The following is a 57,653-nucleotide window of genomic DNA, read 5'->3' on the forward strand; positions in this document are numbered from 1 at the left end:
CTGTCCCCGCAACCAAATGGTCCGGTAGTTCAGTTGGTTAGAATGCCTGCCTGTCACGCAGGAGGTCGCGGGTTCGAGTCCCGTCCGGACCGCCATTAGATTACTTCATGATTAACGAAACAGTGTTTCGTTATTTTTTTATGTCTACATTTGATTTTGCTCATCTTTACAAAATCGGGTAAACTACATATATACATAATCCTTAGGATTGTCATCATCCTAGGGTTTTTTTATACACGTTAGACTAAAGGAGATTCATGATGAGTCAGTTTATTTTTAAAACGAACACCCCAGAGGAAACCTCTATATTTGCTGAAAAATTAGCTTCCTATTTAGCGCCTAATGATTTAATTACTTTAGAGGGTGATCTAGGTGCTGGAAAAACGACTTTTACAAAAGGGTTAGCTAGAGGGCTAGGTGTTTCTAGAACGGTGAATAGTCCAACATTCACTATTATTAAGGAATACAAAGGTACCACAATGCCTTTTTATCATATGGATGTATATAGATTAGAGGATTCTTTTGAAGATCTAGGCTTTGATGAGTATTTTGAAGGAAATGGAGTTACGGTAGTGGAATGGGCTCATATTATTGAAGAGCAGCTTCCTCCCCATCGATTAGCGATTGCCATTTTTCGTGAAGGGGATACGAATAGAAGAGTTGAGCTTCAGCCTCTCGGAGACCGGTATGTAAAGATATGTGAGGAGATTTTTTCATGAAAGTATTAGCAATCGATACGTCTAATTATCAATTGGGAGTTGCGTTGATTGAAGAGGGGAAAGTTGTCGGGGAGTTTATGACAAACCTTAAGAAGAATCACTCGTTAAGAGCAATGCCTGCCGTTGAGATGCTACTAGAACAGTGTGATGTGAAGCCGAAGGAGCTGACGAAAATTGTGGTCGCACAAGGTCCTGGATCCTATACAGGTGTAAGAATTGGTGTGACCATTGCGAAGACCTTGAGCTGGTCTTTAAACATTCCCATTGTCGGGGTATCTAGCTTAGCTGTATTAGCTTCTTCTGGTAGGTATTTTGATGGTCTGCTATGTCCATTATTTGATGCGAGAAGAGGTCAGGTCTATACAGGTCTTTACAAATTTGAAGAAGGTAAGCTCGTAACGTTGGTAAGTGATTCGAACCTTTTAATGACAGATTGGATAGGACACCTAAATGATTATCAAGAAAATATTCTATTCTTAGGTCATGATGTTGATATTCATCGTGAAGTTATTTCAAGTAAGCTTGGAAAGAAAGGTGTATTTGCTCACCTATCAAGCCATAATCCTCGTCCTGCTGAACTAGCCCTTCTTGGATTAGAACGAGAACACAATCCTGTTCACGGGTTTGTTCCAAATTATATTCGAATGGCTGAAGCTGAAGTTAAGTGGTTAGAGTCACAAAAAGATAAGGAATAGCTGAGGACTTATTATGGGAGATTATTCGATAAGGCTGATGGGATTAGAAGATTTAGATGATGTCATGGAAGTTGAACAAAAATCATTTTCGATTCCCTGGACAAGAGAGGCTTTTTATAATGAAATCGAGAATAATTCTTTTGCTTCCTACTTAGTAGTTGAACATGAGGAAAGGGTTATCGGTTATTGTGGTGTGTGGATCATTGTGGATCAAGCTCATATTACGAATGTAGCTATTTTGCCAGAAATGCGTGGGAATGGTTTAGGCCATTTGATGATGAAAAGTATGATCACACTTGCGATTGAAATGGGAGCAGCCACGATGACCTTAGAAGTGAGAGTTAGTAATGAACCAGCACAACGATTATATCGAAAGCTTGGATTTCAAAATGGTGGCATACGAAAAAACTATTATTCTGATAATCAAGAGGATGCATTAGTAATGTGGGTGAATTTAAAATGACAAATGATTTATATGTAATGGGTATTGAAACGAGCTGTGATGAAACAGCGGTTTCTATCATAAAAAACGGAACAGAAATCATTTCAAATGTTGTCGCTTCCCAAATTGAAAGCCACAAACGATTTGGTGGTGTAGTACCAGAGATTGCATCGAGACATCATGTTGAACAAGTAACCGTTATGATAGAAGAAGCATTGCATCAAGGGAATATGACGATTACATCTATTGATGCGATTGCAGTAACAGAAGGTCCTGGATTAGTCGGTGCTTTATTAATTGGAGTGAATGCTGCAAAAGCTCTTGCTTTTGCTCATAATATTCCTCTTGTTGGCGTTCACCATATTGCAGGACATATCTATGCAAACCGTTTAATAACCGAAATGAAGTTCCCTTTATTGTCTCTAGTCGTTTCTGGAGGGCATACTGAATTAGTTTTGATGAAAGAGCACGGGGTTTTTGAAGTTATTGGAGAAACGAGGGATGATGCAGCTGGTGAAGCCTATGACAAAGTGGCAAGACAGCTTCAGTTACCATATCCAGGTGGGCCTCATATCGATCGGCTTGCCCATGAAGGAGAACCAACGATTTCCTTACCAAGAGCATGGCTTGAGCCAGACTCGTTTGATTTTAGCTTCAGTGGGCTAAAATCGGCAGTGATTAATACGCTTCACAATGCGAGACAAAAAGGAGAAGAGATATCTCCAGAAAATTTGGCCGCAAGCTTTCAAGCAAGTGTCGTAGAGGTTTTAGTGACTAAAACAATAAAAGCAGCAAAGCTTTACAATGTTAAACAAGTACTGCTGGCAGGTGGGGTTGCTGCTAATAAAGGGTTACGGTGGGAACTTGAACAGGCATTTTTGGATTTTCCTGACATCGAACTCATCATTCCACCATTACATTTATGCACGGACAATGCCGCTATGATTGCTGCAGCAGGGACAATTCGCTTCCAGCAAGGAAAAAGAAGTGGATTAGAGATGAATGCGAATCCAGGTTTAGATTTAGAAACTTTTTAAGAGAGGGCACATGGCCAGTGAAGAGGTCATGTGCTTTTTCATTGTTAAGCATTAAGCAGAAATGTGGATGACTTTGGGATAAGTGATCAGAGGCAAAGCCACGTGATGAGGCGAACTTGGTTTTCATCCTATACACAAGGGTTCCGCATTTCTGGTGTCCAGCTCCTCGAGGCATAAGTCAAGTCAACAAGGAAGGGCGCCCTTCCTTGTTGACTCGCCTTATGCTTGTCGGTGGCCCACAGGAGGTGGCAAACTTAGCCTTTCATCCTTAATCCGAGGCGCTCCGCTTTTCTAGTGTCCAGCTCCAGCGCCTAGGTCCTCGAGACATAAGCCAAGTCACATAGAAAGGGAAAAAGCACCCTTTCTATGTGACTTGGCTTATGCTTGTCGGACCTGTTCGAGGCGCTTCCGCTTTTCTAGAACAAATGTTTTGTACACAGGTTGTGGATAAGGTGTGAGTAAGTTGAAAAATCTTGTTAAAAAGCATAGGGATAAAATCATGTTTATAAACAGTGGATATTGTGGATAACCAGGAAGATATCTGTGGATATTGTGGAAAAATCCTGTTAATAACGTTAAATCAACAAAAATAATGTGAATAACTTTGTAAGCATGGGAAGATTTTCATATAAAAATAGACCTGTCTGAAGTTACTAACAATTCAAACAGATCTATGTGTATAACACGAAATTAAGTTTGTAATAACTCTTCTAATTCTGCCCATTCTTCCATTAATTCTTCAAGTTTTTCTTTCGCCGTTTCTAATTTTGATGTTATTTCTTGCAGCTGCTCATGATCTTGAAAAACATCGGGGTCAACAAGCTTAGCTTCTAATTCTTCGATCTCGCCTTCAATTTCTTCCATCTGCCCTTCCAACTCTTCTACTCTTCTTTTTCGTTGCCGTTCTAGCTTTTTTGCTTCTTTATCGATCTTGAATGAGCTTTTATTTGATTGTTCCACAATGTTATCCACTTTATTATCTTCAAGCTCTGCAAGCTCAAGCATTTCTTGTTTTTTCTGTATATAGTAATCGTAGTCACCTAGGAACTCTGTTATTCCGTTTGTGGATAACTCTAACACCTTGGTGGTGATTCGATTAATAAAGTAACGATCATGAGAGACAAAGATGATGGTACCAGGATAATCAATGAGTGCATTTTCCAGAACTTCTTTGCTATCGAGATCAAGATGGTTCGTAGGCTCATCAAGAATCAAAAGATTGGCTTTTTGCATCATCAGCTTAGATAAGGCAAGACGAGCTTTTTCCCCACCGCTTAGGGCTGTAACCGGTTTTAGAACATCCTCCCCTGAAAATAGAAAATTTCCAAGGATTGTGCGGATTTCTTTTTCATTTTTCATCGGATATTCATCCCATAGCTCATTTAAAACGGTTTTATTGGAGGAAAGCTCTGCTTGTTCTTGATCATAGTAGCCAATAGAAACATTGGACCCGAAAGAAAAGTTTCCATGAAGAGGAGTTAATCTTCCTATCAATGTTTTAAGCAAAGTTGATTTTCCGACACCATTTGGACCAACAAGGGCAATACTATCCGTTTTTTGAACATTAAAAGAGAGCCCTTTTGAAATTAAGCCATCATCATATCCAATAGATAGATTGTCCACTTTGAGAACATCATTTCCACTTTGACGATCAATGGAGAAGGAGAAGTTTGCAGACTTTTCGTCACCTTGTGGTCTGTCCATCAGATCCATTTTCTCTAATTTCTTTCTTCTGCTTTGCGCCATTTTGGTTGTAGATGCCCGAGCAATGTTTCGTTGAATAAAGTCTTGGAGCTTTGCAACTTCCTGCTGTTGTCTTTCAAATTGCTTAAGATCTTTTTCATAGTTTTCTGCTTTGTATTGAAGGAATTTACTGTAATTTCCTATATATTTTTTTGAAGCGTTTCTTGAGATTTCGTAAACTTGATTGACGACTTTATCAAGGAAGTAGCGATCATGGGAAACAATGAGTACGGCTCCATCATATCCTTGTAAATATTGTTCCAGCCATGAAAGGGTGTCAATGTCTAGATGGTTTGTTGGCTCATCCAGAATTAAGATGTCTGGTTTACTAAGCAAAAGTTTTCCGAGAGCCAATCGTGTTTTTTGTCCACCGCTTAATGTAGATATCTTTGTACGATAATCAAAATCCTGAAAATTTAATCCGTGTAGGACAGAGCGAATATCGGCTTCATATTGGTAGCCGCCAGAATCCTTGAATAGGACCTGAAGTTCATCATATTCTTTTAAAATGCGCTGATAGACTTCAGCGTTTTCGTATACAGTCGGATCTGCCATCTTTTGTTCAAGCTCGCGAAGCTTTGTCTCTTGTTGAAGGAGCGTTTGAAACACTAGTAGCATTTCGTCCCAAATCGTTCGATCGGATTCTAATCCTGTATTTTGAGCCAGGTAGCCCATTAAAACTTCCTTTGGCTTCGTTATTTCCCCAGAATCATAAGACATCTGCCCGGAAATAATTTTTAAGAGTGTTGATTTCCCTGCACCATTTCTCCCGACAAGAGCAATCCTGTCACGGGTTTGAATTTCTAACTTTATATTGGAAAGAATCACTTCGGCACCGAAGGATTTTGTTATTTGATTGACTTGCAATAATATCATTTTGATTCACCTCAACCTTATATCGTTAGTTTATCTTATTGAAGAGGGAACAGGCAATAAGCTAGATCCATGGGAAAGGGGCTCATTTTTTAAATATAGGTCTATTTTACTTTTTTCTTAGATGATTCCAGCACTTTTCAGGGGGAGAAAGGTTCATAAAACCGCTTAACTACAGCCTTTATTTCAAAATGAAAGAAAGGTATCGGTAAATAGTAACAGATGAAAGAAATTTCCAAATGCATGTAAAAAAATTCTAAAATATGCTATATTACTTTTTGTGTTTAAAAGAGAGTCATAATTTCATAGGTTACATAGACAAGATTCGTAACAGTGAATTAAAAAAACAGCAAAAGGTCGTGAAAAAGTGAAAAAGTCAAAAATTCTATGGTCCTCTATTCTTTCTTCCATGCTGTTGTTAGCAGCATGTGGTAGTGATGAAGAAGCTTCATCAGATAAGAAAGACTCAAAGCCAAAAACTGAGAATACAAGTGCTAAAGAAGATAAAGTAGAAAAAAAGGAAGAAACATCATCTGATGTACTAAATCCAACGATTGCAGAAGAATCTCAAGGAAATGTGGAAGTGATCTACACGAATAAAGATCCTAAATATAGTCATGATATGGAAGGGTTTAAAGTAGCTGTTGAAGAGTACCAAATCGTAAAAGTAACCGATATGAGCCCCGACTTTGCGATTCCATTTGATGATCAAACCGATGGATATGTTGTGACGGCAAAAGTGACGCTAGATAATACAACAGGTAAAGCAATGTATTACAATCCTAATTTTCGGATTCAAGTTTCCAGTGAGTTAGATTATATTCCGAATGATACCCATAACACATTTGTAAAAGAAGAAGACAAAGTGAAGTCCAAGAAAGAAACAGAAGTATCGAAATATGCTAAAGGTGAGAAAATTACGGGGCTTGTGACTTTTACACTAACAAATGAGGAGTTTGACTCCCTTAGTACCGTTAAACCAAAGTTTATTATTGAAGGCGGTGTAGCGGATAATAAACAGTATAAAGATTCTTTCCAGGAGAATGCTATATTTGACTTTGCATACAGTGAAGAGCAAAAGCAACAAGCTGTCAGTGAGTCAAATTTTTATCCGGATAAGCTGACAACAGATAATCTAGCGGATAAGAAAATGATTTTTGAGAAATCGGGCATCAATGAAACCCAAAAACTTGGTGATGTGAATGTAACATTAGAAGGTGTTCAATATACAGAGGTTACTCCAACGGCGGAAAATGTAGAGCGTTTTAGTAATTTCGGGGATAACGGGATTGTTGCCTTAACGGTTAAATTAAAGCTGGATAATCAGTCAGATGCGCCAATTAGTATTTGGAATATCGGCTCTAAACTTCGCATAGACGAAGATCGTGGCTCTGTTATTTCTGCCGGCATGGCTGAACCTTCAAGTCCTAAGGAAATTAAAGCAGGGGAACAAGGGGAGAAATACCATGTGTTTTTGTTTAGAAAAGATGAATTCGAATTGTTCAAGAAGTTCGATCTAGTATTTGGTCCTTTTGTTGGTACCGATGGAAAAGGATTATTCAAAAATAAAACAATAACGTTCCAATTACCAAGATAGCAAGCGGAAGTAATCAACTGAGCCAGATGGTCAGGAATCATGATATGGTACCTGACACTTTGGCTCAGTTTCTAATTTTGCGGAAATTTTATAATAATTATTGCCTCTCTAGACTATTTCTCCATGAATTTGTGAAAAGTCTTTCAAACTTCAAAGACAGAGGTATGAAAATAGTGTATGATGTATGGGAGGAGAGATTATATGACTGAATTCACTCATTTTAACGAAGAAGGAAGAGCGAGAATGGTGGATGTTAGTAGTAAACCAGATACAGTTCGGACTGCTCTGGCTCATTCAAGTATAAAGGTTAATAAGGAAGTATATGAAGCGATCATCCATCAGCAATTGGAAAAAGGTGATGTCCTTTCTGTTGGGCAAGTTGCTGGGATTATGGCTGCGAAGAAAACATGGGAGATTATCCCGATGTGTCACCCGATTCCATTAAAGGGGATCGATGTTTCTTTCGAATGGAAAGAAGATTTTGTGTTAGAAATTACGGCAAAAGTAAAAACAAAGGGAAGTACCGGAGTAGAAATGGAAGCGTTAACAGCAGCTTCTGTTTGTGCACTCACCATTTACGATATGTGTAAGGCTGTTGATAAAAGCATGGTGATCGGTGAAACCTATTTAATAGAGAAAACTGGCGGGGTGAAAAGTCCCGATTATACAAGAGCTTAAATCATTTGTGGGGGAATGGTAGATGAATCAGGAAACAAGCAAAATTCCACAAGCAACGGCGAAACGTTTACCGTTATATTATCGTTTTATTCAAAACCTACATTCATCTGGGAAACAACGAGTTTCTTCAAAAGAACTTAGTGAGGCGGTAAAGGTAGACTCGGCGACGATTCGCCGCGATTTTTCATACTTTGGTGCATTAGGCAAAAAAGGATATGGGTATAATGTTAACTATCTGCTATCCTTTTTTAGAAAGACACTTGATCAGGATGCGTTAACGAAAGTGGTATTAATCGGTGTTGGAAATCTCGGAACGGCATTTTTACATTATAATTTTATTAAAAACAACAATACTAAAATTGAGATGGCGTTTGACGTTGCCAAAGAGAAGATTGGTACTGAAATTGGTGATGTCCCAGTCTGCGATATGGATGAATTGGAAGAGAAGCTAGAGGGGGCTAATATTGAAGTGGCGATTTTGACCGTGCCTGCTCATTCAGCACAAAATATTACCGACCGATTGGTAGCTTCTAATGTGAAAGGAATCCTAAATTTCACACCTGCACGTCTGAGTGTTCCAGATCACATTCGTATTCATCATATTGACCTTGCTGTCGAGCTTCAATCTTTAGTATACTTTTTAAAGCACTACTCTGAAGATGACACGGAAATGTCACAAGATGAGAATGGATAGAATAGAAAAATAGATTTTATTGCGTTAATATATAGTAGTGAGGAGGTGTAGCGTAATGGTAGGTCCAGGTAGTATCATACTTATTGCAATTGTTGCTTTACTTATTTTCGGTCCTAAGAAATTACCAGAGTTAGGGAAAGCAGCAGGAAGTACATTGCGCGAATTCAAAAATGCAACAAAAGGCTTAGCAGATGATGACGATGATTCTAAGAATAAAGATGCTAAGTAGTGGATGTTAGGATGAAAGCCATGAGTCAAAGAGAAGACATGACGCTTTATGAACATATAGGTGAATTACGAAAACGGCTCATGTTTGTAGTCGTTTTCTTCGTATTGGCGGTAATTGCGAGTTTCTTTTTAGCGGAACCATTAATTCGGTATTTACAGGGAGCAGACGAGGCTAAGGAATTGACCATGAATGCCTTTCGCATGACCGATCCTTTAAAGATTTATATGGAAATGATGATCTTTATCGCATTAATTATGACCTCACCAGTCATTTTATTTCAATTGTGGTCATTCGTGAGTCCAGGATTATACGAAAAAGAGAGAAAAGTGACACTGAGCTACATCCCTTTTTCTCTTATTCTATTTCTTGGGGGATTATCGTTTTCCTACTTTATTCTCTTTCCATATGTTGTCGATTTTATGATGACTTTATCAGACAGCTTAGAAATTGAGCAGGTCATTGGAATCAATGAATATTTTCATTTTCTTTTTCAACTCACTGTTCCATTTGGATTTTTATTTCAATTACCAGTTGTGATGCTGTTTTTAACACGATTAGGAATCGTTACACCGATGCAAATGGTGAAGATGCGTAAAATAGCCTACTTCTTATTACTGGTAATTGCAGCATTCATTACGCCGCCGGATATTGTTTCCCATCTAATGGTCACCGTACCGTTATTTATTTTATATGAAATTAGCCTTTGGATAAGCAAAATTGGCTATAAGAAAGCACTAGAGGCAGAGCAGAAATTAGAGCAAGAGCTATATGAGCAAGAAAATAGGGACTAAGCCATTAAGGCTCGTCCCTATCTTTATTTTTTCAAGTTTTTCTTTATCTTGAAATGTAAATTCACCATTCTTAAACCAGATCCGAAATCTAATGTCGCTAATAATACAAGTAAGTAGGAAAAGAATCCCCAGCCTTGGTTATTAACATTTTGGATGGCAAAGTAGGTGAATAATACCCCAAGTATCATGTATATAAGGCCACTGAACAAAGGTGATCTTCTCATTTAAAATAATCCTCCAATAAATCCTGGTAAGTTTTCCGCTTCTTTCATTAATTTTTCAATATCTTCTCTAAAGATGGATTGCATAAGAACAACCATCGTATTCATCGAAACATGGGCAATGATCGGCACGATAATTCTCTTTGAAACAACATAAAGGAAAGCAAAGGTAAATCCCATCGCGGAGTATAAAATAACATGCTCTGGTTCAAAGTGAGCAAACGCAAAGATCACTGAGCTAATCAAAGCGGATAAGAAGAAAGGAAAACGTTCGTATAGAGAACCGAAGATAATCTTCCTAAATACAATCTCTTCAAGGATAGGGCCAATGACAGAAGCAACCATCATTGAAATAGGTACAGTTTCAATGATATCAATAATCATTTCCGTGTTTTCAGAACCCATCTCAATCCCTAACGCATACTCAATTTGAATGGCTATGCCTTGAGCGAAAAACGCCATAAATACGCCACCAATAGCCAAAAGTAATGAAAGGCCAGGCGAAAGTGGCTGCGATCGTTCTAAACGTGTTTGGTCATCCTTTGATTTATTTAAGATAAACCAAATAACGAGTAAACTCACGGAAAAGCTAATGATTAACCAATACCCAGGAAGCACCTCTTCCAAATGCTTGGGTGCTTGATTCAAATATTCTACACCTATGTAATAGAGAAGGGGAACCCCCACTACTCCAGAAAGCTGCATCAGTATATATACGGCAAGACAATAGAGAAAGTGCTTTTTCACTACAACGAACTCCTTCTAAAATGGTCATATATTCTTTTCAATTCTACTAGTAAAAAAGGATAGGTTCAAATAAGAGGTATTTGAATAAAAAATGTTTTCACAAACTCTGTTGGTATTTGGAAAGGGATAGTTGATTTCCTCTCTAGGGTGCTCGCTTTCCGCGGGGCGAGCGGTGAGCCTCCTCGTCGCCTTGCTCCTGCTTAGGTCTTACCTATCCCGCTTTTCCCGCAGGAGTCTCCCCCCTTCCGTTCCAATCAACCTTTTGAAAAAATTTATGTTCTCAAAACACATGACAAAAACAACAATCTTTTAGAAAAACAGCCTAATAAAAAGATGTTATATTTGAGAAACAATATACATATAGTATTAGGGTGTGCTTATAGAAAAAAATCATGAAAATTTTTATTCAGGATACTTGCAAAATGGATATGAATTATTTATTATAATAATTGTGTTAGCACTCAGTGAGTTCGAGTGCTAATAAATAAACTTAATTTTTACATAACTATTGAGGAGGTTGTTTCACTTGTTAAAACCACTAGGTGATCGCGTTGTTATTGAACTAGTAGAATCTGAAGAAAAGACTGCAAGCGGTATTGTTCTTCCTGATTCAGCAAAAGAGAAACCGCAAGAAGGTAAGGTTGTTGCTGTAGGTACAGGTCGCGTTCTTGACAGCGGTGAGAAAGTAGCTCTAGAAGTTGCTGAGGGTGATCGAATCATCTTCTCTAAATATGCTGGTACTGAAGTGAAATACCAAGGCACAGAATATTTAATCCTTCGTGATAGCGATATTCTTGCTGTTATTGGTGAGTAATTAAAGATAATAGCTTAAAACATACACTTACGTTTACTAATACGAGGAGGTTGTTTCAAAATGGCTAAAGAAATTAAATTCAGCGAAGAAGCTCGTCGCGCGATGCTTCGCGGAGTAGATCAATTAGCAGATGCAGTTAAAGTAACACTTGGACCTAAAGGACGTAATGTCGTTCTTGAGAAAAAATTCGGTTCTCCACTAATCACAAATGATGGTGTAACCATCGCTAAAGAAATCGAACTTGAAGATGCATTCGAAAACATGGGTGCAAAGCTTGTTGCAGAAGTAGCTAGCAAAACAAACGAAATTGCTGGTGACGGTACGACAACAGCAACGGTTCTAGCTCAAGCGATGATCCGTGAAGGCCTTAAAAACGTAACAGCTGGAGCAAATCCAGTAGGAGTACGTAAAGGAATCGAAAAAGCGGTTCTAACTGCGATTGAAGAGCTTAAAGCAATCTCTAAGCCAATCGAAGGAAAAGAATCCATCGCACAAGTTGCTGCGATTTCTGCAGCTGACGAAGAAGTAGGTCAACTAATTGCAGAAGCGATGGAGCGTGTAGGTAACGACGGCGTTATCACAATCGAAGAATCTAAAGGCTTCACTACTGAGCTTGATGTAGTAGAAGGTATGCAATTTGACCGTGGATACGCGTCTCCATATATGGTAACAGATTCTGACAAAATGGAAGCAGTTCTTGAAGATCCATATATCTTAATCACAGATAAGAAGATTGGTAACATTCAAGAAATCCTTCCAGTACTTGAACAAGTTGTACAACAAAGCAAGCCATTATTAATCGTGGCTGAAGATGTTGAAGGCGAAGCACTTGCTACACTTGTAGTGAACAAACTACGCGGAACATTCAATGCAGTAGCAGTGAAAGCTCCTGGCTTCGGTGACCGTCGTAAAGCAATGCTTGAAGACCTTGCCATCCTTACAGGTGGAGAAGTGATTACAGAGGATCTTGGACTAGATCTTAAATCTGCCAACATCACTCAACTTGGTCGCGCTTCTAAAGTTGTGGTGACAAAAGAAAACACAACAGTTGTTGAAGGTGCTGGTGAGTCAGAGAAAATCGCTGCTCGCGTAAACCAAATCCGTGCACAATTAGAAGAAACAACTTCTGAATTCGATAAAGAAAAATTACAAGAGCGTTTAGCGAAACTGGCTGGTGGAGTAGCGGTTGTTAAAGTTGGTGCAGCTACAGAAACTGAGCTTAAAGAACGCAAACTTCGTATTGAAGATGCTCTAAACTCTACTCGTGCAGCTGTAGAAGAAGGAATCGTATCCGGTGGTGGAACTGCACTTGTAAACGTATATAACAAAGTAGCTGGCATCGATGCTGAAGGCGATGTAGCAACTGGAATCAATATCGTTCTTCGTGCACTTGAAGAGCCAATCCGTCAAATCGCACACAATGCTGGTCTTGAAGGGTCCATCATTGTTGAGCGCCTGAAGAAAGAAGAAGTAGGAGTAGGATTCAACGCAGCAACTGGAGATTGGGTAAACATGATCGACTCTGGTATCGTAGACCCAACAAAAGTTACACGTTCTGCCCTTCAAAACGCAGCATCAGTTGCAGCAATGTTCTTAACAACTGAAGCTGTTGTAGCAGATATTCCTGAAGAAAATGCAGGCGGCCCTGCAATGCCTGATATGGGCGGCATGGGTGGAATGGGCGGCATGATGTAATGACCGTTCAACCCCTTGAAATATAAGGGTTTTGAAGTGGTTTGCTAACAAAATGCTAACATAATGAAAAATAAAAGAGGCTTCTCATTAGTTAATTTAGCTTTTGAGAAGCCTCTTTTTCAGTTCTTTTGTTAAATATACGACTAATTAAACAAATAACGGATTCTTGTTTCATTTAATATTTATTCTTAAGAGGTGGTAAACACCTTACACATCAAAAGGTAATAGCCTATTTTAATGTTTTTTTTCACTATATCTAAAAATATTAAATAAAAATTAGACTGAATTCTTTGTTAAAAATACGAAAACATATTGACAATCAAATATCTATATCCTACTATGTGATAATAGTTATCATTTTCAATTAGGGGGGCGAGTGCTATGGCAAAACCAATATATATAAAACATTTTTTGCTTATATCTGTAATTGTCCTTATGTTATCTTTGGCATTACTTGGTTGTTCAAGTAATTCAGCAGGAAATATGGAGTCTACCAGTGAAAGTAGCAATATGTTTACTTTTGCATGGCCTAGGGATATAGGAGAGATGAATCCACATGTTTATAATCCATCTCAATTATTTGCTCAATCCATGCTATATGAACCTTTAGTTAGCTACCAAGATGGGGGGGAACTAAAACCACATTTAGCAGAATCATGGGAAATTTCCGATGATGGGAAAGAATACCTGTTCCACTTACGTAAAGATGTGAAGTTTTCTGATGGTACAAGTTTTAATGCAGAAATTGTGAAGAAGAACTTTGATGCAATATTAAAAAATGTAGATATGCATGGATGGTTAGGATTTATTCCGAAGATCGCTCAAACAGAGGCTATCGATGAGTATACATTTAAATTAACATTAACAGAACCCTATTATCCTACAATTCAAGAATTAGCTGTTGTACGCCCAGTTCGATTCTTAGGGGAAGCTGGTTTTCCTCAAGACGGTGACACTTCAAAAGGTGTAGAAAAGCCAATTGGGACTGGTCCATGGGTATTAGATGAATATAAAGTAGATGAATTTGCTGTATTTAAACGTAACGAAAATTATTGGGGAGAACACCCAAGTGTAGAGAAAATTAAAGTTAAAGTCATTCCTGATGCTGAAACACGCATACTCGCTTTCGAAAAAGGGGACTTAGACCTTGTTTATGGAGAAGGTGTTATCAGTATAGATTCTTTTAAGCAATTAGAGTCCACAGGTTCCTATGGAACTAGCATTTCTGAGCCAGTCGCCACTAGACAGCTAGTTATGAATACGAATAAAGAACAGCTTTCTGATGTACGTGTTCGCCAAGCATTACATTATGGATTTAATAAACAAGCAATGGTTGAAGGTGTGACATCTGGATTAGAAGAGAAGGCTGACTATATCTTACCAACAAACTTACCTTACACTTCAAATGTTGATACGACCAAGGTTGAATATAATGTTGAAAAAGCGAAACAATTATTAGATGAAGCAGGCTGGATGTTGCCAGAGGGTAAAAATGTACGTGAAAAAGACGGGAAACCACTTGAAATTGAGTTGATGTATAACTCTGCTGAAGTAATCCAAAAAACAATGGCTGAAACATTACAGTCTGAGTGGGCGGGTTTAGGTGTAAAACTAAATATTGTCGGAGTTGAACTTACCACTCAAGTGGAAAGATTCAAAGCGAATGAGTTTGATATGAATTTTTATAGTAACTTTGGTGCACCATATGATCCGCATACTTTCGTAAACATGATGAACACAGAAGGATTTGGATTTAGAGAAGCGATTTCATCCTATCCTAATAAAGAAGAGTTAATGATCCAAATAGCTGAAGTTCAAAAAACAACGGATGAAAACGAACGTCAACAGCTTTACACGGCAATCTTAGGCTCATTACAAGAGCAAAGTGCTATTGTACCTATTTCGTATATTAAGAAAATAGCAATTTATCAAAAGGATGTTTCTAATTTTACATTCCCTGGTAACCGAGATGAACATCCATTTACAGGGATTAGTGTAAACGAGTAAGCGACAGGAGAGGTTTTTATGGGTACTTATGTCTTGAAACGAATAATGACCATCGTTCCAATCTTTCTTATTGCTACTCTACTAACATTCGGAATGATTAACCTATCACCAGTGGATCCAGCTGAGGCATACTTTGCTGCAGCACATATCCAAGCGACAGATGAGATGTTGGAACAAAAAAGACATGAGTTTGGCTTAGATCAACCTCTTCTAATCCAATATGTGAACGCCCTTATTAAGATATGCCAACTTGATTTTGGCATATCTTATGTTACGAATAAACCTGTATGGGAAGAGATTTCTTCGCGATTGCCAGCAACTATTCAGTTAACTATAGGCAGTCTTTTGATTGCAATTTTAGTAAGTATCCCTTTGGGGTTTTTAGCAGGTATAAAGAAGAACAGTGCTATTGATCATTTTAGTCGATTCCTCTCTTTTATAGGGGCATCGATTCCATCATTTTGGCTTGGATATTTATTGATCTTTTTCTTTTCTGTAAAACTAGACCTTTTCCCAGTAGAAGGTACGGGAACTTGGAAGCATTTAATTTTGCCTTCAGTCACGTTGGCTTTCCCTTTAATAGCTTTATATACTCGCCTGTTACGCGCAAGTGCTCTTGATAATTTACAAGAGTCTTATGTGCTTTTTGCACGGACGAGGGGAATTCATGAAAAGATTATAATGGGGAAGCATGTACTAAGAATTGCTATTTCTCCTATGATTACTGGGCTTGGAATGAATTTAGGGAACTTATTGACTGGGGCTATTATTGTAGAGGCAGTCTTTTCGTGGCCAGGGTTTGGGCGGTATTTTATTGATGCTATTTTTAACCGTGATGCTCCTGTTATTCAAGGCTATGTACTATTAGCAGCGGGAGTATTTCTTGTCAGCAACTTAATTGTTGACCTTATTCAAATGTATATTGACCCACGTATTTCCAGAAAAGGAAGGCAGTATCAATGATAGCAATGTTTCGTGGTGTATTAAAAAGTCAAAAAGTGATTGTCATATGTTCTCTAATACTGTGTATATTATTTTTGATCACAATATTTGCTCCGTGGCTTGCACCTAATGACCCGATCGCTGTTAATTTAGCTCATAAATTACAGCCGCCTTCTTTGGATTATCCATTAGGGACAGATCATTTAGGTCGATGTACGTTTTCACGTATCTTATATGGGGCTCGAATATCGTTAGGCTTTGCCTTGCTAATTTTCTTTTCAGCTTTAAGTATTGGTTTAATCATTGGTATCATTGCTGGATATATAGGTGGTTGGGTTGATCAATTGCTAATGAGGATCGGTGATGGTCTTATGGCGATCCCAAGCCTTTTGTTTGTTCTTGGATTTGTTGGTATTTGGGGAGCGGGTCTTAAACAAGTCATTTTAGGGTTAATTCTCGTACAATGGGTTTATTACGCAAGGGTAATACGAGGAATGGTCCTAAGCCTGAAAGAACAGAACTATATTATAGCGGCTAAAATTAGCGGTTCTTCTACATCGACTATCATGAAGAAACATATTGTTCCAAATGTTCTACCATCACTAGCAGTAATGGGAACATTAGAAATGGGTTGGGCAATTATGAATTTATCATCTATGTCCTTTTTAGGCTTAGGTGTGCAACCCCCTACTCCAGAATGGGGGGCGATGATTCTTGAAGGGAAGTCCTATATCAGAACAAATCCTACATTAATGATTTATCCGGGTTTAATGATTATGCTAGTCGTTGTTACCTTTAATTTATTAGGTGAATCACTATCAGAACGGTTTGGGGTTAAACGCCGCTAAATGAAAAAGGACTGTTGAATATATGGAAGCAAATGAGCGAGACATTTTAAATGTAAAAGACTTACATGTGCAAGTAAGAAACAATAAAGGCTTTTCTACACTTGTTCAGGATGTTAATTTTGGAATTAAAAAAGGGAAGATTCTGGGTCTTGTTGGGGAAAGTGGTAGTGGTAAAACTGTTACAAGTATGTCTATTCTACAGCTACATGAGAAGAATATGGATATTAGAGGGAGCATTATACTACAAGATAGGGAATTGAATGGTCTAGAAAACAAAGAAATGCGGAAAGTTCGAGGAAAGGAAATTGCTTTTATTATGCAAAATCCGATGAATGCCTTTACTCCCGTTTTTACGATCGGCCACCAATTTTCTGAGACGATTAGATCGCATACTTCATTAAATAAAAAGCAAGCAAAGGAGCTTGCGACTGATGTGATGGAAAGTGTAAATTTGCCAGATCCCAATAAATTGTTAAAAAGCTATCCATTTCAGTTAAGTGGTGGAATGCTTCAACGAGTTATGATTGCGATGGCTGCATGCTTAAAACCGGCAGTTGTTATTGCAGATGAGCCAACTACAGCACTTGATCTTCATAGCCAATTATTAGTACTTCGTCTATTAGATAAGATTCGTTCTGAGTATGGAACATCTATTCTTCTTATTTCACATGATCTTGGAGTTATTTCAGAGTTAGCTGACGATGTAATCGTGATGCGGCATGGGAGAATAGTAGAAACTGCAAATGTATTAGAACTATTTGATAATCCACAACATGAGTACACGAAGAAGCTGTTAAGAACAAGGCCAACCTTATATTCTCAAAAACAACCCTATTCTTATATGTTGTAACGGGCAAAACGAATTTCCCAAGAGGTGGAACCATTGAGCTTATTAGAGGTAAAACAAGTAAACTTTAGCTATAATTCTAAAAATTTTTTTAAAGGCAAGGTCCAAACAAATAATATTCTTAATGAGATTTCCTTTGTTATTGAAGAAGGAAAATGTTTGGGGTTAATTGGTACAAGCGGAGCTGGGAAAAGTACTTTAGGGAAAGTAATTCTCGGAATTCAACGCCCACAGCAAGGTAAGGTTTTGTTTCAAGGATATGATATTTACAATTTAAATAAAGCTATCAAACAAAAAATACGCCGTGACCTTCAAGTTGTATTTCAGGACTCAAATTCCGCTGTTAATCCCCGAATGACAGCCGAACAAATTATAAGTGAGCCGTTAGAGAACTTTGAAAAGCTATCTATTGGAGAAAAAAGAAGAATGGTCATTGAGCTATTAGAAAGAGTAGGCTTAAGTGAAAGGGATCTAAAAAAATACCCTCACCAATTTAGTGGTGGACAATTGCAAAGGATAAATATTGCTAGAGCAATTGCTCTTCAACCCAAATTAATCGTCCTTGACGAATCAGTTAGTAGTTTAGATATGGTTACACAAAGCTTAATTTTACAATTATTAAGCGACTTAAAAGATGACTTCGGCTTATCTTATCTTTTTATCACACATGATATTAAAGCAGCTTTCTCGATATCTGATCAAATTGGTGTCCTGGAAAAAGGAGAATTGATTGAACTTTACGATTCAAAAGACCAATTTTTTTCATCCAAACACCCTATAGTTAAACGATTAAGAGAATCTATCCTTGCTGAACACCCGCGTTTTCGTACAATTTCAACGAAGGTAAACTGGGTTTGACACAAATAGATTATCTAAATAATCGCGAAGTTAGATAGGATAAAATGTAAATTTTTGGTTCTAACGATGACTCTAAAAAGTTAGTAAGACATTTGCGTAAGGACAGGGAAACCTGTCTTTTTCTACATAATGAAAGAGATTATACTTTGTAATTATTAGGTAATTGTTGGTTAGGATTTATGAGTGTTCTTAAAGCGGGTATGTATCATGATGGAATAAAAATTTCAGGTCTAGGTAAGCCCCAAATTACCAGGCAATAATGGTTAACTGTAAAAGATAAACAAGTAGCTTCAACCGTTTAAGATATACATCAAGCAGGAGGAATTTATGAAATTGGCAACAGATTCTATGGTCTTAAATAACACTGCGCCTTATAGTCATAGGGAGTATTTGGTGTTGGCCATCCCACTCATAATATCTGGAATTTCAACTCCTATTTTAGGGGCTGTTGATACAGCGGTAGTAGGAAGAATTCCTGACCCGGCTTCAATTGGGGGAGTCTCTGTTGGAGCCGTTATATTTAACACGATGTACTGGCTGCTTGGTTTCCTACGAGTGAGTACAAGTGGATTTACCGCTCAGGCAGGAGGGGCAAATAAACAAAGTGAAATAATCCTTTCTTTTCTAAGGCCAATGATATTGGCTATATTGTTTGGCTTCTTGTTTATCGTTTTACAGAATCCTATCCTTGCCATTGCCTTATCATTAATTGGAGGAAGTGAAGCTGTATCATCCTTTGCCTCAACTTATTTTTCTATTCGAATTTGGGGAGCACCATTTATTCTACTAAACTATGTCATTATTGGTTGGCTTATTGGAATGGGGAAGGTTCGCTTAGCTTTGACTATTCAAATATGGATGAATGTTTTAAACATTATATTAGATCTTGTTTTTGTTTTAGGATTAGGAATGGGAATTAAGGGCGTTGCTTATGCTACTCTTATAGCTGAGGTTAGTGCTGTTGTATTAGGGGCATGGCTTTTGTATTTGACGAATAAAGAGAGATTAGCTGGTATAAAGTTATCGATGTTGCTAGAAAAAGAACCCATTCTAAAAATGATGAAAATGAACAGGGATTTAGTCTTGAGGACTGTATGTTTGCTCACAATGACAGTAATATTTACTTCTATGGGGGCAGGCCTGGGTGAAGTGACGTTAGCAGCCAATGCCATCCTACTACAAATTCACTATATTATAGCTTATTTATTTGGTGGTTTTGCCAATGCCTCAAGTATCTTAGTTGGCAGAGCTATAGGTGGGGCAAATCTGTTCCTTTATAAGCGGGCATTTACTCTTTCAGCTCTTTGGGGATTAGCTTCAGCAATCTTTTTGAGTTTAAGCGTATTTATCTTTGGTAATAGTATTATAGCTTTCTTTACGACAATTCCAGAAGTAAAGGCTGTATCAGAAAATTATTTAGTGTGGATGCTTGTGTTTCCGATCTTAGGATTCTGGGGTTTGCAGTTAGAAGGAATTTTTTCTGGTGCTACTGAAGCAAAATCCATCCGTGATTCCATTACTTTAGCATTGATTGTCTTTTTAATAGCGCTTTGGTTTTTTGTCCCTTTATATCAAAATCACGGATTATGGATCTCGTTTGTAGTATTTAGTTTATCCCGTTCTTTCTTTTTATCGTTATTTGTGCCCAAATTGACTCGTGAAAAGTTTTCTAACAAAAACTAAACTTCAGAAGTCTATTACCTTAGTAAATAATAACACTAAAAATGCTAACATATTGCTAACGCAATCCAGTAAAAACGGTTAATTCCCGTTAAAGATGTTACAGACAAAATTTAACAAAACATTGATATACAGCACTCTACGCACACCAGGTTAAAGATATTACACACTCTCACCTTAGGGGCGGCATGATGTAAGGCTCTTAAGCCCTACATTTAAGAAATAGTTAAGGCTATTTTTTACCCGTCTTTCTCTCATTTTGAGAAGTAATCATGTAAAAAACTTATATCAATAGCAATAACCACTTCCTATTAAAATGTAGGGAGTGGTTTTTTGTTGTTAAAATTCGCTTATCAAGACTTTTGGGATGACAGACGCTTCAAGAACACAAATCCCTTCCTTCCCAATATATTTATCCTTTCTTATAAAATAATTAGGGATGTTCTTATTAATATAGTGGTTGTTTCACAGGACAAGGAGGAAATCCATGTATATCCTGAATCGTATACATATCATATTGCATTAAGGCGAATTGTGCTTGTTATAGGTATTTCATAACAAGAAGCTTTCCATCAGAGACCCCGCATAAAACCCCTGAAGTTCCTGTTCCATCTACGAACGAGATTCCAATAGGCTGAAAGTACGGAATTTTCTGTTGCCAAGGCATAGGCTGACGCTCCTTCCACTCTAATGTATAACCCATAGAGTGTTTAAGTGCCTGTATGAATTTAGTAGATATGAACATGTGTACCATTAGTGCATAGGTTATTGTATCAATTAAATTTATGCAGGGAGCCTATTATGAATAGATATTACTTTAATCCATATATGAGAATTTCTGGTGTAGTTGCTTCAGTAACTGGCGATGTAACTGGTGACTTGATCCCTGATATTGTATACGTGACCGGTTACAGTGAATCAGATGTTTCCATAATACAAAATATGATACTCGGAATCCGTGATGGAGCGATAGGAGTTTCTGTTAGTATTCCCTGAAGAAAAATATGGGATATAATCCTATGCTGTTTTTGGGGGATTTTACTGTACATTGCTTAGTAAGAATATTGAGTAAAAGCATCGTTAATATGTTATATTGCTGGGACTATTAACGTTTTTCAATAAATGTTTGCGATGAATGAGTAGTTACTTGTATAGTAAGTTGTTCTTTTGGTTTAATCACTCTAACATCATTCGTTTTGCTTCGAAATATAAAGCTTGAATAAATTTCTTTATATTAATTCGTGTAGAAGTAAATGCTGGTTTTGATTCATTTTTTAACTCTGTCAACTTTTTGCGAACCATAGTAAAATCAAAAAACTGGGAAGAATACTTTTCAAATTTTGCATTTGAAAAGTCCGTAAGTCCTAAAGAGGCTAAGTGGTTCAATGACTGGTAAACAGTTCTTCGAACACGTTGTTTAGAGGCTTTTGCTTCCCTTCTTAAATCCCCTTCATCAGCAGTAGCCCCAAGCTTTTTATTTGCTAAATATTCATAAATTTCATTAAGAGATGGTAACCCGTGTTCAAAAGTATTCTTTTTCTCATAATTAAATAAAAAAGCTAATATTTCTATTAAATCTTTGCTGCCGCATTCACCGGTAATACCCAATTCTGTCAAAAGTAATTCACCATAATTTTTAATATTATATTCTTTAAAAGATGGCTCCTTTTTATTCAACATAGTATCCATTTGAAGTACAGTATTTAATGACTTTTGAATGTCTTGAATTGATTTTTCTAGGCGTGTATGTTCCATTACTTTTCGGATAACAGCTAATACTTCTATTTTATTAATTGGCTTTATAATGTAGTTTTCTATTCCAAGTGTATATGCTTTACTAATTAGTTCTTTTGACTCTATTTGAGAAATCATTATGATTTTACCCTTAAAAGTCGGTTTAATAGATTGAATCGTTTCAAGACCATCACGAGTTGGCATTAATAAATCAATCAATAAAATATCAACCTTTTTTAAGTTTAAAGTTTCTCCATTTAAGAATGCACCATCATCGGATTCTCCAACTACTTGTCCGAGATCTTCATCCTCGATAAATTGAGCAAGCATGGAACGAACTGTTACATCATCATCTGTTATATAAAAGTTCATATAGTATTCTCCTTTTCAACCAAATTATCAACTGGCAAACAAATAATGAAAACTGTTCCTCTTTCGTTTGGGCCTTGTTTGAAGGTGATGTTCCCATTGAGCTTTTTGACCATATCCTCTACAAAAGTTAATCCTATACCTGTTGAGGGATTTCCCATTCCGTCAAATTTAGAAGTGAAACCAGGTTTAAAAATTAATTCCCTATTCTTATCTAGAATACCTGGACCGTCATCTTCGATCTGAAATTGAACCGAATGATGTTTTAAACTTACCTCTATATTGATGGCTCCTTTTACTTTAATAGCTTCTACAGCGTTTGCAACTAAATTATTAACAATCGATAGAATTGTGTAAATGTGGTAATGGGGGTGACTCCCATTAATGTTATAACTAAAAAGAATATCTTTTTCTAATAGGTGTGCATACTTTTCATTTGCACGTACAATTATTTTAATTAGATCATTAATATTGACATAATCTGTAAAACTTTCATTTGAGATAAGTTTTGATAAGCCTGCGAAAATTCTCTGATTATCTTTTTTAATCTCATGTATTTCACCAGCTATTTCTAGTAATTGTTGACGGACTTTTTCAATACATTTATTATCTACAACCTCCTTTTCAACTAATTCTCTATATAATTCATAAGTTTTCATTGTAATCTTTTCCGAACTTTGAAGTGTTTTTTTTAAATGAATAGTTTCCTCATATAAATTAGATACATGTAATAACATATGTTCATTTCGCTTTCGAACTTCTATCTCTTGAGACTGTGCTTCATATAGTTTCATCATACTAAAAACCCCTAATACCATAAAGCTATGAGAAAGAGCAGTAAAGAACATTTCAAATAATGAACCGGAAGTAATTGTGACTTCAAATATAATATATTGTATGAAAATCTCTACAAAGTTCGACAATATTTCAATAGTTATTCCAAAGGTACCAATGACTAATAGACGACGATGAAAACGATTAATTTTTAATAAATAAAAAAGACAAGTATAAGTAAAGTAAAAGAAAAAACTAGGGTAATGAGTTTCAAAAGAAGTTAACCAGTTAAAGTTTGCCTCTAACATAAAATCTAGTAGAATACGAAAAAACACAACAAGTATAGCTGTTAAAAAACCTGGGATAATGGCAGTTTTTCTTAAAAACAGTAGAAGTAAGAAAAGAGTTGGTGGTCCTAAGCTAACTCGAAATGTTTCATTAATAGGATAAAAGTTTATTTCTCCTGCTAATGGAACAAAAAATATCATAATTAAAATAATGATACGGTCTTTTCTTAATAAAGGATACATATCCAAAACGATCACTTCCGGTTTAAAGATTTCCTAATAGTAACGTTAGTTTATATAAAAAGTTCTTCTGAATCAACCGACACGTTATCTGAAAATTAAATAAGTTTTTTAGATCTATTTGTAGCATTCGGTTTCTTTTTGTAGCTAGGTTATTAAAATAACTTATATTGTGGAAACGCTTAAAGGAGGTGTCATTCATTTAAAAAAGAGTAGATTATCAATTGGTTTCCGAGGAGAAATACTTTAATCATTTAGTAATAGCACAAACGGGGGGAAAACCAATTATAATCTTTCTTTAGAAAAGTTAATTATATCCCACAACGAGGTAACAGGTTAATAAATAACTGCTTTATTTTAAAACAGAGAGGTGATTCTTGTGGTAGAAAGTTTGATTAATTGGGGTAATACAATTCTATGGTCCTATGTTTTAATAGCTTTACTAATTGGTTTGGGAATTTATTTTACTTTCCGAACAAAATTTGTTCAAGTGGCAAATCCAAGAGAAATGTTTCGTTTACTAAAGGAAAGTCCTACAAATAGTGATGGAAAGAAAGGAGTTTCATCATTTGGAGCCTTTTGTATTAGTGCAGCATCAAGAATTGGTACAGGAAATCTAGCTGGTGTAGCTATTGCAATTACATTAGGAGGTCCAGGTGCTGTTTTTGGATGTGGGTAGTCGCAATCTTCAGTGCAGCACTAAGTTTTATTGAAAGTACGTTAGCTCAAGTCTATAAAGTTAAAGATTCAAATGGATTCAAAGGTGGACCGGCCTACTATATGGAAAAAGCACTTGGTGCAAGAGGGATGGGAATTGTTTTTGCACTTTTAATCACCTTCTGTTTTGGACTTGCTTTTAATTCCGTTCAATCAAATACCATTTCAATAGCATTTGAGGAAGCATTTAGTACGAACCGCCTTGTTATCGGTATGGTCTTATCTGTATTAACTGGTTTCGTTATTTTTGGTGGGGTAAACCGTATTGCTAAAGTGTCTCAGGTGGTTGTACCAGTTATGGCAATATTTTATTTAATTTTGGCAGCATATATAGTCATTTTAAACATTAGTGAACTTCCAAGGGTCATCAGCCTTATCTTTACCAGTGCATTTGGCTTGAACGAAGTTGTTGCTGGTGGGGTAGGTGCTGCAATAATAAATGGGGTAAAACGCGGATTATTTTCTAATGAAGCTGGTATGGGTAGTGCACCTGTTGCAGCAGCTACGGCAGATGTAAGCCATCCGGTAAAACAGGGGTTTATACAAACGTTAGGTGTTTTTGTTGATACATTATTAATTTGTAGTGCTACAGCGTTCATTATTTTATTATCTGGAATTTCTGGAGAAGGACTAGGCGGCATTCAGCTTACTCAAAGTGCATTAGCTAGCCACGTTGGACCATGGGCAAGTATTTTTGTAGCCATTACGATCCTATTACTTTGCTTTAGTTCAATTATTGGTAATTATTATTACGCTGAATCAAATATTGGTTTTATTAAGGAAAACAAAGCAGCTATCTTTATCTTTCGTTTAGCTGTGTTAGGAATGATCCTTTTTGGTTCCGTATCAAACTTAAGCATGGTTTGGAATTTAGCTGATCTTTTTATGGCACTTATGGCAATCACGAACTTAATCGCTCTAGCTTTAATTGGGAAAATTGCAATAGCCGTATTAAAAGACTACTTGAAGCAGAAAAAAGAGGGGAAAGATCCTGTATTTTATGCTAGCAATATTAAAGGACTTAAAAATGTAGAATGCTGGAAAGATGAAAATGTCGAGGTGCGAAAAGAAGCATAAAATCATACACACGTACAATTTTCACAAAAACAAAGTATTTATATTATTTGTATCGCTAAAAAAAGTCAATTTTCTGCTAATAAAGATATCCCTATCTGATCAACTTGGTTAAGCGAAAATATAAAAATTATTTTTTAATTGATTTGTAGTGTTTTGTATTTTTTCGTAGCATAGATTCTAAACTGAATTATATCTATTAGACCAAAATTACGGAAGCGCTTACAGGGGGTGGGGGAGTGTTTCAGCAAAAGATAAAAGAAATAGATCCTATAAGTGACTTTAAGGAGGAAAAATATCTGGAGGAATGGGTCATGAAATACCGTTCACTAGGTATGAAAGGAAGATGTGCTGACTATATTCCAGCTTTAGGAGAGTCCAATCGATCGGATTTAGGAGTTTACATGATTAATTCGAATGGATTTGAGATGAAGGCAGGGGATTGGAATGTTCCTTTTACTTTGCAAAGTATCTCAAAAGTCATTAGTTTTATTGCTGCATGTTTAGACCGTGGAATTCCCTATGTTTTAAATCGTGTTGATGTAGAACCAACAGGGGATGCATTTAACTCGATCATTCGATTAGAAATGCATAAACCAGGTAAACCGTTTAATCCAATGATAAACGCGGGAGCGATTACAGTAACATCCCTTCTTAATGGGGACTCACCAGAGCAAAAGTTAGAATCAACCTATGCATTAATAGAAAAAATGATTGGGAAGCGACCAACATTTAATGAAAATGTATTTCAATCTGAGTGGAAAACAGCAAATCGAAATAGAGCATTAGCTTATTATTTGAAAGAAAATGGATTTTTAGAGTCTGAGGTAGAAGATGTTCTAATGGTTTACTTAAAACAATGTTCAATCGAAGTTACGACAAAAGATATTGCGTTAATTGGATTAATTTTATCACAGAATGGATATGACCCAATTCATAAAAGGCAAGTCTTTCCTAAACAAATAGCCAAGTTAATAAAAGGTTTAATGCTAACTTGCGGAATGTATAATGCTTCAGGAAAGTTTGCAGCATTTGTTGGAATACCTGCAAAAAGTGGAGTGTCAGGTGGGGTTATGGCATCTGTACCAGCTAGATGTCGACAAAAGAACCTTTTCCAAACGGGTTGTGGGATTGGTATTTATGGACCTGCTATAGATGAATGTGGAAACAGCCTGGCGGGTGTTGAGTTATTAAAACATCTTACTGAGGTATATGACTTTAGTATTTTTTAATACTTAAAAAATAATAGGGTTTGACGGACAACTACAAATAGTAATGATAGATTCCTTGAAAAGACTTTTCATACAACCCTGTCCTATTAGGTAGATATTTGTTTATCAGCATATATGGTTGGCATAAGAAAATCTTCTCAAGCTTCTAGTGATGGATAGGCTGGGTTATTTACAACATTCTAATCTATATAAATAGTTTAAATCATTTTATTTGGAGGAATTTTTCTCGTGTGGATCATCACATCTCATTCAAATAACGACATGAAAATATTTGAATTTTGCACTGAAAAAGAAGCAAGAGAAGCTTTTAAGAGAATACAAGGTTATAAAATACTAACCGAAGTGATTTACTTTAATGATATTTATTTAGTTGAACAAGATAGTGTCAAAGAGACATTCACGATTTAAAATATATATTCCTATTTTTGGACCAAGAGTAATTTTATTAATGATAAAGGAAAGTTATGAAGGGGGTATTATATTGAAGAAGCTGCTGTTACTTACTACAGGTGGGACAATAGCATCATTAGAAGGAGAAGATGGACTAGCACCTGAGCTGAAAGCAGATGAAATGTTAAGTCATCTATCAGAAAGAAATCAACTCTGTCAGATTGATAGTAAGCCTTTGATGAATATAGATAGTACAAATATGCAACCAGAAAATTGGGCTAAAATAGCAAAATCGATATATGAGCATTACCATGATTATGATGGTTTCGTTATTACACATGGGACAGATACAATGGCTTACACTTCAGCTGCGCTTTCTTATATGCTACAAAATGTTGGAAAACCAATTGTCATAACTGGATCACAAGTCCCAATTGCCTTTCAGAAAACAGACGCTAAAAGAAATATCTCTGATGCAATCCGGTTTGCTTGTGAAGAAATCGGAGGAGTATATGTTGTTTTTGATGGGAGAGTCATTTTGGGGACAAGAGCTATTAAATTGAGAACGAAAAGCTATGATGCGTTTGAAAGTATTAATTACCCTTACGTCGCTTTTGTTAATAATGAGGACATTCATTATAATACACCAGTCGATACGTTAAAGAATAAAGAGATTAAGTTAGATATATCCCTTTGTAAAGATGTTCTATTAATTAAATTATATCCAGGCATAAAGCCAGAATTCTTTGACTCTCTAAAAAATTTATGTAAAGGGATTGTGATTGAGAGTTATGGGAGCGGTGGTATTCCATTTGAAAGAAGAAACATTGTTGAAAAATTAAATAATTTAGCAAAATGTGGAATGTCCATTGTCATTACTACTCAATGTCTAGAAGAAGGAGAAGATATGGATATATATGAAGTTGGGCGAAAAGTCGATCATGAAATCATTATTCGTTCGAGAAATATGAATACAGAAGCCATTGTTCCTAAATTAATGTGGGCATTAGGCAAGACACAGGAGCCACAAAAGGTGAAGAAGATAATGGAAACACCGATTGCAGATGACTTACATTTTAAATCTTACGACGGGAGTGAAGAAAATGGTAAGAGACAAGAATGCATACCGAATTGAGAGAGATTTTCTTGGTGAAAAGGAAATACCTGCAGATGTTTATTATGGAATACAAACATTACGGGCAGTAGAAAACTTTCCAATCACTGGCTATAAAATTCATACAGAAATGATAAAAGCGCTAGCAATGGTTAAAAAAGCAGCAGCGCTTGCCAATATGGATAGCATGCGCCTATATGAAGGACTTGGTAAAGTGATAGTTCAATCCACAGATGAAATTCTAGAAGGAAAGTGGCACGAGTATTTTATTGTTGATCCAATCCAGGGAGGAGCCGGTACATCAATGAATATGAATGCAAATGAAGTCATTGCAAACCGTGCGCTTGAACTACTTGGTCATAATAAAGGAGAATACGGGAAATTGAGCCCTAATAGTCATGTGAATATGTCACAATCAACAAACGATGTATTTCCGACAGCTATCCATATCTCGACTCTTAATATGCTTAATAAACTTCTGGATACCATGAATGACATGTTAGATGTTTTTAAGAAGAAAGCTCAGCAATTTGACCATATTATAAAAATGGGACGTACCCATCTACAAGATGCTGTACCAATTCGTCTTGGTCAAGAATTTGAAGCTTACAGCCGTGTATTGGAACGTGATATTAAACGGATTGGACAAACACGCCATCATCTTTATGAAGTAAATATGGGAGCGACGGCTGTAGGGACAGGGTTAAATGCTGACCCAAAGTATATAAAAAATGTTGTAAAGCACCTTGCAGACATTAGTGGCTTACAGCTTGTAGGAGCTGAACACCTTGTCGATGCAACCCAAAATACGGATGCTTACACTGAAGTGTCAGCAGCATTGAAGGTATGTATGATGAATATGTCCAAAATAGCGAATGACTTACGGTTGATGGCATCCGGTCCTCGTGCAGGATTTGGTGAAATTACTTTACCGTCACGTCAACCTGGTTCCTCTATAATGCCAGGAAAAGTAAATCCAGTAATGCCAGAGCTTATTAACCAAGTCGCCTTTCAGGTTATTGGAAACGACCATACGATTTGCTTAGCCTCTGAAGCAGGGCAGCTTGAATTAAACGTGATGGAACCAGTATTGGTTTTTAACTTGCTTCAATCCATCAGCATTATGAACAATGCATTCAGTAGCTTTACTGAATTTTGTTTAACAGGTATTGAAGCAAATGAAGATCGGATGAAAGAATATGTTGAAAAAAGTGTGGGATTACTTACAGCTGTAAATCCACACATAGGGTATGAAGTTGCATCCCGAATTGCCCGGGAAGCCATCTTAAAAGGTAAATTGATTCGAGAGCTTTGCCTGCAATATGATGTTTTGACTGAGGAAGAGCTTGATTTAATTTTAAATCCATATGAAATGACAAATCCTGGTATTTCTGGTAGTGCTCTTTTGGAACGAGTGTAACAAACTATACTTATATATATAAGATATAATTTCTATTTGAATAATCATCCCTAATAAGAGTCATAGTTTGATAGTCAAAGTTTTTCGTTGTTTAATTTATTTTATACATTTGCTATGAATCTCTTGATCTAGGGATGACTGAAAAGAAAGATGAATGTTTAAATATATAATTTGAGATTTGAAAGCGTTTTAATATTAGGGGGAGTAGGAGTGAGGAATGTACGATTACCATCAATGTTTGAGATTGTCTTCACATTGGGATTGTTTTTAGTCATTGTTTTTTCATTTACCACTATATTTGATTTACCGATACAGCTTGCGCTCTTTATATCGTGGTTCATTGTTATTTTACTTGGATTACGCTTAGGACACCGATACCAGCAATTACAAGGAGCTATAACAAGTGGGATTTCAAACGGTCTTGAGGCGATTTTAATTCTCATTGTAGTCGGTGCTCTTATCGGTACTTGGATTGCAGGAGGAGTCGTACCAACACTTATTTATTACGGTTTGGAGTTTATCCACCCGAGCATTTTCTTATTAGCTACACTCGTCACTTGCTCGATCACATCATTGGCAACAGGTACGTCATGGGGAACAGTGGGGACTGCAGGAATCGCGATGATGGCAATTGGAGAGGGAATGGGTATCCCTTTGCCACTTGTAGCTGGTGCTGTTCTTTCTGGTGCATACTTCGGAGATAAGCTATCTCCACTTTCTGACAGTACCGTACTTGCAGCAACAATGTCGAAAGTTGATGTTATTGCACACGTACGTGCCATGTTATATTTGGATATCCCTGCATACATCATTACTGCTATTCTTTTTACTATAGTAGGGTTTATGTATGACGGGAAAAATACAGATTTAGAAAAAGTGGAATTTCTGAAAGCGGCATTACTGGAAAACTTTAATATTCAGATCTGGATGCTTATTCCGGCGATATTTGTCATTCTAATGCTAGCACTGAAACAACCTTCTGTACCAACTATTGCTGCTGGTGCTCTCTTAGGAACCATTTGGGCTATTGCATTTCAAGGGATAGATTTTCCCATAGCTCTTGGTACTGCTTATAATGGTTTTTCTATAGCTACAGGTGTTGAGTTTATGGACAATCTTCTGAATCGTGGGGGAATCCAGGGAATGCTAGGTTCAATCGTCGTTATTATTTTTGGATTAGGATTTGGGGGTCTACTTGAACATCTAGGAGTACTAAAAGTAATAGTATCTAAATTCCAGAACAAGTTAACTTCAGCAGGCAATGTGACTTTATCAACATTACTTGTAGCCTTTTTAGCGAATGCATTTGGTTGTGCTATGTACGTGTCACTTATTTTAACACCCAAGATTATGGAAGAAAACTATGATAATTTAAATATAGACCGGAGAGTTTTAGCTCGAAATTCTGAAGTCGGTGGTACACTAACATCCGGAATGATTCCATGGTCTGACAACGGGATTTTCATGGCAGGCATTTTAGGAATAGCTACCTTTTCCTATGTTCCTTTTATGTGGTTAAGTTTTGTTTCCATTTTACTTGCGATCATTTATGGTTATACAGGAAAATATATCTGGTACACTAAAAATGACGTACAAGTACTTCAAAAGCAAGCCAACTAAATAAATCTCTACAATTTTAACTTTAAAAATATTTAGTGAAAAGTGTTAAAGGGAAGTAAGAAACTTAATCCTAAAGATTTATTCTGAACTCTCTTATCATCCTAACAACTTAAAAATGAAACTTTCGGACATTATTTTCTCTTTTTCTGTTTTAAATTATTTCTAGTTTATAACTGCTCATCCAATTAATTTCTTAAATAATAATATCTATTTTGAGAAAAGACCTTTTATCAATTAAGCTACTGATGAAAGGTCTTTTCTATAATTTGAAGGCTTTTATCACAGTACTGTGTAATGTCTCTTTCATTTAACAGCATGAACGTATATGCAAAGAATATTTACTGTAATTAAAAAAATCAGCAAGACTTAATAAAATTAGAATGCTATTTGTAGGTGAACGATTTAACGCTTGACTCCAAGATAAATAGGTGAAACCCCATTCAATTGAATACCTCAAGCAAAGGGATGATTAGCTCTTTTTGTTTCGTATCGCTGGGCGATATAACTTGCAAATAAATCTAAAAACCTTCATATTTAATAGAAAAGGAGGTCCGATATGCGACGTGATATACAACCGAATGAACGAGCTTTCTCTTCTAAGGAAGTGGCAGAAGAAGTAGGGATTGCAACACCCACAGTTCGAAAGTATGGCCAAATCTTAGAGCGGAATGGTTATGAGTTTTTGAAAGATGGCGATCGACGTATCTTTGTTCAATCTGACATTGTAGCGCTTATAGCGTTACGCGATACGGACAAACCCCTAGACGATACAGCTAAAGACCTTGTGAATCAACAAAAAGAAAGGTTAGAAGAATCCAATGAAACAGAGATTACGATAACCGATACATATGAAAATTTACCTCATGACCCCAATCAATTAAAAGAGGTTTTAATGTTTTTAGTCAATGAACTCGCAGCAACACGTGAAATGAATGTCCAACTGACAAACGATATGTCAGAGCTTAAAACAAAGGTTTCCCGACTCCAGCAAGATCATCATATTATAAGTTCTAGTATTGGAAATTCAGCACAAAAAACTAATGCTAAAATTGAAAAATTAACGGAACAACAAAATAGCCATTACGAAACATTGCTGCAACAAGAAAAACAAAAAAGTGAACTCTTGCAAAAAGAAATACAAACTATAAGGGACGAGCAGAAAAAAGAATGGAGTTCACAAAATGATTTTAATAAGCGTTTAGAAGAAGCGATACAAAAGCCTAAAGAAAAATGGGCATGGCTTTTCTCCATATTCCGAAAATAAGGTACCTGTTTAAAGTTTTTATGCTGAAGGGTGTAAAGATTTGTGGAAGGAAATTTTTGGTGTAGAAAATTTAAGCGGTACGCATCCAAACATTATACAAAACTTGAAGTAAGCAAAAAGAATGATTGATGACATGGGAGTTGAGGTGGTTAAGAACCTTAATAAAAAATATGAGTCATCCTTAATAGAGTTCCTTTAAAGGGTGGATCGGCTTTTTTGTTTCGTATCGCTGGGCGATATAACTTGCCATTAAAACCCCAGAGCCTTCATCTTTATGAAAAGGAAGTCGTATGCGACATGATATACATCTGAATGAACGAGCATTCACTTCTAAGTAAGTAGCAACACCTACTGATCGAAAGTGTGGCCATATTTTAGAGTGAAAAGGATATGAGTTCTTAAAAGAGGCAACCCACGTATCATTGTTCGAAGCGTTTATAGCGTTGCCCGATACGAACAAGTCCCCTAGACGATACAGCTAAAGAGCTTGTGTATTAACAAAATGAAAGATTAGAATTTAACCAATGAACTCGCAGCCGCGTGTGAAGTGAATATCCAACTGATAAAACGATATGTCTCAGTTTAAAACAAAGGTTTCCCGACTCCAACAGTTCATCATGTCCTAAATAGTGTTCCTCAAGAAATGGGATATTCAACCTTTTTTTGAGTTTCGTATCGCTGGGCGATATACCTTGCAAATAAATCCCTAGAACCTTTATCTTTAAGAAAAGGAAGTCTGATATGCGACATGATATACGTCTGAATGAATGAGTATTCTCTTCCGAGGGGGGCAGAAGGAGTGGTAATGCAAGCACCCACTGTTCGAAAGTATGGCCAAATTTTGAGGGAAAAGGATAAGAGTTCTTAAAAGAGGGTAACCCACGTATCTTTGTTCAATCCGACATCGGAGCGCTTATATCGCTACCCGATACAGGCAATTCTCTAGACGATATAGAGAAGACCTTGTGTATCAACAAAATGAAAAATTAGAAGCAACAAATGAAACAGAGGTTGCGATATCTGATACATTTAGAATTTAACCTATTGACTCCAATCAATTAATAGAAATCACTATTTTTCAAATTTCAACAAATTCCCGGGAAATAACTACAAATTATGAGTAGATATCGACAAAAATTAGAAGCATTTAAACAAACATTTGAATTTTTTACTGATAAGAAAGTAGACATACTCTAGAATTCCAATCCTCAATGCTGTTAATTTTACTCATAGCTTTTTTATCTTCTGTTTTGAAATGTATATGGAAGATTCATTTGTTGACCTATTGAAAATAAGAACTTCATTAGGTAAAAAAACTATTATTTTTTGTATTCAATTTTTAACTGGTAATTCTCGTCATAATGAGAATGTAGATGATAAAGAAGTCACTCTCATTAGAGGGTGGTTTTTTTGGTGAATAAAAAGGGGGGGTAACTATGGAACATAAGTCTGTCACCAAAATGTGGGAGAACTACACGAAAATATCAGATACTAGCAATAAGACCTATAATTCCTGGCATTTTTGTCATGAGAAGGAAGATGCTGATCACTTAGCTCAATTAGTAAAAGACGGAATTAAAACAGCGACTTCTTCTTTGCACTTGTTTTACGAGTTAGAAGGGGAAAGTCTTCCAAAGCGCGGTCAGTTGGATATTATCACAAACTGGGAGGGAATAGCCCAAGCAATTATAGAAACAGTAGACGTAAGGGTTATTCCATTTAAAGAAGTTAATGCAGACTTCGCTTATAAAGAAGGAGAGGGCGATCGCTCTTTAAACTATTGGAGAAAGGTACATGTCGACTTCTTTTCAGCAGAATTAGCAGCGATAAACCAATCATTTTCTGATGAAATGTTGGTAGTATGTGAGGAGTTTAAGATTGTCTATATGTAGTGGATTAAGCCGTATTACACATATTATTAATCCCCTTAGATTAAAAAATCTAAGGGGATTTTTATATGGATTCGACAAAAAACTCCATCAGTAAAATTAAGTATAAATACCTATGAGTTTTTACAATTAAGTCAAAACCCAACTATACCGCGAAGAAAGAGAAGTATTTATCTATTTTTCAGAATATTCCTCCGGTTATATCGTCTAAAACTCCCGGAAAAAACCCTTACCTTCAAACTAATTTTAGTATAAAAATCCTAGACATAATTCGACAAAATCCTACGGTTATTGACCAATTTACAAACAAATGGTAGAAATTATATAGAAAAAAGGTATGAACAAAATGTGAATAAATGTTTCAATTTGGAAAATAGTGGTAAATGTGCGAGAATTTACAATATGTTCCGGATGTCTCTTACATTTGTACCATTTTCAGATAATACTGACATCATATTGAGATTCTGTACGTAAGTAGAGGAGAGAAAGAAGGGAAGGGCCGAAAGATGCTGGAGTCGAAAAGGAAAGCTATTATATTTATTGTTTTATCACTTCTATTAGCATTAACTGCTGGTTTTTTAGTTTTGAAGAAAGTACAAGCGTTAAATACTAACCTTGGGACGACTGTACAAGTGTATGTAGCAAGTGATGAGATTTCATCACGGTCAATTATTACACCTAATAACGTTAAGACAGAGGAAATACCTAAGAAATATTTGAAAAAGTATCACGTTACAGAAGTCAAAGATCTAGCAGGAAAAGTATCCGTTGTCCCTTTGTCAGAAGGGGATATTATTACTAAAAATATTCTTAAAGATGTTTCAGCTGTAGTAGAGGAGAACAATCGTCTTATTACTTTAATGAAATCTGAAAGAGTATTTTTCGACCAACGACTAGAGGCGTTAGATAGAGTAGACATCATTGTTTCCCACAGGTTCAATGATAAAGAAGAGACGTCCATATTTATGAAGGATGTAAAAGTGGCTATGGTTGCTAAAAAGGATAATGATTTCCAAGGTGTACAATTAGAAGTTCCTTTAGATAAAGCACCCGAGTTAATACATATGCAGAACTATGCAGATAGCTTACGGATAATAAAAGCAAATGTCGAAAAAAAAGAAGAACAAGAGAAAGCGTCTAAGAAAGAGGCTGAACCAGCCAAGGAAGAAACACCTGCACCGAAAAAGGAAGAAAAGCCTAAACAAGAACCTGCTAAAAAGCCTGCAGAAGAAAAGCCAAAAGAAAAACCAGCTGAGAAGCCTGCAGAAAAACCTAAAGAGTAATGAAAAAAGCAACAGTAGTTAATGGCGGAGGGAATTTATGAATAAACAAAATCAACTTTTCCTCATTGGAGAAGAAAACGAACTATATGAAAATATCACAGCCCATTTACCAGCATATGAGTTATTACATATTTCAGTAGAGAATTGGTCTGAAGATCTAAGAAGGTATGATCCTACTATTATCGTTGTGTATCAAGGAGAGAATACTCTTTCAACCCAAATCATTCAGGAAATCTATAATGAGTTCCCTAATGTATCCATTCTATATGTACATAGTGAACAAGATTTTTCACTTTTGAGGGATGTTACACGAGCGGGTGCAGAAGATTTTCTAATTGCTCCTAGTGAAATTGATACATTGGAAAGTAGAGTGAACCACTTTTGGCAGGAACAGCAGTCAAAAATGGAAGCAGCTGTTTCTTCAGGGAGCTATAAGAAAGGGAAAGGGCAAATATTTGCCTTTTATAGCGGCAAAGGCGGGACAGGCAAAACCTTTCTTAGTACCTCTTTTGCCCAAACCTTAAAGCTAGAATCTACTGCTCAGGTGATTCATCTTGACTTTAATTTTCAATTTGGTGGGGCTGAAACTTATCTTGGAATTGAAAGCAACCGTTCCTTAATCGATTTAAAGCCTGTAATCAATGAGCTTAATGAACACCATATCCGAAATGTTTCCGAGAAAGAGGAACATTCCAAGCTTGAGGTCCTTCTTAGTCCAAGAGATGCGGAAATGGCGGAGAAGGTCGATGAAGAATTTATGATCCGTCTGTTAAGAGCGTGCAAAAGAAGCTACGATTTCATTGTGGTGGATTTGCCATCCTCAATAGATGAGAAAACGTTCAACGTTTTAGAAGAAGCAGATCGAATTTATTATGTTATGACACTGGATACACCGGCTATTCGTGTCTTAAAGCACGTTGAAGACCTCTTTAAGAGACTGGGTCTTCAAACGGAGGAACGACTGGAGCTTATTCTTAATTTTAAGGGAAGAGAAAATGAATTAACGAAAAAGGATCTAGAAAAGTTCATCCACTTTCCAGTATCTGTAGAAATTAGAAGAGATATTAAAGGGGTTCAATCAGCCGTCAATCAAGGGGTGCCGCTGAGGAAAGCAACAAAAGAAAAGAAATTAATTCCCCCTGCTAAAGACATTCAAAAATGGGTTACGTCAATGTTGAAATAGTAACCAATCAAAGGAAGGGAGGGATCCCATGTCATTATTCCAAAGGAAAGCAGAGAAAAAAACGGAACAACAGAGCTTTTACGAATCCAATGTTTCGACTTCAAACCCGTATATAGACGAATTAGTAGAGCACTATAAAGCTAGATTATTATCTGAAACGAACTTGGAGCAATTGACCAACCTATCTGAAGAAGAGCGAAGACTATCCATCGAACGATTAATCAATCAGTTCATGTCAGAGGAAAAGGTTGTCATACCGAGACATGAAAAAGATTCGATGCTTTCTAGATTAATTGATGAGAGTGTCGGGTTTGGTCCACTCGAGGCTTTATTAAAGGATGAAACCATCACAGAGATCTTAGTCAATGGTCCAAAGGAAGTTTTTATCGAAAAAAGAGGGCAGTTACAGAAGTCTGATGTCCGATTTAAAGATGAGGAGCATGTTCGTCATATTATCGATCGAGTCGTCGCTCCACTAGGTAGAAGAATTGATGAAAGCTCACCTATGGTTGATGCTAGACTTCCAGATGGGAGCCGTGTAAATGCCGTTATCCCGCCGATTAGTTTGAATGGGACACTCATTTCTATAAGAAAGTTTAGAAAAACTCCTTTTGAAATGGGAGATCTCATCAGCTACAACACTCTTACGGAAGGGATGTCAGAGTTCCTTCAAGCGATCGTCGAAGCTAAAACAAATGTACTAGTCTCGGGTGGAACTGGTAGTGGTAAGACAACGTTACTTAATGCGGTGGCAAAGGCGATCCCATTTAAAGAACGTGTCATCACTATTGAAGATTCTGCGGAGTTGAGGCTGAACCGAGCAAGTGTAGTCGGATTAGAAGCGAGGCCATCGAACGTAGAAGGAAAAGGTGAGATTTCGATCAGACAGCTTGTGAAAAATGCTCTCCGTATGAGACCCGATCGAATTATTGTAGGTGAGGTCAGGGGAGCGGAAGCATTTGATATGCTGCAAGCGATGAACACAGGTCATGAAGGTTCGATCACAACTGTCCATGCTAATACCCCTAATGATGCCATCAGTCGAATCGAGGGAATGGTTGTTATGGCGGGAATGGACCTGCCAACGAATATTATCAGAGAATATATTGTCGGGGCTTTAGACTTTATCGTTCAAGTAGAAAGGCTTGCAGATGGTACAAGGAAAATTATGAATATCTCAGAAATATACGTTGATCATGAAAGCAAAATTAGAGTGCAGGATATCTTTAAATTTCGTAGAACTGGACTAGGAGAAAAAGGAGAAGTCCTTGGTATTCATACAGCCACAGGCATTCGACCACGATGCTTAGAAAAATTAAGGGTATTTGGACTTGAATTAGATGACAATTTATTTGAACCGAAGGAGGTGGCCGAGCTTGACCATAAGCGTATCTATTCTATATAGCTTGGCAGTACTTCTTTTATTATGGGGACTTTATTTTCTATTAGGCTACCGAACTCAAAAGCGGGAATGGAAGCAAAAGGTCCAAAAGTGGTATCCAGAGGAAAAAAGAAAAAGTGTTATTAGCGTTATTGGGGATCGTTTTGATCATTCCAGTAGTGCTAAACCTTTAGGGGAAAAGCTTCAAAATGCTAATATCGCCTTACTTCCTTCTGAATATTTAGGGATCCATATTTTTGGCTTTCTGCTGTTATTCGTATTACTTTCCAATATCTTTAATGTGCCAGCGAATTTGACCTTGATCATCTCTCCTATTCTTTTATTAGTGACTCATTATCTATTATTTTTTATGAGGAAAAATAAATATGAGGAACGGTTTAATAATCAATTGGCCGATATTTGTAGGCTGCTGGGAAACTCCGCACGATCTGGGTTAACGATTAACCAAGGAATTGAGATGGTGGCCAGGGAAGTTTCAGCCCCAGCAGGAGATGAATTTAAGCGAATTGCAAACGAATTGAAACTAGGTGTTCCGTTAGAAATCGCTTTACGATCCGTTCAAAAGCGAAATAAATCACGTGAGTTTCAGCTTTTTATTGCAACCATTCTCATTCAAAAGAAAACAGGGGGGAACCTTGCGACTACACTAGATACGATGTCCAATACTCTAGAAGATCGAAAGGTGCTTAACCAAACGATTAAAACGATGACGTCAGAACAGCGTTATATCTCGTTGATTGTACCAGCACTGCCTATCTTCATTTTATTGATGATGAATAATATTATGGAAGGTTTTACGGACTCCCTATGGACAGCGCCAGGGATTGTGATCTTGATCCTTTTTGGCAGCGGGATTGTTCTATCATTCTTTTTAATTAGAAAAATTACGAATATAAAGGTGTAATGTATGGATGCATTAATTATTCTTGCCATAATCATTTTTTGGTTCACATTTGTTCTCGCCATTCGTCATTTCTCCGTTTATCTCAAGGAAAAAAGAATGCTCCTTGGACATATATCCGAAGTGACGGAAAGTGATCTTTTCGAAAAGAAAGTAAAAAAGAGAAATCGAAAAGCAGAGCTTATTCAGAAGCTAACGAAATATGCCGATGAATTCGCAGATTTGGGTCAACGAATTAACTTTTTTAGTGAAAACCAGGACGTTAAAAATTGGTTGAGGAAATCCGGGAACCCTTATCAACTGACAGTAGAAAGATTCCAAGGACTTAAAATATTCTTAGCGGTTGTTGGATTCTTTTTAGGGATGCTTTCCTTTATTATCGGTCTGCCATTCTCACAGTATGCGATCGTCTTTAACCCGTTAATTGGTTACTTTTTACCAATCTTTTTAGTGAAACAGCAGGCTAAGAAGCGACAAGAAGCACTCAGGCTTGAACTCCCTGATTTCCTAGATACGATTAGTACCAGTCTTCAGGCCGGTGTTAGTCTAGACCAAGCTTTAAGGGAGGTGATTCGTTTCTTCGACGGTCCTATAAGAGAAGAATTTTCAAGGTTTAACCATGAAATCGATTTAGGCGTACAGAGAGAAACTGCTTACCGAAATCTATTAGATCGAAATGATAATCAAGAGTTTCAAAGCTTAATAAAAGCACTTCTCCAAGGGTTGAAACTAGGGGTGCCAATCGCCACAACCTTTAAAGTCCAATCTGAGGATATGCGTCAAATAAGGGAAGAACAAGTCAAGGAATTGGCGGCAAAAGCTTCACCAAAAGTAACACTAGTCACCACCTTTGTGGTTGCTCCAGTCTCTATCTTAATGGTTGCTGGACTTATGATACTTAATCTTATTTATGGGGAAAACAGTCTTTTAGACTTATTAAAATAACAAAATAATTGGAGGAAATGAAAATGATGAAAAAGTTAAATGAAATGTATGTAAAAACGGCAATGAAAGTTGAAGGAATGATCAAGAATGAAAGAGGATCTCAAACATTAGAGTGGATCGGGATTGCAGCGGTAGTTGTTATTGTTGTAGGTGTAATCTCACAGGCATTCTCTGGTGATACAAGTATTGGGACTACAGTTAAAGATAAATTAAAAGGTATGATTGAGCAAATCGGTGGAGGTAACTAAGAAGCAAACTCATAATTATTATTTTTATGATTAATTGTTTCTATAATGATTTTTTGTATCATCACTTATTTAATAAGAAAAAGTTTCAAATAACACCCAGCAAAAAAGTATTGATTAGGGGGTTAATTAATGAAAAAGTTCGCTGCAATATTGTTTTGCTCACTTTTAATTATCACTGGATGCAGCGGTGAAAAGGAAGGAAGTAAGGAAGAGGCCACTTCGTCCCAGTCATCAAGTGAAGAAGAAAATAATTCTGAAGAGAATTCAGACAAAAAAGCGGAAAAACCAGAAAGTGGTACTTCAGAAGATCAATCTGAACTTTTTAACAATTTACCAAAGGTTCCGACCAACACAATTGAATTAGTTAATCAATCTCCAGGAGCATTTGCTGATCAAGAGGTAGAAACAGAAGTAGTACAAAAAGATTATTTAAAGTTGATGAAAGAAGTACCTGTACTTAAAGAAAATGCAACAGAAGAGGATTACGATAAGTATTTCCAATATATCTACTCACTTGTTGCGACTGATTTCGATGACCCGAAAGATTTGATTAATAAGTGGAAATTTTCTATGTTTGGAAATGAAAACATGGAAGATCCAAGGCTTCAATTCAAAGAAAATTATAATATTGAAATTATCTTAGATTCTAGTGGGAGTATGGCGAAGGTAGCTCAAGGTGGAAAGACACAAATGGAGCTAGCAAAGGAAGCGATAAAAGAGTTTCTTGCCAATGCTCCAGAAGAAGCAAATGTTTCTTTAAGAGTTTACGGCCATAAAGGAACGGGTTCCGATGCGGATAAAGAGAATTCTTGTTCCAGCATTGAACAGGTTTACAAATTAAAACCATACAATCAAGAAGAGTTCAATAAAGCATTAGATCAATTTCAGCCAAGTGGGTGGACACCTGTTGCCGGCGCTTTAGAATCCTCAAAGGCTAGTTTTGAAGGACTGGATGCTAAGAAAAATACGAATCTTATTTATCTTGTCAGTGATGGAATTGAAACGTGTGATGGGGATCCAGTTGAAGTAGCCGAATCATTTGCAGGGTCAAACGTAGCTCCTATTATTAATGTGATTGGTTTCAATGTCGATGCAGAAGCCCAAAAACAATTACAACAAGTTGCAGAAAGTGCAAATGGAATTTACACGACAGTTTCTAATGGTGAGCAACTAAAAACAGAATTCAAAAGAGCCCAAGAGGTATTGGAAAATTGGGAAAGATGGAAAAATGATGCTCTTAGAAATGCTGATGCACAGAGAGTAGATAATAGTTTTGAAATCTTAGGCTTCTCAAATGATTGGAATTTTAAAGCTAGAAGACAAGGTCTAAATATCAGTTATTCCATCGATATGCTTAGAAGAGAAGGGAAAATTACCTTTGAACAAGCAGATGACTTGAAGACCCGAAAAAATGATCTAGGTGATTTAGCTGAGCAATCGATTGATGAGATTAGAGACGATTTACATGATTTGAACTTAAAGAAAATTGACGATCTCAGAAAACAAATCAACGAAAAATACAACACTAGCACCCAGCAATAAACACCGATGAGTAAAGAATGAATACAAAGAGAAAGGAAAAGAGCGATGTCTGAAAGAATAATGAAAAAAGTTTTCGTTATGTTAGCTTTACTCATCGTTCTTTTCCAATCATTTTCTATCCCAGCATTAGCAACCATACAACCATGGAAAGGAAATCCTTGGGAGGGGGAAGATTGGGAAGGAAAGTCATGGGACGGAGCTGACCTTCAGTGGGAAGGCGACCCGTGGAAAGGAAACCCATGGGAAGGCTCTACGACGGAAGGAAATGATTGGGAAGGAAACGGTACAGAGGGGCAAGGAACAGAAGGAAAAGGAACACAAGGACAAGATTGGGATGGTCATGAATGGTCGAGTACTCCATGGTATATGGACCCATGGCATAATAACGGATGGAGTATGAATGGTTTCGAAGGAAAGGGTACGACCGGAAGTCCATTTAATGGGAATGGTACAAATGGGAATCCTTTTACAGGTAACGGGACCAACGGAAATCCTTTCATAGGTAATGGGACCAACGGATATGGAACGAATGGTAACGGATGGAATGGCAACCCGTTTACTAACTCACCATTTCCTCCATATTCCCCGATAGCCTATGAATATGCTGGTTCTACAGAAAGTTTTGAAGGAAATCCAACTGATGTGAACTTGCCAATGGGATTTGAGGTAGCGAAGTATCTTTCAACTGATGTCATTGGCGGACAAGTGAATATGATCGATAGTTATATGCAATTCGATTTTGAGAATAACCCAAATGGATTTAAACCTAATGGAACCTTCTTTTCAACACTTATGTTAAATGGCGTGAAGATGGGGTTAGGTGAAAATACTCCAGGGATTATTAATGGTATATCGGATGTACATGATGGTGCGATTAAGACTGCCGATGCTGTAGGTGCTGTAAAAGATTATAAAATATTGAAAAGTGTTAGAGATGCAGCTAATACGGCAGATGGACTTAGAGGTGCCGCAAATGTAGCTGACAATGCAAACGATGTATTATCTGGTTTATCAAAAGTTGGGGCAATTTCAAAATTAAATGTTGCAACAGCAGCTGTTGGAGCAGGATATTCAGCATTTGAGCTTGGGTTTAAAGGTGCTAAAGCATTCGATGTTTTAGGTTCAAATGCTGCAGGGAATGAAAAAGTATCAGCTGTTGCTGATGCAGGAGCTAGCGCAGGAGACCTTTTAATGAATGCAGGAGTAGTAGCAGCAGCAATTCCTGGGGGACAAGCAGCTGGAGCAGTTATGATTGCTGGAGGAGCTGTACTTTGGGGGGCTTCAAAACTGACCAAAGCAGTAGCAGATAATTGGGAAGGTGTTAAGAAGTTTGCTAAAGATCCTATTAAGAGTACTGGAAAAGCAATTAGTAAAGGAATTAGTAAAATAAAAGGTTGGTTTAGCTAATAAAAAATAGAAGACTAGTAATATAGAATAAAAAAAGTTGACTTCATTAGTGTCAAGGACAGTAATATCTGAAAAAAATGTTATGAAATCTCTTATTTAGCAGTGTTCCTGACACTATGAAGCCACCACTACAAGGGAGTTTTCTATGAATTTAGAAGTATTAAAACCAAGAGCAAATAAACACAAAAAATGGTTAGAAAATAAGGTAATAATTAATCCGTTCAGCTATGACATAAATGATGTTAGTTACTATTTAGTAATCTATAAAAGGGGGGATAAGTTTAAAGGATACACAGTTATTTCAGATAGTTCTTTTTCAGAAACAGATGCTAAGATAGCTTTTGAGAAATTAGTTGTATTCACTGTATTTGGAAATAAGTTTTTTGAAATTGAGAAATCCAAAATAAAATTGTCTCCGAAATTTTTTTACAATATTTCAGAGATTATTGATAACCATTTACAATCTAATCAGAAAAATAACTACCTTCTAAAAGGTAGGGAAGTTTTGCTGGAACTAGGGGACTTGCTAAGAGAATTACAAGATCACATACAAAACTATATTAGACATTACGATGATGTGATTTTAAAAACAAATAAAATTGATGAAAGTGAATTTGAAATTATTTATGAGACATTATCTCATATCAACCGGATTCAATATCTCCAAGGTAGAACTTTTTTAGATTCTTTTTCAGATTTAAAAAATATGCAATCAGAAATGAAGAAACTAAATTTAGATAAACAACTTACCCAAGAACAAAAAGTTTCTTTAAAAGAATTATTAAGCGGAACAAAAGAAACAGAACAAAGCATAAAAGCTTTTGATACCGAAAAAGAAATTGCTCACTTACCTGTCGAAGAGCAAACTAAAATTATAGTAGAAGAGCTAAAAGAAGTCGGAAGAAAAAAACTACCACGTTATAAACAGGATCTTAGATATCCCAAAATATAACTTCTTTAAATTGGTGAGATGAATAGGGGATGTAAAAACCTTATCCAAAAATGCAAATAAGTATAAAAAATGGTTTGAAGATGCTTCTCTAAATCCATTTGGCTATGAAATAAATCAAACTATGTATTTCCTATCGATTTACAAAAGGAAATCAAAAGTAAAAGGTTATACAGTCGTATCATCTAGCGAATTTAGTAAGAATGATGCAATTAAAGCTTTTGAAAAACTAGTCCTTTTTACAGTTTTTGCAAATAATTATTTCTCAATTGGAGAACAAAGAGCAAAAATTAGTGAAGATTATTTTTATGCTCCTGCTTACTCTATTCAAGATTATCTTCAAATTAACAATGGTAATCCAATTCTTGAAAAAGGAAGAGAAATTTTATTAAAATTTGGTGATTTACAGAAAGAATTTAAAGTGCTGATCAAACAGTTTTCAAATCATTATGACGATCATATTTTAAAGACAAATAAGATAGATGATGACGATTTTGAGCGTATCACTGAAGTACTAGCCCATATAAATCGAATTCAATATTTACAGGGGAAAACACTTCTTGAAAACTATAGCGCTCTTAAAATGATGGAGAAAGAAATGCAGAATACAAAAATTATGTTGTCGATTCCAAAGGATAATATGATTTTTTTGAAAGAACTTTTAAATGGAATCAAAAAAACGGAAGACTCAATTAAGGATTTAGAGGATCAACAAAAAATTTCTCATTTACCAACAGAAGAGCAAATAGAGATTTCCAAGAAATCAATTTACCAAGCAGCATTAGCCAAACTCCCACGCTACAAACAAGATTTGCGTTACCCAAAGCCATGAGGTGAAACTATGGATAAACCATTAAAATATACCTTTTCTTTTATTGCGGAAAGGTTTGAAAAGATATTAATCATTATTTTGTGCGTTCAACTTCCGTTGTTGATCCTGCACTCGTTTATAACCAATTACATATACGCGATAACTCCTAATGTTGGAACCATCTATTCAGTAGCAGACATTTACTATGCTCTATTTACCATTCTATTTTTCCTGTATGCCCAAATTCCATTTGTGAAATATACCTTTAATGAGTTTGAAGGCCGGGAAGACTCTCTTAAGAATGCCTTGTATACTTTTCTGGTCCAAGGTTTTCCGATATTCGTTTTTTCCTGTTTGATCAGTTTATTCATTGTGATTGGATTCGGGTTATTCGTTATACCTGGAGTTATTATTCTTTCCTTATTCATTACAGCCCCGATTATTTCCATAATCGATAATAAATCAGTCTGGAAGTCTATTAAAGAAGCAAGACTATTATTTAAGAAACACTTTATCAAGATCATTCTATTGATCACTTTGTGGGGAGTATTTGAAATGGGAGTTGGGATTGTGTTTAACTCCTTGACATTAAATATTACTAGCTCCTATGCTGCAGTTGCCGGAGTACAGATTGTGACCAATATGTTATTTTATCCCTTATTCATTGTACTGTTGACCACTAATACAATGAAGTGGAGAGAAGGACTTAGAAAGCTAACGTAGTTGAAAGGTGAGGAGATGAAACGATGCTTACGGTTAAGGAAAAAGTAGCAAATGAGAAAGGGTCGTCTACGATCGAATTTCTAGGGATTCTTCCATTAGTATTTATTGTCCTTATGATCATGTGGCAGCTTATTGTCAGTGTTCAGGGTGTCATGATTGCACAGTCTGCTGCTAATGAAGCGGCTAAAGTTTATTCTATGACCGCAAATAGTAGTGAGGCAGAAGCTGCTGCTTCGAAAATTGTCTCTTCAGGAGGGTCTTACCTCACCTTTCAAGGAGCTAGTGGGATGAGTTCAAAAGATTTTACTACGAAAGTAAATGTCAAAATTGATTTTGTCTTTTTACCAGATCAATTATTCCCGAATGGCACTCCTTCTTATTCATTCTCATCAACAGCAAGTGGTAAGGTGATTAAAAATGAAATTGGAGGTTAAGCGCATTTTTCAAAATGAACGAGGGAATATTGCGTTATTCGTTATCGGAATTTTAGCCATCATGATGGTTTTATTTGTTTTTATCCTTAATCTTTCGAAGGTATTTGCCGTAAAAGAACAAGCAAATTCAACATCACAGCAAGCGAGCTTAGCGGCTACCGCTGTTTTATATGATCAAATTGAAGTAGCGATTAAGAAGTACGAAGATGAGACATTGCCTGGTTTAATTGATAAACACCCAAAATCGATTGCTGAAAAGATCGACGAAAAGATTATTGAACTAAATAGTAATCCTAACTATAGTGATTATTCATCGAATGAAATTTCTATTGAAGCTGTAGATATCGTCTTAAGAGACGAGTTAAGTAAAGGAATTGGAAAAGAGGAGCTAGCAAAAACCCTTGAAGATGAGATAGAGCAAAATATTATTAAAAGTATGACTAGTGAAGCACGACAAACAATATTAGAAAACAACGGGAACCTCCAAGGGGCTACCCTGACAATAGATGATGGACAAGTTCATGTAAAAGCATCGAATACAGTAGAAGCAACAAGCTATGATGGGTTTTTTAACAACTTTGCTGAAGAATTGTTTCAAACATCGGCTGGACCGAAGATCGACTTTCTTGAGTATATTCCCTTCTTTGGCGTCGGGGAAAGGTCGTTAGAGTGATTCCTTTTTTAAACAGTTTATTAGAAGAATTATAGAAAGAGGAGTGTGGATATGTCTAAAAAAGAAAAACGATGGAGAATCTTTTATTTGTGTTTAATGATCTTTTTCTATGCAATATATGTACCTGTTTCTGTTCTAATGTGGTTAATTGGCGATGAAGGTTTTCCGATTACAGCAGTGGCGGTTGGAATCGGACTTCCCATTATGAGGAAAAACCATATTCAACAAATACAATCGAGAGCTTGAGGATAACTCAAGCTTTTTTTATAGCCCATTAGCTTAATAGAAAGAAAAAAATAGAGTTAATGAAGTTAATACATAGAGAAAGGAAAAGAGCGATGTTTGAAAAAGTAATGAAAAAAGTTTTCGTTATGTTGGCTTTATTCATCGTTCTTTTCCAATCATTTTCGATTCCAGCTTTAGCGACCATCCAACCATGGAAAGGAAACTCATGGGAAGGAAATCCGTGGGAAGGTGATCCATGGGATGGTGCTGATCTACAATGGAAAGGCGAATCCTGGGAAGGAAACCCTTGGGAAGGAAACACAACAGAGGGAAATGATTGGGAAGGAAACGGTACAGAAGGTCAAGGAACAAAGGGAAATAGGACACAAGGACAAGATTGGCAGGGACATCAATGGTACTTGGATCCTTGGAAAAATAATGGCTGGGATCCAAATGATTTTCGTGGAAATGGAACGAATGGGATTCCATTTAGTGGGGATGGAACCAACGGGAATCCATTTATGGCTAATGGATCAGAATACCAGTTGACAGAGTCATCTCCGATTAAGGAGCCGACTGCAGATGATCCAATCTATTCTGGTTATGATTGGATTAAATTCGGAGTTAGTGATATAGGGTTAGGAACACTTCAGACACTTGCAGAGAATAATATTGATTTAAGTGATCTGGGTACATGGAATACCAAATCTAAAACATTTTACTTAAAGCTATTGGAAACATCCTTTAAGTTTTCGGCAAAGGATATCAGTTTACTAGAAGCAGGCGTGGACGCATTAGATGTGGGGAAGAATGTTAATGAGTTCAGAAGTAATATTCAGAATGTACGAGATACTGCTTCTCTTTTAGGCTCTAGAATGTCGCCTTACATCTCAAATCCTCAGCTTGTAATGGATGGCATCAGAAATGCAAAATTGTCGAATATCGCTTCTTCAGCAGCACAGTTTGGTTCAAACACCACAAACGCTTTTAAGGCAATGGCTCCATTAGGGAAATTAAATGTAGTTGGGGCGGCTGTGGGAGCAGGGTTCTCTGCTGTAGACTCGTTTAATAATACGGTTAAGCTATTTAATGCAGATACTGGAAAAGAAAGAGTTGCTGCGGGAGCTGATCTCGCTCAAAGCTCAGGAAGTTTACTTATGAATGTTGGAACAGGAATTGCCGCATTTCCAGGAGGGCAAGTAGTAGGTGGAGCCTTAATTGCTGGTGGTGCAGTATTATGGCTTGGTGGAACCGTCGTCAAACATTGGGGAACGATTAAAGAGGCTGTCACAAACCCTGTTAAAACGGTCAAAAAGCTTGGAAAAGGGATAGCAGACAAAGCGAAGAAAACATGGTCAACGGTAAAAGGTTGGTTCTCTTAGTATAGGAGGCTTGGAAAAATGAACAATGAAGAAATCGTGAAGGTAGCTCAAAAGCACAAAAAGATGCTAGAAAAGATAGATGTATTTCCATATGAATTTAAAACGGACGCTACTACCTATCAAATGGCTCATTTTTATAGGCTTACTTCAAAACTATATGGAAGTTACATCTATACACCATACGATCTTTCTTACGGTGAAGTAAAGTCAGTGTTCTATAAATTTATATTATTGGAGGAGTATCTAAAAAATAAAATAGCGAAGTTAAATGAATATGCTTCACAGGATCTAACGAAAAGTTATTATCATTACAGAGATCTCATAAAAGAATTAGAAAAAGAAAGACATTTTTCAGCTGCAAAAGAGGAAATGAACAAAATCATTGAAGCAATCAATTATATTGAAAATGCTTTAAAGGAAGTCAGCGAGAAATATAAGGAATTTCAAAACATTTGTCAACGAATAAAGAATGAAAATTCCTTTGATAATGAGCAATTAGAGCGAATTAGAACCATCCACGGGGAATCGCAAGCATTGCTATTTTTACAAACATTAAAGCAAAAAGATTTAGTAGACCTAGCAAAGAATATTTATAACTTCATGAAAGAAAATGATTTAGGTCAAAATCCTTCCTTCAAAGAGGTATATGAAAAAACAAATATCCTAGTAAATGATAAATCAGTACTAACGCTGGAAAATTCATTAAGAAAATTTGGGAAGTTAGAAGAAATAAAAGACCTATCCTACGAAGAATTAGTTCAAAAGCAGATTCAATTGTATGAAAAAGACTTTTTTATCGCCTTAAACGAAGACTTTATTAAAAGAAGAGTAAGAAATCCTTCTGTTCAGGAGAGTTAGTTATGATTCATTCTTTAAAAGAAGCCACTAGAATTTATACAGGGAAGTTTGAGGGAGTACTATTACTCTCTCTTACAATCCTTCTACCATTACTGTTGATAGACTGGTTCATAATCAATCTAGTTTATATGTTTGTTTTTAATGATTTTACCTCGGCAATGGCAGATTTCTACTATATCCTTTTGACGTTTATATTTCTTGTCATCGCTCAAATACCCTTCATCCAGTTTGTGAAGTCATATGAGACAGATGAGAAAGTCAATTATAAAAAGATTTACTATGTATTTATCACAAATGCCTTCTCCTTATTTGTGTTTGGGGTATGTATTTCATTTGTTACTTCTATAGGGATCCTACTGTTTATCCTACCAGGATTAATTTTCTTGATATTTATGTTTGTTGCACCCTACGAAGCAATTTTAGAAGGAAAATCCGTCTGGAAATCTATAAAGACTTCAATTGTATTTACGAAAAGAAGATTTGTCCCCTTATTTTTAATTATTTTATTTATAAGTTTAACGGAAATCATCATTGGATGGGTAAGCATGTTTCTCATCTACACTGTTACAACGTCACTACTGGCTCAACTTGCTGTCCAGATGCTATTAAACCTATTAATCTTTCCTTTTTTAGCTATCTGGGTTACCTATTTCTATATGGAATGGAAAGGAAAATACCAAATATCATAGAGCAATAGATAAGTAAAAAGAAATCGAGAGGAGATTTCAACTTGAAAACAGCTACAGATGCAAATGAACATATTGAGAAAAAAGAAAAAGTATTTCCCTGGCTTTCTATATGGGTGAAGCCAAGAAAAACCATTAGGTATGTAATCGATCATAAAAAATTCACATGGGTGTTCCTATTAGCTTGTCTTGCTGGAATATCTAACGTATTAGACGGAGCGTCAACCTCCAATATTGCCGATAAAGTTTCCACTTCTGTTGAAGGAATTGTCTTATTTGGATTATTGTTGGGACCTATTTTCGGGCTATTTATCTGGGCTATTACTTCTTTGCTGTATTGGTCTATTGGAAAACTTTTCAAAGGAACTGGTACTTTAAAAGAAGTCATGGTGGCTTCTGCGTGGGGATTTATTCCGATTATCGTTTCATTGCTATTATGGATTCCCGATCTACAAATATTAGGGATCTTTAATTTTTCTACCCTTGCTCCACCTATGACAGCTGGGGAGAGTTTCGTCATTATTATCTCAGCTCTTTTGGAAATGGTTATATCAGTGTGGTATGTCGTCGTTTTAATCAAAGCGATTGCGGAAGCTCACCGATTCTCTGCCTGGAAAGGTCTGGGGACCGTGATTATCCCTGGCTTTGTAGTGTTCTTATTCCTATTATTACTAATTTTTGTTTCATTATAAAAAATATACGTTGGAGATGGTACTGTGAGAAAACAAAGAAATCGTTGGATATGTACCTTTATGGCTATCCTCCTCCTCAGCATGACCATCCTCCCTGTCACAACATCAGCAGAAATACAACCTTGGAAGGGCAACCCATGGGAAGGGAATCCGTGGGAGGGAGACCCCTGGGAAGGAAGCACATTTGAAGGCGAAGAAGAAAAGGTAGAATGGGTTGAAAAAGAAGCAACAGACGAGCTTGACCCTGAAGTACTTGAAAAATTAAAAGAAGAAGGTTTGGGGAAAGAAGAGATCGAGAAAATAAAAAACATTGAAAACCTAGAAAGCATCAAATACACGGATCCAGAGCTTTGGGAATTCTTAACGAATGGAAATGAAATAGAAAATTATTTCAAGCGTATCGGTATCGGATTAAAGGATACGTTCATCGGTCTATGGGAAGGGACGAAGGAAGGAACAAGTAATGCTTGGGACTATGTAAGCTCGGGGGAAATGTGGTCCGATACGAAAGGGATGGCTAGTGAAAGCTTCCGCTATTTTACATCCGGTGAGGTGTTCGACGACTTTAAATCGCAAGTTCACTATCATCTGTCAGGTCAATCATGGGAGGACTTGAAAGGCGGACTTTCATCGGCTTGGAATTATACTAGTAATATCGGAAGTTATCTTTTTTCTAAACAAAGTGTATCTGACCTATATGGGTATTTTACATCGGGTGAAGTCTTGATGGACTATGCGGAGGACTTTGAAGCCTTTGCGACGGGGGTGGATCCTGAAAGTCAGCAAAAGATTTCCGGTGGAGCGAGGGTTTTGGCAGCGGGAAGTATTTTATTCAAACCTTTGAAAGCTTTTAAAAAGTTAGATGAAATTGGAGAAGCAGCAGAGGATACTGGGGATATTGTGAAGAAGGATAGGGGGGATGAGAAAAAGGATAATAAGGGTACGGTTAATATTCCTAACAACTTTGCAGATAAACAAAAATTAGATAGTCATTATGAAAAGCATGGACAAGAGTTTAAAGGTGAATATAAAAATGCTGATGAATATCTAAATGGAGCTAGAGATGTAATTAAAAATGGTATAAAGGTTGAATATAGTTATAAAGGTGAAATACGAACCGGATATGTAAAATTTATGGGTAACAATCGAGATGGTAAAGCAAAGTTTGAATTTGTTGGTACGAATAATAATGGGGAAATAACTACTTATCATACTCAGAGTGGAAAGAAGTTATGGAAGACTATAAATGGTAAAAACATTCCTGTTATTAACCCAGTTGAAAATTAAGGGGGGAGAGCATGAGGTATATTGCACGAGTAAAAAAATTAAATCCTCATATAGAGGAAGAGGTTACAATTGAGATTCAAGACAATGAATTTACTGGATTTGCATCCACCTGCCCGTATGAAATTGAAGAAGGAAGCTGCTATCCAGTCTTAATTAGCTTTACAATTTTAGATAAGTTAGAGGTTTATGAACTAAATGAAGAAACAAAATGCATAGAGCGTATTAACGAAGGCTACAATTATTATATTAGAGGTATACTTCATGAAGACTTTATCGATGCCGGATTAAAGATTTCCGATGAAGATCAATATTTTCACGAATATACTTACCTAATAGGTAAACCTGTAGAATTACGAGTTGACCGAATTGATGTTGAATTTCAATAACAATGCTTTAAAATGATGCCAAAGAGATACTTTTCTCTTATTTAAATATTAAAAATATATATATTTAAGAATTAAATGATTGATAGAATCAATAAAACTAGTGTAAAGAGAAGCCGTAAAAGAATTTTAACCTCTTTTATGGCTTTTAGTGAATGTGAAAATTCTTAGTTTTTCTATTTACCAGCTTGAATTCAATAAACTCCAGAACTTTGGGAACTCTTAGAGATAATACCGAAAGAAAATACGGCTAAATATCAATCTACTTCTAAGTTTGCTGACTTTGGATTAATGAGTGAGGAGTAACTACCTTAAAGAATATAATCCAAAAACTATCAATAAACCAAAAAAAGCATCATAAGAAAAAAACCAAATCAATACACAATAGTATACAAGGAGCTAACCAATGAAAATATTCACCACAATATTACTTTGCCTACTAATAATCACCACTGGATGCAGCGGTGAAAAGGAAGAAAAAAAAGAAGTGACTACATCTTCCCAGGCTTCAAGTGAAAAAGCAAATGCCAAATCTGAAAAAGATTCAAAGAAAGAAGAGAATAATACAGAACCGAGTAGTGAAAGTCAATCTGCTATTTTCAAAGACTTACCTATAGTTCCAACCAATACGATTGAATTAGTTAACCAATCTCCGGGCTTATATGCAGATCAAGAAATATTGGTAGATGAAATCGAAAAAGATTATTTACCTTTGATGAAAAAGGTACCTGTTCTCAATGAAAATGCTACAGAAGAGGATTACGATAAGTATTTCCGCTATATCTACTCACTCGTTGCGACTGATTTTGCTGATCCCCAGGATTTAATTAAGAAGTGGGAATTCTCTAAGTTTGGTAACGAAAATATGGAAGATCCAAGACTTCAGTTTAAAGAAAACTATAATATTGAAATCATCTTAGATTCGAGTGGAAGTATGGCAAAGGTAGCGCAGGGTGGAAAAACTCAAATGGAGCTTGCAAAGGAAGCGGTCAAAGAGTTTCTTGCCAATGCTCCAGAAGAAGCAAATGTTTCTTTAAGAGTTTACGGTCATAAGGGAACGGGTTCTGATGCAGACAAAGAGAAATCTTGTTCCAGTATCGAACAAGTCTACAAATTGAAACCATACAATCAAGAAGAGTTTAATAAAGCACTAGATCAATTTCAGCCAAGTGGATGGACACCTGTTGCTGGAGCTTTAGAATCCTCAAAGGCTAGTTTTGAAGGACTGGATGCTAAGAAAAATACGAACCTTATCTATCTTGTCAGTGATGGAATTGAAACGTGTGATGGGGATCCTGTTGAAGTAGCCGAATCATTTGCTGGGTCAAATGTGTCTCCTATTATTAATGTAATTGGTTTCAATGTCGATGCAGAAGCCCAAAAACAGTTACAACAAGTTGCTGAAAGTGCAAATGGGATTTACACGACTGTTTCTAATGGTGAGCAACTAAAAACAGAATTTCAGAGAGCCCAAGAAGTACTGGAAAATTGGGAAAGCTGGAAAAATGATGCTCTAAGAGATGCTGATGCACAGAGAGTGGATAATAGTTTTGATATTTTAGGGTTCTCAAATGATTGGAATTCAAAATCATTAAGACAAAGGCTAAATATTAGTTATTCCATTGACATGCTTAGAGAAGAAGGGAAAATCACCTTTGATCAAAGAGATGAGTTAAGAAAACGTAATTATGAATTAGAAGATTTAGCTGAACAATCCATTGATGAAATTAGAGACGATTTACATGATTTGAATTTAAAGAAGATTGAGGATTTAAGGAAACAGATAAATGATAAATATAATACCAATACCCAGTAGCAACATCGATGATTGAAGATTTTATTAAAAGAGGGGAAGGACGACTAGTTATAAGATTAATTTAAATGGTTGTATTACTAGTTGCTCCTTTCCTATTATTTTTATGTTTATATTCTGCACTTATTTTTATTATCTAAGTTAATGAAAACAAGATTCAAATAATGAACGCAATAGACGCTAAAAAAGAGTCAATGTCATGGGTGTCCTATCTTCTATAGCACTTGGATTTCAACTCGATCCTTTTAGCTCTTTATGTTCTTGGTCAGCTTCAGTTATTTTTCACTATGGGCAGTCAGAACTCAAGCTTTTGGATAGGACGGTTTTTTGTAATGGCGATTTTTTTCACTGTTTATGGAAGAGGTGTACACGGGGCATTTCTGTATCACAAGCTTCGCAAGCAGCATAAAGAACAGGTTCAAGATACTAATATAACTATCTAAACTCAAGTTTGGTGCTAAAAGGTTTCGGTTTTGCTTCATTTTTAGTTAGAATAGAGAGAAATGATAATGAACGCACTTAAAGGAGAGACCATCGTGGAGAAATATGTTGATGATAGCTTTGCTTTACATACCGATTTGTATCAAATCAATATGACGAAGGCTTATTGGGATGATGGGATTCATAATCGAAAGGCTGTATTTGATTTGTTTTTCAGAAAGCTCCCATTTGGGAATGGGTATGCTGTTTTTGCTGGCTTGGAGCGAGTGATTGAACTAATTCAAAACTTCCGTTTCAGCGAGAGTGATCTTGCATATTTGCGTGAGGAAGTTGGCTATGAAGAGGAGTTTCTTCAATACTTAAAGGATCTTCGGTTTACGGGGAAGGTTCGGTCGATGATGGAAGGGGAGCTTGCCTTCGGGAATGTTCCGCTTCTTCGGGTGGAAGCCCCGTTAGCGGAAGCGCAATTGTTGGAGACGGCTTTACTAAATGTCATCAATTATCAAACGTTAATTGCTACGAAGGCGACTAGGATTAAGCAGATTGTCGAAGATGAAGTCGTGATGGAATTTGGATCACGAAGAGCCCATGAGATGGATGCGGCCATTTGGGGGACAAGATCGGCATACATTGGTGGATTTGACGCCACCAGTAACGTCAGAGCAGGTAAGCTATTTGGGATTCCTGTATCGGGTACCCATGCCCATTCGATGGTACAAGCATACCGAGATGAATATCTTGCTTTCAAAAAATATGCCGAGAGCCATAAGGACTGCGTGTTCCTGGTGGATACCTATGATACGTTAAAATCAGGTGTTCCCGCAGCCATTAAAGTGGCAAAAGAATTTGGTGACCGGATTAATTTTAAGGGAATTCGTTTGGATAGCGGGGATATGGCGTATCTTTCTAAAAAAGCACGGATAATGCTCGATGAAGCAGGCTTTAAGGATACGAAAATTATTGCTTCCAATGATTTAGATGAGCATACGATTTTAAACCTGAAGGCGCAAGGAGCGAAGATTGATGTTTGGGGTATTGGGACCAAGCTGATTACGGGCTATGACCAGCCTGCCCTTGGAGCTGTCTATAAACTGGTTTCCATTGAAGACGATCAGGGTGAGTTGGTGGATACGATTAAGATTTCTAGTAATGCGGAAAAGGTCTCTACTCCTGGGTTAAAAAGGGTTTATCGAATTATTAATACCGTTAATCATAAATCAGAAGGGGATTATATCGCTCTTGAAGATGAAAACCCTCAAGCAGAGGAAAGACTCAAAATGTTCCACCCTGTTCATACGTTTATTAGTAAATTTGTGACCAATTTCGAAGCTAGGGAGCTTCATAAGGATATTTTTAAAGATGGAGAATTAGTTTATTCTACTCCTGATCTTTCAGAGGTTCGTGGATATCTTTTGAGCAATCTTGAGCTTCTGTGGGATGAGTACAAGCGTTTATTGAACCCTGAAGATTATCCTGTCGACCTCAGTGAAAAGTGCTGGAATAATAAAATGGAACATATTCACCAGGTAAAAGAGAGGGTCAGACAGCAGCACGGTTAAAATGTTTGGTTTCAAGTAGAAATTGGTACTATAAATAAAAGGAACTAATAGAGGAGTGGAATGATGGATTCTCTACAAAAACAAATCATTGAAGAAATGATGGTCAAACCTGAAATTGATCCAAAAGCAGAAATTCGGACTAGTGTTGAATTTTTAAAGGATTATTTGAAGAGAAATTCTTTCCTAAAAAGTATCGTACTAGGGATTTCTGGTGGACAAGACTCGACACTTACGGGGAAGCTTGCGCAAATCGCTGTTGATGAGTTGAATAAAGAAAAAGGCACCGATGAATTTAAATTTTACGCAATTCGTCTTCCTTATGGAGAACAGAAGGATGAACAAGACGCGAAGGATGCAATCGCGTTCATTCAACCTAGTGAAGCATTAACAATTAATATTCAGCCCGCAGTTGATGCCAGTGTTGCAACATTAAAGAAAAATGGCATTGAATTATCGGATTTTGTAAAAGGGAATGAAAAAGCTCGTGAGCGTATGAAGGCTCAATACGCTGTTGCAGCGATGAAAAGTGGTGTCGTTCTTGGAACAGATCATTCGGCAGAAGCTATCACAGGTTTTTATACTAAATATGGTGATGGAGCGGCTGACTTAGTGCCGTTATTCCGGCTTAATAAAAGGCAGGGAAGAATGCTATTAAAAGAGCTTGGCTGCCCGGAACATCTTTATAATAAAGTTCCAACAGCCGATCTTGAAGATGATCGCCCGCTCGTACCTGATGAGGTCGCTCTCGGTGTAACATATGATCAAATTGATGATTACTTAGAGGGGAAAGAAATCCCAGAAGAAGCTCGAAAAACACTTGAAGGGCATTTTCTTAAAACACGTCATAAACGTCAATCACCGATTACCGTATTTGATGATTTTTGGAAATAGCATTGGATACATGGAGGGATTTCCTAATGAGATTCCTTGTAGACTAACCTAGATAAGTCCTTCATAGTTAAGATGAAGGACTTTTTTTATTTTTCGCAGTCTGGGCTTGATGAACGCCCGTTTTTATAAGATTTTCCGAAGTTTGGTCTTTCATGATCTCGGTGAACGCCCGTTTTCATAGGATTTTCCGAAGTTTGGTCTTTCATAAGCTAGATGAACGCCCGTTTTTATAGGATTTTCCGAAGTATGGTCTTTCATAAGCTAGATGAACGCCCGTTTTTATAGGATTTTCCGAAGTTTGGTCTTTCATAAGCTAGATGAACGCCCGTTTTTATAGGATTTTCTGAAGTTTGGTCTTTCATGAGCTAGATGAACGCCCATTTTTATAGGATTTTCCGAAGTTTGGTCCTTCATAAGCTAGATGAACGCCCGTTTTTATAGGATTTTCCGAAGTATGGTCCTTCATAAGCTAGATGAACGCCCGTTTTTATAGGATTTTCCGAAGTTTGGTCTTTCATAAGCTAGATGAACGCCCGTTTTCATAGGATTTTCCGAAGTTTGGTCTTTCATAAGCTAGATGAACGCCCGTTTTTATAGGATTTTCCGAAGATTGGTCTTTCATAAGCTAGATGAACGCCCGTTTTTATAGGATTT

At 36.6% G+C, this 57,653-nt stretch carries 53 protein-coding genes, 1 tRNA gene and 2 pseudogenes; 50 read left to right on the top strand and 6 right to left on the bottom strand.

Translation table 11 applies throughout. The annotated features are described in order from the left end of the window. Nucleotides 1-18: 18 nt before the first annotated feature. The 5 genes from JOC86_RS23435 to tsaD all read left to right on the top strand — a co-directional run bounded on the left by JOC86_RS23435 (nt 19) and on the right by tsaD (nt 2,893). Nucleotides 19-95, top strand: a tRNA-Asp gene (locus JOC86_RS23435). Between the two features lie 165 nt (nt 96-260). Next, entirely contained in the window at nt 261-719 is a 459-nt protein-coding gene (gene tsaE / locus JOC86_RS23440; protein ID WP_205175893.1) for a tRNA (adenosine(37)-N6)-threonylcarbamoyltransferase complex ATPase subunit type 1 TsaE, read from the top strand. Next, a complete protein-coding gene (tsaB, locus tag JOC86_RS23445; protein WP_205175901.1) occupies nt 716-1,414 on the top strand; it encodes a tRNA (adenosine(37)-N6)-threonylcarbamoyltransferase complex dimerization subunit type 1 TsaB in 699 nt (232 codons plus the stop codon). The genes tsaE and tsaB overlap by 4 nt, the downstream gene beginning before the upstream one ends. Before the next feature lie 13 nt (nt 1,415-1,427). Further along, on the top strand, nt 1,428-1,877 hold the full coding sequence (gene rimI / locus JOC86_RS23450) for a ribosomal protein S18-alanine N-acetyltransferase (protein WP_239587816.1): 450 nt from the start codon (nt 1,428-1,430) through the stop codon (nt 1,875-1,877). Then, entirely contained in the window at nt 1,874-2,893 is a 1,020-nt protein-coding gene (gene tsaD / locus JOC86_RS23455; protein ID WP_205175908.1) for a tRNA (adenosine(37)-N6)-threonylcarbamoyltransferase complex transferase subunit TsaD, read from the top strand. Before rimI ends, tsaD begins: the two co-directional genes overlap by 4 nt. A 690-nt stretch (nt 2,894-3,583) precedes the next feature. Here tsaD and JOC86_RS23460 read toward each other — a convergent pair. Beyond that, nucleotides 3,584-5,512, bottom strand: a complete 1,929-nt coding sequence (locus JOC86_RS23460) for an ABC-F family ATP-binding cassette domain-containing protein (protein WP_205175910.1) — start codon at nt 5,510-5,512, stop codon at nt 3,584-3,586. 364 nt (nt 5,513-5,876) lie between these two features. Between JOC86_RS23460 and JOC86_RS23465 the strand changes: the two genes are divergently transcribed. From JOC86_RS23465 to tatC, 5 genes are all read left to right on the top strand, one after another. Continuing rightward, the gene (locus JOC86_RS23465) at nt 5,877-7,106 is read left to right on the top strand and encodes a DUF5068 domain-containing protein (RefSeq protein ID WP_205175913.1); all 1,230 of its coding nucleotides are present in this window, start codon (nt 5,877-5,879) and stop codon (nt 7,104-7,106) included. Between the two features lie 201 nt (nt 7,107-7,307). After that, a complete protein-coding gene (gene moaC / locus JOC86_RS23470; RefSeq protein ID WP_205175915.1) occupies nt 7,308-7,784 on the top strand; it encodes a cyclic pyranopterin monophosphate synthase MoaC in 477 nt (158 codons plus the stop codon). 22 nt (nt 7,785-7,806) lie between these two features. Continuing rightward, complete coding sequence (locus JOC86_RS23475) at nt 7,807-8,478, top strand: redox-sensing transcriptional repressor Rex (RefSeq protein WP_205175917.1); 672 nt, start codon at nt 7,807-7,809, stop codon at nt 8,476-8,478. 55 nt (nt 8,479-8,533) lie between these two features. Continuing rightward, the gene (locus JOC86_RS23480) at nt 8,534-8,707 is read left to right on the top strand and encodes a twin-arginine translocase TatA/TatE family subunit (protein ID WP_205175919.1); all 174 of its coding nucleotides are present in this window, start codon (nt 8,534-8,536) and stop codon (nt 8,705-8,707) included. A gap of 20 nt (nt 8,708-8,727) precedes the next feature. After that, nucleotides 8,728-9,498: a twin-arginine translocase subunit TatC gene (tatC, locus tag JOC86_RS23485; protein WP_205175921.1), complete on the top strand. Its 771-nt coding sequence runs from the start codon at nt 8,728-8,730 to the stop codon at nt 9,496-9,498. A gap of 23 nt (nt 9,499-9,521) precedes the next feature. Here the strand turns inward: tatC and JOC86_RS23490 are convergent, their stop codons facing one another. Together JOC86_RS23490 and JOC86_RS23495 are read right to left on the bottom strand one after the other, a co-directional pair. Beyond that, nucleotides 9,522-9,722, bottom strand: a complete 201-nt coding sequence (locus JOC86_RS23490; RefSeq protein WP_205175923.1) for a YdiK family protein — start codon at nt 9,720-9,722, stop codon at nt 9,522-9,524. Then, nucleotides 9,723-10,466, bottom strand: a complete 744-nt coding sequence (locus tag JOC86_RS23495; RefSeq protein WP_205175925.1) for a CPBP family glutamic-type intramembrane protease — start codon at nt 10,464-10,466, stop codon at nt 9,723-9,725. Between the two features lie 526 nt (nt 10,467-10,992). Here JOC86_RS23495 and groES point away from each other — a divergent pair. The 8 genes from groES (at nt 10,993) to JOC86_RS23535 (ending at nt 20,160) form a co-directional block, all read left to right on the top strand. Beyond that, on the top strand, nt 10,993-11,280 hold the full coding sequence (groES, locus tag JOC86_RS23500; protein ID WP_205175933.1) for a co-chaperone GroES: 288 nt from the start codon (nt 10,993-10,995) through the stop codon (nt 11,278-11,280). A gap of 60 nt (nt 11,281-11,340) precedes the next feature. Beyond that, nucleotides 11,341-12,975, top strand: a complete 1,635-nt coding sequence (groL, locus tag JOC86_RS23505; RefSeq protein ID WP_205175935.1) for a chaperonin GroEL — start codon at nt 11,341-11,343, stop codon at nt 12,973-12,975. 435 nt (nt 12,976-13,410) lie between these two features. Continuing rightward, complete coding sequence (gene nikA / locus JOC86_RS23510; RefSeq protein ID WP_419096148.1) at nt 13,411-14,982, top strand: nickel ABC transporter substrate-binding protein; 1,572 nt, start codon at nt 13,411-13,413, stop codon at nt 14,980-14,982. Nucleotides 14,983-15,000: 18 nt separating this feature from the next. Further along, nucleotides 15,001-15,945 (top strand): nickel ABC transporter permease subunit NikB, encoded by a 945-nt coding sequence (gene nikB, locus JOC86_RS23515; protein WP_205175939.1) that lies wholly within the window; start codon nt 15,001-15,003, stop codon nt 15,943-15,945. Then, on the top strand, nt 15,942-16,772 hold the full coding sequence (gene nikC, locus JOC86_RS23520; RefSeq protein WP_205175941.1) for a nickel ABC transporter permease subunit NikC: 831 nt from the start codon (nt 15,942-15,944) through the stop codon (nt 16,770-16,772). Before nikB ends, nikC begins: the two co-directional genes overlap by 4 nt. A 22-nt stretch (nt 16,773-16,794) precedes the next feature. After that, complete coding sequence (gene nikD, locus JOC86_RS23525) at nt 16,795-17,622, top strand: nickel import ATP-binding protein NikD (RefSeq protein ID WP_205175943.1); 828 nt, start codon at nt 16,795-16,797, stop codon at nt 17,620-17,622. A gap of 33 nt (nt 17,623-17,655) precedes the next feature. Further along, nucleotides 17,656-18,477, top strand: a complete 822-nt coding sequence (gene nikE, locus JOC86_RS23530) for a nickel import ATP-binding protein NikE (RefSeq protein WP_205175945.1) — start codon at nt 17,656-17,658, stop codon at nt 18,475-18,477. Between the two features lie 327 nt (nt 18,478-18,804). Further along, nucleotides 18,805-20,160, top strand: coding sequence for an MATE family efflux transporter (locus JOC86_RS23535; protein ID WP_239587817.1), 1,356 nt, complete (start codon nt 18,805-18,807; stop codon nt 20,158-20,160). Between the two features lie 445 nt (nt 20,161-20,605). Here JOC86_RS23535 and JOC86_RS23540 read toward each other — a convergent pair. Then, nucleotides 20,606-20,824: pseudogene (locus tag JOC86_RS23540) on the bottom strand (hypothetical protein). A 134-nt stretch (nt 20,825-20,958) separates the two neighbouring features. On the opposite strand from JOC86_RS23540, the gene JOC86_RS23545 reads away from it, so the two are divergent. Beyond that, nucleotides 20,959-21,153, top strand: coding sequence for a hypothetical protein (locus JOC86_RS23545; protein WP_205175946.1), 195 nt, complete (start codon nt 20,959-20,961; stop codon nt 21,151-21,153). A 180-nt stretch (nt 21,154-21,333) separates the two neighbouring features. Here the strand turns inward: JOC86_RS23545 and JOC86_RS23550 are convergent, their stop codons facing one another. Further along, complete coding sequence (locus tag JOC86_RS23550) at nt 21,334-22,263, bottom strand: response regulator (RefSeq protein WP_205175948.1); 930 nt, start codon at nt 22,261-22,263, stop codon at nt 21,334-21,336. Continuing rightward, complete coding sequence (locus JOC86_RS23555) at nt 22,260-23,579, bottom strand: sensor histidine kinase (protein WP_338021818.1); 1,320 nt, start codon at nt 23,577-23,579, stop codon at nt 22,260-22,262. Before JOC86_RS23555 ends, JOC86_RS23550 begins: the two co-directional genes overlap by 4 nt. A gap of 355 nt (nt 23,580-23,934) precedes the next feature. On the opposite strand from JOC86_RS23555, the pseudogene JOC86_RS23560 reads away from it, so the two are divergent. The 31 genes and pseudogenes from JOC86_RS23560 to nadE all read left to right on the top strand — a co-directional run bounded on the left by JOC86_RS23560 (nt 23,935) and on the right by nadE (nt 56,999). Continuing rightward, nucleotides 23,935-25,355 (top strand): annotated as a pseudogene (locus JOC86_RS23560) (alanine/glycine:cation symporter family protein). 251 nt (nt 25,356-25,606) lie between these two features. Then, nucleotides 25,607-26,584: a glutaminase gene (locus tag JOC86_RS23565; RefSeq protein ID WP_338021820.1), complete on the top strand. Its 978-nt coding sequence runs from the start codon at nt 25,607-25,609 to the stop codon at nt 26,582-26,584. A 228-nt stretch (nt 26,585-26,812) separates the two neighbouring features. Next, nucleotides 26,813-26,992, top strand: coding sequence for a hypothetical protein (locus tag JOC86_RS23570; RefSeq protein WP_205175950.1), 180 nt, complete (start codon nt 26,813-26,815; stop codon nt 26,990-26,992). Between the two features lie 73 nt (nt 26,993-27,065). Further along, entirely contained in the window at nt 27,066-28,109 is a 1,044-nt protein-coding gene (locus JOC86_RS23575; RefSeq protein ID WP_205175952.1) for an asparaginase, read from the top strand. After that, the gene (gene aspA, locus JOC86_RS23580; RefSeq protein WP_205175954.1) at nt 28,078-29,508 is read left to right on the top strand and encodes an aspartate ammonia-lyase; all 1,431 of its coding nucleotides are present in this window, start codon (nt 28,078-28,080) and stop codon (nt 29,506-29,508) included. The genes JOC86_RS23575 and aspA overlap by 32 nt, the downstream gene beginning before the upstream one ends. A 210-nt stretch (nt 29,509-29,718) precedes the next feature. Further along, nucleotides 29,719-31,128, top strand: coding sequence for a Na+/H+ antiporter NhaC (nhaC, locus tag JOC86_RS23585; protein WP_205175957.1), 1,410 nt, complete (start codon nt 29,719-29,721; stop codon nt 31,126-31,128). 556 nt (nt 31,129-31,684) lie between these two features. After that, nucleotides 31,685-32,392: an SH3 domain-containing protein gene (locus JOC86_RS23590; RefSeq protein WP_205175958.1), complete on the top strand. Its 708-nt coding sequence runs from the start codon at nt 31,685-31,687 to the stop codon at nt 32,390-32,392. 1,436 nt (nt 32,393-33,828) lie between these two features. Then, the gene (locus tag JOC86_RS23595; RefSeq protein WP_205175960.1) at nt 33,829-34,284 is read left to right on the top strand and encodes an ASCH domain-containing protein; all 456 of its coding nucleotides are present in this window, start codon (nt 33,829-33,831) and stop codon (nt 34,282-34,284) included. A gap of 503 nt (nt 34,285-34,787) precedes the next feature. Next, nucleotides 34,788-35,564, top strand: a complete 777-nt coding sequence (gene cpaB / locus JOC86_RS23600; protein ID WP_205175962.1) for a Flp pilus assembly protein CpaB — start codon at nt 34,788-34,790, stop codon at nt 35,562-35,564. A gap of 37 nt (nt 35,565-35,601) precedes the next feature. Next, nucleotides 35,602-36,747, top strand: coding sequence for a CpaE/TadZ family protein (locus JOC86_RS23605; protein WP_205175964.1), 1,146 nt, complete (start codon nt 35,602-35,604; stop codon nt 36,745-36,747). 28 nt (nt 36,748-36,775) lie between these two features. After that, nucleotides 36,776-38,152 (top strand): TadA family conjugal transfer-associated ATPase, encoded by a 1,377-nt coding sequence (locus tag JOC86_RS23610; protein WP_205175966.1) that lies wholly within the window; start codon nt 36,776-36,778, stop codon nt 38,150-38,152. Next, nucleotides 38,124-39,053 (top strand): type II secretion system F family protein, encoded by a 930-nt coding sequence (locus tag JOC86_RS23615; protein WP_239587818.1) that lies wholly within the window; start codon nt 38,124-38,126, stop codon nt 39,051-39,053. The genes JOC86_RS23610 and JOC86_RS23615 overlap by 29 nt, the downstream gene beginning before the upstream one ends. 3 nt (nt 39,054-39,056) lie before the next feature. Then, nucleotides 39,057-39,995, top strand: a complete 939-nt coding sequence (locus JOC86_RS23620; protein WP_205175968.1) for a type II secretion system F family protein — start codon at nt 39,057-39,059, stop codon at nt 39,993-39,995. Nucleotides 39,996-40,018: 23 nt separating this feature from the next. After that, complete coding sequence (locus JOC86_RS23625; RefSeq protein WP_239587819.1) at nt 40,019-40,243, top strand: hypothetical protein; 225 nt, start codon at nt 40,019-40,021, stop codon at nt 40,241-40,243. Nucleotides 40,244-40,372: 129 nt separating this feature from the next. Next, entirely contained in the window at nt 40,373-41,785 is a 1,413-nt protein-coding gene (locus JOC86_RS23630; RefSeq protein ID WP_205175972.1) for a VWA domain-containing protein, read from the top strand. A gap of 45 nt (nt 41,786-41,830) precedes the next feature. Next, on the top strand, nt 41,831-43,192 hold the full coding sequence (locus JOC86_RS23635) for a hypothetical protein (protein ID WP_205175974.1): 1,362 nt from the start codon (nt 41,831-41,833) through the stop codon (nt 43,190-43,192). A 145-nt stretch (nt 43,193-43,337) separates the two neighbouring features. After that, on the top strand, nt 43,338-44,144 hold the full coding sequence (locus tag JOC86_RS23640) for a hypothetical protein (RefSeq protein WP_205175976.1): 807 nt from the start codon (nt 43,338-43,340) through the stop codon (nt 44,142-44,144). A 121-nt stretch (nt 44,145-44,265) separates the two neighbouring features. After that, nucleotides 44,266-44,973: a hypothetical protein gene (locus JOC86_RS23645; protein WP_205175977.1), complete on the top strand. Its 708-nt coding sequence runs from the start codon at nt 44,266-44,268 to the stop codon at nt 44,971-44,973. Nucleotides 44,974-44,982: 9 nt separating this feature from the next. Next, nucleotides 44,983-45,675 carry a YciC family protein gene (locus tag JOC86_RS23650; RefSeq protein WP_205175978.1) on the top strand — a complete coding sequence of 231 codons (693 nt, stop codon included), beginning with the start codon at nt 44,983-44,985 and terminating at the stop codon, nt 45,673-45,675. A 23-nt stretch (nt 45,676-45,698) separates the two neighbouring features. Next, entirely contained in the window at nt 45,699-46,109 is a 411-nt protein-coding gene (locus JOC86_RS23655) for a TadE family protein (RefSeq protein ID WP_205175979.1), read from the top strand. Next, a complete protein-coding gene (locus JOC86_RS23660) occupies nt 46,093-46,782 on the top strand; it encodes a Tad domain-containing protein (protein WP_205175980.1) in 690 nt (229 codons plus the stop codon). Before JOC86_RS23655 ends, JOC86_RS23660 begins: the two co-directional genes overlap by 17 nt. A gap of 51 nt (nt 46,783-46,833) precedes the next feature. Then, nucleotides 46,834-47,028: a hypothetical protein gene (locus JOC86_RS23665; RefSeq protein ID WP_205175981.1), complete on the top strand. Its 195-nt coding sequence runs from the start codon at nt 46,834-46,836 to the stop codon at nt 47,026-47,028. A gap of 92 nt (nt 47,029-47,120) precedes the next feature. Next, on the top strand, nt 47,121-48,389 hold the full coding sequence (locus JOC86_RS23670; RefSeq protein WP_205175982.1) for a hypothetical protein: 1,269 nt from the start codon (nt 47,121-47,123) through the stop codon (nt 48,387-48,389). 18 nt (nt 48,390-48,407) lie between these two features. Further along, nucleotides 48,408-49,247: a hypothetical protein gene (locus tag JOC86_RS23675; RefSeq protein WP_205175984.1), complete on the top strand. Its 840-nt coding sequence runs from the start codon at nt 48,408-48,410 to the stop codon at nt 49,245-49,247. Nucleotides 49,248-49,249: 2 nt separating this feature from the next. Beyond that, a complete protein-coding gene (locus tag JOC86_RS23680) occupies nt 49,250-49,936 on the top strand; it encodes a hypothetical protein (protein ID WP_205175985.1) in 687 nt (228 codons plus the stop codon). A 41-nt stretch (nt 49,937-49,977) separates the two neighbouring features. Beyond that, a complete protein-coding gene (locus JOC86_RS23685) occupies nt 49,978-50,625 on the top strand; it encodes a Yip1 family protein (RefSeq protein ID WP_205175987.1) in 648 nt (215 codons plus the stop codon). 24 nt (nt 50,626-50,649) lie between these two features. Continuing rightward, nucleotides 50,650-51,912 (top strand): hypothetical protein, encoded by a 1,263-nt coding sequence (locus JOC86_RS23690; protein ID WP_205175989.1) that lies wholly within the window; start codon nt 50,650-50,652, stop codon nt 51,910-51,912. An 11-nt stretch (nt 51,913-51,923) separates the two neighbouring features. After that, on the top strand, nt 51,924-52,298 hold the full coding sequence (locus JOC86_RS23695; RefSeq protein WP_205175991.1) for a hypothetical protein: 375 nt from the start codon (nt 51,924-51,926) through the stop codon (nt 52,296-52,298). 403 nt (nt 52,299-52,701) lie between these two features. Then, nucleotides 52,702-54,111, top strand: a complete 1,410-nt coding sequence (locus tag JOC86_RS23700; protein ID WP_205175993.1) for a VWA domain-containing protein — start codon at nt 52,702-52,704, stop codon at nt 54,109-54,111. A gap of 530 nt (nt 54,112-54,641) precedes the next feature. Further along, complete coding sequence (locus JOC86_RS23705; protein ID WP_205176020.1) at nt 54,642-56,108, top strand: nicotinate phosphoribosyltransferase; 1,467 nt, start codon at nt 54,642-54,644, stop codon at nt 56,106-56,108. Nucleotides 56,109-56,171: 63 nt separating this feature from the next. Beyond that, nucleotides 56,172-56,999, top strand: coding sequence for an ammonia-dependent NAD(+) synthetase (gene nadE, locus JOC86_RS23710; protein ID WP_205176002.1), 828 nt, complete (start codon nt 56,172-56,174; stop codon nt 56,997-56,999). The last annotated feature ends 654 nt before the right edge of the window (nt 57,000-57,653 follow it).

It is taken from the genome of Rossellomorea pakistanensis (assembly GCF_016908495.1).
In the GTDB taxonomy this organism is placed as follows: Bacteria; Bacillota; Bacilli; order Bacillales; family Bacillaceae_B; genus Rossellomorea; species Rossellomorea pakistanensis.

What these genes read in the sequence shown, in the direction of transcription:
- tsaB (WP_205175901.1), top strand. Translation starts at nt 716, where the DNA reads ATGAAAGTATTAGCAATCGATACGTCTAATTATCAATTGGGAGTTGCG.
- JOC86_RS23650 (WP_205175978.1), top strand. Translation starts at nt 44,983, where the DNA reads ATGGATAAACCATTAAAATATACCTTTTCTTTTATTGCGGAAAGGTTT.
- JOC86_RS23480 (WP_205175919.1), top strand. Translation starts at nt 8,534, where the DNA reads ATGGTAGGTCCAGGTAGTATCATACTTATTGCAATTGTTGCTTTACTT.
- JOC86_RS23610 (WP_205175966.1), top strand. Translation starts at nt 36,776, where the DNA reads ATGTCATTATTCCAAAGGAAAGCAGAGAAAAAAACGGAACAACAGAGC.
- JOC86_RS23545 (WP_205175946.1), top strand. Translation starts at nt 20,959, where the DNA reads ATGAATAGATATTACTTTAATCCATATATGAGAATTTCTGGTGTAGTT.
- nikB (WP_205175939.1), top strand. Translation starts at nt 15,001, where the DNA reads ATGGGTACTTATGTCTTGAAACGAATAATGACCATCGTTCCAATCTTT.
- JOC86_RS23645 (WP_205175977.1), top strand. Translation starts at nt 44,266, where the DNA reads ATGTATTTCCTATCGATTTACAAAAGGAAATCAAAAGTAAAAGGTTAT.
- tsaE (WP_205175893.1), top strand. Translation starts at nt 261, where the DNA reads ATGAGTCAGTTTATTTTTAAAACGAACACCCCAGAGGAAACCTCTATA.
- JOC86_RS23630 (WP_205175972.1), top strand. Translation starts at nt 40,373, where the DNA reads ATGAAAAAGTTCGCTGCAATATTGTTTTGCTCACTTTTAATTATCACT.
- JOC86_RS23620 (WP_205175968.1), top strand. Translation starts at nt 39,057, where the DNA reads ATGGATGCATTAATTATTCTTGCCATAATCATTTTTTGGTTCACATTT.
- JOC86_RS23655 (WP_205175979.1), top strand. Translation starts at nt 45,699, where the DNA reads ATGCTTACGGTTAAGGAAAAAGTAGCAAATGAGAAAGGGTCGTCTACG.
- cpaB (WP_205175962.1), top strand. Translation starts at nt 34,788, where the DNA reads ATGCTGGAGTCGAAAAGGAAAGCTATTATATTTATTGTTTTATCACTT.
- JOC86_RS23680 (WP_205175985.1), top strand. Translation starts at nt 49,250, where the DNA reads ATGATTCATTCTTTAAAAGAAGCCACTAGAATTTATACAGGGAAGTTT.
- JOC86_RS23665 (WP_205175981.1), top strand. Translation starts at nt 46,834, where the DNA reads ATGTCTAAAAAAGAAAAACGATGGAGAATCTTTTATTTGTGTTTAATG.
- JOC86_RS23670 (WP_205175982.1), top strand. Translation starts at nt 47,121, where the DNA reads ATGTTTGAAAAAGTAATGAAAAAAGTTTTCGTTATGTTGGCTTTATTC.
- JOC86_RS23625 (WP_239587819.1), top strand. Translation starts at nt 40,019, where the DNA reads ATGATGAAAAAGTTAAATGAAATGTATGTAAAAACGGCAATGAAAGTT.
- JOC86_RS23590 (WP_205175958.1), top strand. Translation starts at nt 31,685, where the DNA reads ATGCGACGTGATATACAACCGAATGAACGAGCTTTCTCTTCTAAGGAA.
- JOC86_RS23635 (WP_205175974.1), top strand. Translation starts at nt 41,831, where the DNA reads ATGTCTGAAAGAATAATGAAAAAAGTTTTCGTTATGTTAGCTTTACTC.
- nikA (WP_419096148.1), top strand. Translation starts at nt 13,411, where the DNA reads ATGTTATCTTTGGCATTACTTGGTTGTTCAAGTAATTCAGCAGGAAAT.
- moaC (WP_205175915.1), top strand. Translation starts at nt 7,308, where the DNA reads ATGACTGAATTCACTCATTTTAACGAAGAAGGAAGAGCGAGAATGGTG.
- JOC86_RS23640 (WP_205175976.1), top strand. Translation starts at nt 43,338, where the DNA reads ATGAATTTAGAAGTATTAAAACCAAGAGCAAATAAACACAAAAAATGG.
- JOC86_RS23475 (WP_205175917.1), top strand. Translation starts at nt 7,807, where the DNA reads ATGAATCAGGAAACAAGCAAAATTCCACAAGCAACGGCGAAACGTTTA.
- rimI (WP_239587816.1), top strand. Translation starts at nt 1,428, where the DNA reads ATGGGAGATTATTCGATAAGGCTGATGGGATTAGAAGATTTAGATGAT.
- JOC86_RS23700 (WP_205175993.1), top strand. Translation starts at nt 52,702, where the DNA reads ATGAAAATATTCACCACAATATTACTTTGCCTACTAATAATCACCACT.
- groL (WP_205175935.1), top strand. Translation starts at nt 11,341, where the DNA reads ATGGCTAAAGAAATTAAATTCAGCGAAGAAGCTCGTCGCGCGATGCTT.
- JOC86_RS23535 (WP_239587817.1), top strand. Translation starts at nt 18,805, where the DNA reads ATGAAATTGGCAACAGATTCTATGGTCTTAAATAACACTGCGCCTTAT.
- JOC86_RS23550 (WP_205175948.1), bottom strand. Translation starts at nt 22,263, where the DNA reads ATGAACTTTTATATAACAGATGATGATGTAACAGTTCGTTCCATGCTT.
- JOC86_RS23460 (WP_205175910.1), bottom strand. Translation starts at nt 5,512, where the DNA reads ATGATATTATTGCAAGTCAATCAAATAACAAAATCCTTCGGTGCCGAA.
- JOC86_RS23695 (WP_205175991.1), top strand. Translation starts at nt 51,924, where the DNA reads ATGAGGTATATTGCACGAGTAAAAAAATTAAATCCTCATATAGAGGAA.
- tsaD (WP_205175908.1), top strand. Translation starts at nt 1,874, where the DNA reads ATGACAAATGATTTATATGTAATGGGTATTGAAACGAGCTGTGATGAA.
- nikC (WP_205175941.1), top strand. Translation starts at nt 15,942, where the DNA reads ATGATAGCAATGTTTCGTGGTGTATTAAAAAGTCAAAAAGTGATTGTC.
- aspA (WP_205175954.1), top strand. Translation starts at nt 28,078, where the DNA reads ATGGTAAGAGACAAGAATGCATACCGAATTGAGAGAGATTTTCTTGGT.
- nadE (WP_205176002.1), top strand. Translation starts at nt 56,172, where the DNA reads ATGGATTCTCTACAAAAACAAATCATTGAAGAAATGATGGTCAAACCT.
- JOC86_RS23605 (WP_205175964.1), top strand. Translation starts at nt 35,602, where the DNA reads ATGAATAAACAAAATCAACTTTTCCTCATTGGAGAAGAAAACGAACTA.
- nikD (WP_205175943.1), top strand. Translation starts at nt 16,795, where the DNA reads ATGGAAGCAAATGAGCGAGACATTTTAAATGTAAAAGACTTACATGTG.
- JOC86_RS23490 (WP_205175923.1), bottom strand. Translation starts at nt 9,722, where the DNA reads ATGAGAAGATCACCTTTGTTCAGTGGCCTTATATACATGATACTTGGG.
- JOC86_RS23660 (WP_205175980.1), top strand. Translation starts at nt 46,093, where the DNA reads ATGAAATTGGAGGTTAAGCGCATTTTTCAAAATGAACGAGGGAATATT.
- JOC86_RS23675 (WP_205175984.1), top strand. Translation starts at nt 48,408, where the DNA reads ATGAACAATGAAGAAATCGTGAAGGTAGCTCAAAAGCACAAAAAGATG.
- JOC86_RS23595 (WP_205175960.1), top strand. Translation starts at nt 33,829, where the DNA reads ATGGAACATAAGTCTGTCACCAAAATGTGGGAGAACTACACGAAAATA.
- tatC (WP_205175921.1), top strand. Translation starts at nt 8,728, where the DNA reads ATGAGTCAAAGAGAAGACATGACGCTTTATGAACATATAGGTGAATTA.